47 protein-coding genes and 3 pseudogenes (2 of these 50 running past the window's edge) are annotated in these 57,671 nt (G+C 74.0%); 29 read left to right on the forward strand and 21 right to left on the reverse strand.

What is annotated here, in order from left to right; genetic code table 11:
• A protein-coding gene (locus O2W18_RS00785) for a GGDEF domain-containing protein (RefSeq protein WP_269185682.1) crosses the window boundary here: on the forward strand, positions 1–452 show its 3' portion. The gene continues 511 nt to the left of window position 1, outside the view; only the last 452 of its 963 coding nucleotides appear in the window; its start codon lies off the left edge, out of view; its stop codon occupies positions 450–452.
• Here the strand turns inward: O2W18_RS00785 and O2W18_RS00790 are convergent.
• From O2W18_RS00790 to O2W18_RS00820, 7 genes are all read right to left on the reverse strand, one after another.
• The gene (locus O2W18_RS00790) at positions 445–1,575 is read right to left on the reverse strand and encodes an NAD(P)/FAD-dependent oxidoreductase (RefSeq protein ID WP_269185683.1); all 1,131 of its coding nucleotides are present in this window, start codon (positions 1,573–1,575) and stop codon (positions 445–447) included. The two genes, O2W18_RS00785 and O2W18_RS00790, sit on opposite strands and share 8 nt — an antisense overlap.
• A gap of 10 nt (positions 1,576–1,585) precedes the next feature.
• Entirely contained in the window at positions 1,586–2,158 is a 573-nt protein-coding gene (locus tag O2W18_RS00795; RefSeq protein WP_269185684.1) for a TIGR00730 family Rossman fold protein, read from the reverse strand.
• A gap of 65 nt (positions 2,159–2,223) precedes the next feature.
• Positions 2,224–2,679: a MaoC family dehydratase gene (locus O2W18_RS00800; RefSeq protein ID WP_269185685.1), complete on the reverse strand. Its 456-nt coding sequence runs from the start codon at positions 2,677–2,679 to the stop codon at positions 2,224–2,226.
• Positions 2,676–4,220 (reverse strand): acyl-CoA synthetase, encoded by a 1,545-nt coding sequence (locus O2W18_RS00805; protein WP_269185686.1) that lies wholly within the window; start codon positions 4,218–4,220, stop codon positions 2,676–2,678. Before O2W18_RS00805 ends, O2W18_RS00800 begins: the two co-directional genes overlap by 4 nt.
• Positions 4,217–5,080, reverse strand: a complete 864-nt coding sequence (locus O2W18_RS00810; RefSeq protein WP_269186725.1) for an amidohydrolase family protein — start codon at positions 5,078–5,080, stop codon at positions 4,217–4,219. Before O2W18_RS00810 ends, O2W18_RS00805 begins: the two co-directional genes overlap by 4 nt.
• Positions 5,081–5,085: 5 nt before the next feature.
• Positions 5,086–5,994: an SDR family NAD(P)-dependent oxidoreductase gene (locus O2W18_RS00815; protein WP_269185687.1), complete on the reverse strand. Its 909-nt coding sequence runs from the start codon at positions 5,992–5,994 to the stop codon at positions 5,086–5,088.
• Between the two features lie 68 nt (positions 5,995–6,062).
• Complete coding sequence (locus O2W18_RS00820) at positions 6,063–6,911, reverse strand: PaaX family transcriptional regulator (RefSeq protein WP_269185688.1); 849 nt, start codon at positions 6,909–6,911, stop codon at positions 6,063–6,065.
• Positions 6,912–7,122: 211 nt separating this feature from the next.
• Between O2W18_RS00820 and O2W18_RS21665 the strand changes: the two genes are divergently transcribed.
• Genes O2W18_RS21665 through O2W18_RS00850 form a run of 6 tightly spaced genes read left to right on the forward strand, consistent with a single transcriptional unit; the run spans position 7,123 to position 14,421 of the window.
• Complete coding sequence (locus tag O2W18_RS21665; protein WP_269185689.1) at positions 7,123–8,685, forward strand: ATP-binding cassette domain-containing protein; 1,563 nt, start codon at positions 7,123–7,125, stop codon at positions 8,683–8,685.
• Positions 8,686–8,710: 25 nt separating this feature from the next.
• Positions 8,711–9,604 (forward strand): branched-chain amino acid ABC transporter permease, encoded by an 894-nt coding sequence (locus tag O2W18_RS00830; protein ID WP_269185690.1) that lies wholly within the window; start codon positions 8,711–8,713, stop codon positions 9,602–9,604.
• Complete coding sequence (locus O2W18_RS00835) at positions 9,597–10,808, forward strand: branched-chain amino acid ABC transporter permease (protein WP_269185691.1); 1,212 nt, start codon at positions 9,597–9,599, stop codon at positions 10,806–10,808. Before O2W18_RS00830 ends, O2W18_RS00835 begins: the two co-directional genes overlap by 8 nt.
• Positions 10,805–12,070: an ABC transporter substrate-binding protein gene (locus O2W18_RS00840; protein ID WP_269185692.1), complete on the forward strand. Its 1,266-nt coding sequence runs from the start codon at positions 10,805–10,807 to the stop codon at positions 12,068–12,070. The genes O2W18_RS00835 and O2W18_RS00840 overlap by 4 nt, the downstream gene beginning before the upstream one ends.
• Before the next feature lie 18 nt (positions 12,071–12,088).
• Positions 12,089–13,624: a class I adenylate-forming enzyme family protein gene (locus O2W18_RS00845; protein ID WP_269185693.1), complete on the forward strand. Its 1,536-nt coding sequence runs from the start codon at positions 12,089–12,091 to the stop codon at positions 13,622–13,624.
• Entirely contained in the window at positions 13,621–14,421 is an 801-nt protein-coding gene (locus O2W18_RS00850; protein WP_269185694.1) for a TIGR03084 family metal-binding protein, read from the forward strand. The genes O2W18_RS00845 and O2W18_RS00850 overlap by 4 nt, the downstream gene beginning before the upstream one ends.
• Before the next feature lie 59 nt (positions 14,422–14,480).
• Here O2W18_RS00850 and O2W18_RS00855 read toward each other — a convergent pair whose 3' ends face one another.
• The gene (locus tag O2W18_RS00855; RefSeq protein ID WP_269185695.1) at positions 14,481–15,245 is read right to left on the reverse strand and encodes an IclR family transcriptional regulator; all 765 of its coding nucleotides are present in this window, start codon (positions 15,243–15,245) and stop codon (positions 14,481–14,483) included.
• A gap of 157 nt (positions 15,246–15,402) precedes the next feature.
• Here O2W18_RS00855 and O2W18_RS00860 point away from each other — a divergent pair.
• The 8 genes and pseudogenes from O2W18_RS00860 to O2W18_RS00895 form a co-directional block, all read left to right on the forward strand.
• Positions 15,403–16,326: pseudogene (locus tag O2W18_RS00860) on the forward strand (PDR/VanB family oxidoreductase); the annotation flags it as partial.
• Between the two features lie 29 nt (positions 16,327–16,355).
• The gene (locus O2W18_RS00865) at positions 16,356–17,567 is read left to right on the forward strand and encodes a cytochrome P450 (protein ID WP_269185697.1); all 1,212 of its coding nucleotides are present in this window, start codon (positions 16,356–16,358) and stop codon (positions 17,565–17,567) included.
• A 104-nt stretch (positions 17,568–17,671) separates the two neighbouring features.
• A complete protein-coding gene (locus O2W18_RS00870; protein ID WP_269185698.1) occupies positions 17,672–18,763 on the forward strand; it encodes an aromatic ring-hydroxylating dioxygenase subunit alpha in 1,092 nt (363 codons plus the stop codon).
• On the forward strand, positions 18,760–19,083 hold the full coding sequence (locus O2W18_RS00875) for a hypothetical protein (RefSeq protein WP_269185699.1): 324 nt from the start codon (positions 18,760–18,762) through the stop codon (positions 19,081–19,083). Before O2W18_RS00870 ends, O2W18_RS00875 begins: the two co-directional genes overlap by 4 nt.
• A gap of 84 nt (positions 19,084–19,167) precedes the next feature.
• Positions 19,168–20,172 (forward strand): annotated as a pseudogene (locus O2W18_RS00880) (PDR/VanB family oxidoreductase); the annotation flags it as partial.
• Positions 20,145–20,939 carry an IclR family transcriptional regulator gene (locus O2W18_RS00885; protein ID WP_269185701.1) on the forward strand — a complete coding sequence of 265 codons (795 nt, stop codon included), beginning with the start codon at positions 20,145–20,147 and terminating at the stop codon, positions 20,937–20,939. The pseudogene O2W18_RS00880 and the gene O2W18_RS00885, both read left to right, overlap by 28 nt.
• A gap of 124 nt (positions 20,940–21,063) precedes the next feature.
• Entirely contained in the window at positions 21,064–22,749 is a 1,686-nt protein-coding gene (locus O2W18_RS00890; RefSeq protein ID WP_269185702.1) for a PHP domain-containing protein, read from the forward strand.
• Positions 22,749–23,345: a hypothetical protein gene (locus O2W18_RS00895; protein WP_269185703.1), complete on the forward strand. Its 597-nt coding sequence runs from the start codon at positions 22,749–22,751 to the stop codon at positions 23,343–23,345. The genes O2W18_RS00890 and O2W18_RS00895 overlap by 1 nt, the downstream gene beginning before the upstream one ends.
• A 45-nt stretch (positions 23,346–23,390) precedes the next feature.
• On the opposite strand, the gene O2W18_RS00900 is transcribed toward O2W18_RS00895, so the two are convergent.
• Positions 23,391–23,687 (reverse strand): hypothetical protein, encoded by a 297-nt coding sequence (locus O2W18_RS00900; protein WP_269185704.1) that lies wholly within the window; start codon positions 23,685–23,687, stop codon positions 23,391–23,393.
• Positions 23,688–23,783: 96 nt separating this feature from the next.
• On the opposite strand from O2W18_RS00900, the gene O2W18_RS00905 reads away from it, so the two are divergent.
• Entirely contained in the window at positions 23,784–24,251 is a 468-nt protein-coding gene (locus tag O2W18_RS00905; protein WP_269185705.1) for an NUDIX domain-containing protein, read from the forward strand.
• Positions 24,252–24,298: 47 nt separating this feature from the next.
• On the opposite strand, the gene O2W18_RS00910 is transcribed toward O2W18_RS00905, so the two are convergent.
• Positions 24,299–25,093 carry an endonuclease/exonuclease/phosphatase family protein gene (locus O2W18_RS00910; protein WP_269185706.1) on the reverse strand — a complete coding sequence of 265 codons (795 nt, stop codon included), beginning with the start codon at positions 25,091–25,093 and terminating at the stop codon, positions 24,299–24,301.
• A gap of 123 nt (positions 25,094–25,216) precedes the next feature.
• Here O2W18_RS00910 and O2W18_RS00915 point away from each other — a divergent pair, with 123 nt between their 5' ends.
• The 3 genes from O2W18_RS00915 (at position 25,217) to O2W18_RS00925 (ending at position 27,161) form a co-directional block, all read left to right on the forward strand.
• A complete protein-coding gene (locus O2W18_RS00915; RefSeq protein WP_269185707.1) occupies positions 25,217–26,107 on the forward strand; it encodes a 1,4-dihydroxy-2-naphthoyl-CoA synthase in 891 nt (296 codons plus the stop codon).
• Between the two features lie 12 nt (positions 26,108–26,119).
• Complete coding sequence (locus O2W18_RS00920; RefSeq protein WP_269185708.1) at positions 26,120–26,452, forward strand: hypothetical protein; 333 nt, start codon at positions 26,120–26,122, stop codon at positions 26,450–26,452.
• A gap of 172 nt (positions 26,453–26,624) precedes the next feature.
• Complete coding sequence (locus tag O2W18_RS00925; RefSeq protein WP_269185709.1) at positions 26,625–27,161, forward strand: TetR-like C-terminal domain-containing protein; 537 nt, start codon at positions 26,625–26,627, stop codon at positions 27,159–27,161.
• A 6-nt stretch (positions 27,162–27,167) separates the two neighbouring features.
• Here O2W18_RS00925 and O2W18_RS00930 read toward each other — a convergent pair whose 3' ends face one another.
• The gene (locus O2W18_RS00930) at positions 27,168–27,839 is read right to left on the reverse strand and encodes a TetR/AcrR family transcriptional regulator (protein ID WP_269185710.1); all 672 of its coding nucleotides are present in this window, start codon (positions 27,837–27,839) and stop codon (positions 27,168–27,170) included.
• Between the two features lie 153 nt (positions 27,840–27,992).
• Here O2W18_RS00930 and O2W18_RS00935 point away from each other — a divergent pair, with 153 nt between their 5' ends.
• Together O2W18_RS00935 and O2W18_RS00940 are read left to right on the forward strand one after the other, a co-directional pair.
• A complete protein-coding gene (locus O2W18_RS00935) occupies positions 27,993–29,099 on the forward strand; it encodes an NDMA-dependent alcohol dehydrogenase (protein WP_269185711.1) in 1,107 nt (368 codons plus the stop codon).
• 77 nt (positions 29,100–29,176) lie between these two features.
• Positions 29,177–29,842, forward strand: coding sequence for an HAD family hydrolase (locus O2W18_RS00940; protein ID WP_269185712.1), 666 nt, complete (start codon positions 29,177–29,179; stop codon positions 29,840–29,842).
• 67 nt (positions 29,843–29,909) lie between these two features.
• On the opposite strand, the gene O2W18_RS00945 is transcribed toward O2W18_RS00940, so the two are convergent.
• The 4 genes from O2W18_RS00945 to O2W18_RS00960 form a co-directional block, all read right to left on the reverse strand.
• On the reverse strand, positions 29,910–30,902 hold the full coding sequence (locus O2W18_RS00945) for a glucosyl-3-phosphoglycerate synthase (RefSeq protein WP_269185713.1): 993 nt from the start codon (positions 30,900–30,902) through the stop codon (positions 29,910–29,912).
• A 133-nt stretch (positions 30,903–31,035) separates the two neighbouring features.
• Positions 31,036–31,884, reverse strand: a complete 849-nt coding sequence (locus O2W18_RS00950) for an MBL fold metallo-hydrolase (protein ID WP_269185714.1) — start codon at positions 31,882–31,884, stop codon at positions 31,036–31,038.
• Positions 31,885–31,918: 34 nt separating this feature from the next.
• Complete coding sequence (locus O2W18_RS00955) at positions 31,919–34,546, reverse strand: diguanylate cyclase domain-containing protein (protein WP_269185715.1); 2,628 nt, start codon at positions 34,544–34,546, stop codon at positions 31,919–31,921.
• The gene (locus O2W18_RS00960) at positions 34,543–37,191 is read right to left on the reverse strand and encodes a putative bifunctional diguanylate cyclase/phosphodiesterase (protein ID WP_269185716.1); all 2,649 of its coding nucleotides are present in this window, start codon (positions 37,189–37,191) and stop codon (positions 34,543–34,545) included. Before O2W18_RS00960 ends, O2W18_RS00955 begins: the two co-directional genes overlap by 4 nt.
• 542 nt (positions 37,192–37,733) lie before the next feature.
• On the opposite strand from O2W18_RS00960, the pseudogene fdh reads away from it, so the two are divergent.
• The 3 genes and pseudogenes from fdh to nrfD all read left to right on the forward strand — a co-directional run bounded on the left by fdh (position 37,734) and on the right by nrfD (position 43,337).
• A pseudogene (fdh, locus tag O2W18_RS00965) lies at positions 37,734–41,072 on the forward strand (formate dehydrogenase).
• 31 nt (positions 41,073–41,103) lie between these two features.
• Positions 41,104–42,240, forward strand: a complete 1,137-nt coding sequence (locus O2W18_RS00970) for a 4Fe-4S dicluster domain-containing protein (RefSeq protein WP_269185717.1) — start codon at positions 41,104–41,106, stop codon at positions 42,238–42,240.
• A complete protein-coding gene (gene nrfD / locus O2W18_RS00975; protein ID WP_269185718.1) occupies positions 42,237–43,337 on the forward strand; it encodes an NrfD/PsrC family molybdoenzyme membrane anchor subunit in 1,101 nt (366 codons plus the stop codon). Before O2W18_RS00970 ends, nrfD begins: the two co-directional genes overlap by 4 nt.
• Before the next feature lie 1,708 nt (positions 43,338–45,045).
• Here nrfD and O2W18_RS00980 read toward each other — a convergent pair.
• From O2W18_RS00980 to O2W18_RS00990, 3 genes are all read right to left on the reverse strand, one after another.
• The gene (locus O2W18_RS00980) at positions 45,046–45,618 is read right to left on the reverse strand and encodes a diguanylate cyclase domain-containing protein (protein WP_269185719.1); all 573 of its coding nucleotides are present in this window, start codon (positions 45,616–45,618) and stop codon (positions 45,046–45,048) included.
• A 53-nt stretch (positions 45,619–45,671) separates the two neighbouring features.
• The gene (locus O2W18_RS00985; RefSeq protein ID WP_269185720.1) at positions 45,672–45,932 is read right to left on the reverse strand and encodes a hypothetical protein; all 261 of its coding nucleotides are present in this window, start codon (positions 45,930–45,932) and stop codon (positions 45,672–45,674) included.
• Positions 45,933–46,934: 1,002 nt separating this feature from the next.
• Positions 46,935–48,296, reverse strand: coding sequence for a sugar transferase (locus O2W18_RS00990; RefSeq protein ID WP_269185721.1), 1,362 nt, complete (start codon positions 48,294–48,296; stop codon positions 46,935–46,937).
• A gap of 601 nt (positions 48,297–48,897) precedes the next feature.
• Here O2W18_RS00990 and O2W18_RS00995 point away from each other — a divergent pair.
• Both O2W18_RS00995 and O2W18_RS01000 read left to right on the forward strand, forming a co-directional pair.
• Entirely contained in the window at positions 48,898–51,111 is a 2,214-nt protein-coding gene (locus O2W18_RS00995; protein WP_269185722.1) for an Ig-like domain-containing protein, read from the forward strand.
• 47 nt (positions 51,112–51,158) lie between these two features.
• Positions 51,159–52,412, forward strand: a complete 1,254-nt coding sequence (locus tag O2W18_RS01000; protein WP_269185723.1) for a glycosyltransferase — start codon at positions 51,159–51,161, stop codon at positions 52,410–52,412.
• 41 nt (positions 52,413–52,453) lie between these two features.
• Here O2W18_RS01000 and O2W18_RS01005 read toward each other — a convergent pair whose 3' ends face one another.
• Positions 52,454–53,497 (reverse strand): glycosyltransferase, encoded by a 1,044-nt coding sequence (locus tag O2W18_RS01005; protein ID WP_269185724.1) that lies wholly within the window; start codon positions 53,495–53,497, stop codon positions 52,454–52,456.
• 37 nt (positions 53,498–53,534) lie between these two features.
• Between O2W18_RS01005 and O2W18_RS01010 the strand changes: the two genes are divergently transcribed.
• Positions 53,535–54,125: a phosphoribosyltransferase family protein gene (locus O2W18_RS01010; protein WP_269185725.1), complete on the forward strand. Its 591-nt coding sequence runs from the start codon at positions 53,535–53,537 to the stop codon at positions 54,123–54,125.
• Positions 54,115–54,789 carry a haloacid dehalogenase-like hydrolase gene (locus O2W18_RS01015; protein ID WP_269185726.1) on the forward strand — a complete coding sequence of 225 codons (675 nt, stop codon included), beginning with the start codon at positions 54,115–54,117 and terminating at the stop codon, positions 54,787–54,789. The genes O2W18_RS01010 and O2W18_RS01015 overlap by 11 nt, the downstream gene beginning before the upstream one ends.
• A gap of 73 nt (positions 54,790–54,862) precedes the next feature.
• Here the strand turns inward: O2W18_RS01015 and O2W18_RS01020 are convergent, their stop codons facing one another.
• Entirely contained in the window at positions 54,863–56,380 is a 1,518-nt protein-coding gene (locus tag O2W18_RS01020) for an O-antigen ligase family protein (RefSeq protein ID WP_269185727.1), read from the reverse strand.
• Positions 56,377–57,210, reverse strand: a complete 834-nt coding sequence (locus O2W18_RS01025) for a hypothetical protein (RefSeq protein ID WP_269185728.1) — start codon at positions 57,208–57,210, stop codon at positions 56,377–56,379. The genes O2W18_RS01020 and O2W18_RS01025 overlap by 4 nt, the downstream gene beginning before the upstream one ends.
• A gap of 325 nt (positions 57,211–57,535) precedes the next feature.
• On the opposite strand from O2W18_RS01025, the gene O2W18_RS01030 reads away from it, so the two are divergent.
• A protein-coding gene (locus O2W18_RS01030) for a glycosyltransferase (RefSeq protein WP_269185729.1) crosses the window boundary here: on the forward strand, positions 57,536–57,671 show its beginning. Its footprint extends 779 nt past the window's final position; only the first 136 of its 915 coding nucleotides appear in the window; it begins with the start codon at positions 57,536–57,538; the stop codon falls past the right edge of the window.

Here is a 57,671-nt window from a genome sequence, read left to right on the forward strand (position 1 = left end):
CGGCGCTGAGCACGGCGCTGGCCGCCCCGGTCGCACCGCGGGGCACCTCGCTGGTCCTGGTGGACGTCGACTCGTTCAAGGCGATCAACGACGAGCACGGCCACCCCGTCGGGGACGACGCCCTGGTGCACATCGCCGCGGTGCTGCGCTCGGTGGTCCGGGCCGGGGACGCCGTGCTCAGCCGGACCGGCGGTGACGAGCTCGCCGTCCTGCTGCCCGACTGCCCGGCGGACGTGGCCGCCGCCCGGGCCGCCGAGGTGCTCGACGCCGTCCGGGCCGCGCCCCTGGTGCTGCCCGACGGGACCCTGCTGGCGATCTCGGTGAGCCTGGGCGTGGCCCACGCCCCCACGCACGCCGTCGGGCTGGAAGAGCTCTACGCGGCCGCCGACGCCGCCCTGTACGCGGCCAAGCGCGCCGGCCGCGGCCGGGTCGAGGTGGCCGCGGTCAGCTGACGGTCCCCTGCCCGAGCCGGCGCACCGTGGCCGCCAGGGTCCGGGGGGTGAGCCGTCCGTCTGCCAGCCCGAGGGCGACGACGTCGTCGAAGACCCGCTGGTCGGCCTGGGCGGCCCGCACGGCGGCGTCCATCAGCACCGGCCACCGGCTGAGCTGGGAGGTCACCGAGGAGGCGCGGAGGTGCCGGCCGAGTCGGCGGGCCAGCAGCCGCCGGTGCACCTCACCGGCGCGTTCGCCGTGGCCGGCGGCGGCGCCGGCCAGCGCGCCGGACAGCACCGCGTAGAAGATCCCCTCCCCGGTCAGCGGGTTGATCAGTGACTGCGCGTCGCCGGCCAGCAGCACCCGGCCACCGGGCAGTCGGGGCCGGCCGGTCGACAGCGGCAGCCGGTGCGCCCGCAGCCCCTCGGGCTGCACGCCCGGCAGCATCCGGTGCAGCCCGGCGACCAGCTCGGTGCGGGTGACGCCCCCGGAGACGAGCTCGCCGTAGCCCACGTTGGCCCGCCCGTCGCCGAGCGGGAAGGACCAGGCGTAGGCCGGCCACCGCTGGTCGGTGGTGGTCACCACCTGCACACCGTCCATGCCGGGGAGCACGGGGGCGTAGCCGCGGATCGCCACGGCCAGCCGGTCCGGTGGGTTGGGGGCCACCCCGAGCGCCCGGCGCACCACCGACTCGGCGCCGTCGGCGCCCACCAGCACCCCGGCCCGGAGGACGCCGTCGACCTCGACGTGCGTGGGGTGCACGGTGACCTGACGGACGGTGTGCCGGCGGAACCGGACGCCGGTGGCCAGCACCTGGGCGAGCAGCCGCCCGTCGAGCACCGCGCGCGGGACGACGAGGGACGGCCGGTGCATCGCCCGCTCGACCGTCGTCCCGCCCGGGCCCTGCAGGCGCAGGCGGGGGACCGGCGGGAAGCCCGCGGTCAGCGCCGGGACGTCGATCCCCAGCCCGGCCAGCACGTCCAGCGCCTCGGGTGCGATCCCGTCCCCGCAGACCTTGTCCCGGGGGAAGTCGGCGCGGTCGAGCACCAGCACGTCGGCGTCCGGCCGGGCCCGGCGGACGGCGGCTGCGCACGCCGCACCGGCCGGCCCGCCCCCGACGACGACGACGTCCGCGTGCTCCATGGCCAGCAGGCTAGGCGGCCGGCGGCGGGGTCCACTTGCGCGCCGGGTGTTCATAGCCCGCGACGAAGGCCAGCAGCTCCGCGGCGTCGTGCACCACGCCGAGCGCGTCGAGCCGGTTGGCGGCCAGGTAGCCATCGTCGACCATCCGGCGCAGCTGGTCCAGCAGCGGCTGCCAGAACCCGTCGACGTCCAGGAGCGCGGTCGGCTTGGCGTGCAGCCCGAGCATCCCCCAGGTCCAGGCCTCGAACAGCTCCTCCAGGGTGCCGGCGGCGCCGGGCAGCGCGACGAAGGCGTCGGACAGGTCGGCCATCACCGCCTTGCGCTCGTGCATCGTCTGCACGACCTCCAGCCGGGGCAGCCCGGGGTGGGCGACCTCGTCGTCGACCAGGTGCTGCGGGATCACCCCGACCACCTCGCCGCCGGCGGCCAGCGCCGCGTCGGCGACGACGCCCATCAGGCCCACGTTCCCGCCGCCGTAGACGATGCCGACCCCGGCCCGGGCCAGCTCGGTGGCGAAGGTGGCGGCGGCCCGCTGGTGGGACGGCGGCCCGGTCTGGGACCCGGTGAAGACGGCGATGCGCACGCCCCGGACGGTATGCGCATCGCCGTCATGCCCCTCCTGCAGGGTGGGGGCAGGAGGGGCGTCCCTCAGGCGTACGCGCGGGTGACCCACTCGGCGATGCAGACCGGCTTGTCGCCGCCCTCGCGCTCGATGGTGACGGCGAAGGTGTTCTGCAGCCCGCCGGCGACCTCCTCCACGTCCTTGAGCGTCACGTGGGCCCGGACCTTGGAGCCGACCGGCACCGGCGCGGGGAACCGGACCTTGTTCAGCCCGTAGTTCACGCCCATCTTCGCGTCGGTGATCGTGTAGGTCTGGGTGACCAGCGGCACGAGCAGCGACAGGGTCAGGTAGCCGTGCGCGATCGGGCCGCCGAACGGGCTCTCGGCCTTGGCCCGCTCCACGTCGACGTGGATCCACTGGTGGTCACCGGTGGCGTCGGCGAACAGGTTGACCGCCTCCTGGGTCACCTCGTGCCAGTCGCTGGTGCCCAGCTCCTGGCCCTTCAGCGCGGGCAGTTCGGCGATCGTGGTGGTGGTGGTCATGCGTCCTCCTCGGTTGGCACGTACGTACGTCGCAGGTCCGGCTTGCGGATCTTGCCGGTCGCGGTCTTGGGCAGCTCGTCCACGTAGCGGACCTCCTTGGGCACCTTGAACCCGGCGAGCCGTTCCCGCAGCGCGGCGCGGAGCGCGTCCGCGTCGCGGGCGGCCCCGGGCGCGGGGACGACGACGGCCAGACCGACCTCGCCCCAGTGCGGGTCGGGCGTGCCGATCACCGCGACCTCCTGCACCTCGGGGAGCTCCAGCATCACCGACTCGACCTCGGCCGGGTACACGTTCTCCCCGCCCGAGATGATCATGTCCTTGTACCGGTCGCGGATGTAGAGGTAGCCGTCCTCGTCGGTGGAGCCGGCGTCCCCGGAGTGGTACCAGCCGTCGACGATCGCGGCCGCGGTGGCCTCGGGCGCATTCCAGTACCCGGCCATGACGTTCGGCCCGGACACCACGATCTCGCCGACCTCCCCCGGCGGGCACTCGGTCCCGTCCGGCCGGACCACCCGCACGTCGGTGAAGAACTGCGACTTCCCGGCCGACCCGACCTTGGTCACCGCGTCCGCGCTGTCGAGCGCGGTGCCGGCGGGGGCCGTCTCGGTCATCCCGTAGGCCTGCTGCACGGTCACCCCGCGCTCCAGCCAGGTGCGCAGCAGCGGGAGGGGGAGCGGTGCCCCGGCGGCGCCGATGGTGCGCAGCGCCGACAGGTCGAGGGTGCCGAAGTCCGGCTGGCGGCTGAGCGCGTCGAGCATCGTGGGGACGGCGAAGAACGACGTCACCCGCTGCTCGGCGATGACCGCCAGGGTCGCCGGCGGGTCGAACCCCCGCACCAGCACGACGCAGCCGCCGCGCAGCAGGGTCGGGTTGAGCGTCCCGTTCAGCCCGCCGATGTGGAACAGCGGGGCCAGGGCCAGGGTCCGTTCGTCCGGTGTGAAGTCGAAGCCCAGCACCTGGCTCATGCACGACCAGGTCATGTTCCCGTGGGTCAGCACCGCGCCCTTGGGCCGCCCGGTGGTCCCGGAGGTGTACATGATCAGGCAGATGTCGTCGAGGGTGACCGGCTCGTCGCGCTGGACCGGCTCCGCCTCCGCCAGGAGCCCCGCCCAGTCCAGTGACTCGGCGCCGCCGGCCAGCGGCGGCTCGGCGGCCACCCAGTGCCGGACGGCGGGCAGGGCCTCGCGCAGGGTGTCCGCCGTCGTCCCGTGCTCCCGGCCGTGCACGACCAGGGATGCACCGGAGTGCTCGAGCACGTACTGCGCCTCGGGCGGGGTGAGCCGGGCGTTGACCGGCACCCAGATCGCGCCCAGCTGGCCGCAGGCGTACAGCATCTCGAGCCCGGCGGGGTGGTTCGCGCCGAACCACGCCACCCGGTCGCCGCGCTGCACCCCGAGCCCGGCCAGCGCGGTGGCGGCCCGCCGCACCCGCAGCGCGAACTCGCCGTGCGTCGTCGTCGTCCCCTCGAACCAGAGGGCCGGCTTGTGCGGGGAGCTCCGCAGCCGGCGCTCGGGCCAGGAGCCCAGTCCGGCGTTCCTCACCGCAATCCCAGGGCCACGATCGCGTTCTCCTTCATGATCAGCGGCCGCACCTCGTCCTTGATATCCAGGGCCGCGAAGTCGCGGATCCAGCGCTCGGGGCGCAGCAGCGGGTAGTCCGACCCGAAGAGCACCTTGCGCTTCAGCATCGTGTTCGCGGCGCGGACCAGCTGCGGCGGGAAGTACTTCGGCGACCAGCCGGAGAGGTCGATGTAGACGTTGGCCTTGTGGGTGGCCACCGAGATCGCGGCGTCCTGCCAGGGCACCGACGGGTGCGCCATGATGATCGTCAGCCCCGGGAAGTCGGCGGCGACGTCGTCCAGCAGCATCGGGTCGGAGTAGCGCAGCTTGATCCCGCGCCCGCCGGGCAGCCCGGCGCCGATCCCGGTCTGCCCGGTGTGGAACAGCGCCGGGACGCCGAGGCTCTGCAGCTCCTCGTACAGCGGGTACACCGCGCGGTCGTTGGGCAGGAAGTCCTGCAGGCTGGGGTGGAACTTGAACCCCCGCACGCCGTGGGACTCCACCAGCCGGCGGGCGGCGCGGATGCCGGCCACCCCGCGCGCCGGGTCGATCGAGCCGAACGGGATCAGCACGTCGGGGTGCTGCGCGGCGAGGTCAGCGATCTCCTCGTTGGACAGTGTCATCTGCCCGGTGGCCGCCTCGGCGTCGACGGTGAAGACGACCGCGGCCATCTTCTTGTCCCGGTAGTCCGCGGCGATGTCGGGGACGGTCGGGTCGTAAGGGTCGCCCTTGAAGTACTTGCTGGCGGCGGCGTTGAGCTCGTCGTCCAGCGCGAGGTGCCCGTGGGAGTCGGCGTGCACGTGGACGTGCACGTCGATGGCGACCAGCGAGTCGAGGTCCAGCCCGCTCACTTCGGGGGCTCCGGCAGCTGCTGGCCCACCGTCTGCTGGGACGACGCGAACTTCTCCGGCCACGCCTCGGCGATGGCGTCGGGGGACCAGCCGGTGCCGTCGGCGAACTCCACGACCACCTCGGTCGGGTGCGTCCACAGGGCGAGCCGGTCGCCGCCGATGCCCACGGCCTGCCCGGTGATGCCGGCCGCGGCGTCGGAGGCGAGGAAGGCCACCAGGCCGGCGGCGTCGGCGGGGCTGCCGAAGCCCAGCTCCTGCCGGGCGAAGGGCGGCAGCGGGTCTCCGGCGGCGAGCGCGTCGACGTAGGGCTTGAGGAAGGGCACCGTCTCGGTCATCGCGGTGGCGGCGACCGGGACGACGGCGTTGACGGTGATCTCGGCCCGGGCCAGCTCCATCGCCCAGGTGCGCACCATGCCGACGATCCCGGCCTTGGCGGCGGCGTAGTTGGTCTGGCCGAAGTTGCCGACCTGGCCGGTGGGGGAGCCGATGCAGATGACCCGGCCGCCCTCGCCCTGCTCGCGCATCCGCACCGCGGCGGCGCGGGTGCAGGTGAAGGTGCCGCGCAGGTGCGTGGTGAGCACGGCGTCGAACTGCTCGTCGGTCATCTTCCACAGCGTGGTGTCCCGCAGGATGCCGGCGTTGTTGACCAGCACGTCCAGCCGGCCGAACTCGTCCACCGCCCGGTCGACCAGCGCCTGGGCGGCCTCGGTGCTGCCGACGGCGACGACCTCGGCGACGGCGGTGCCCCCGGCGTCGGTGATCGACTGCACGGCGGCCTCGGCGACGTCGGGGTCGACGTCGTTGACGACGACGGCGGCCCCGCAGCGGGCGAGCTCGGTGGCGTAGGCGAGGCCGAGGCCCCGTCCGGATCCGGTGACGACGGCGACCTTGCCGGTCAGGTCCATGAGTGCTCCTTCGTTCGACGCCGTGCTGGCGACGGTTGGGGACATCTGGGGGGTCGATGGGTGGGGTGTCACGGGCCGGGGGCGGCCCGGACCGCCCGGGTCAGGGCGGCCTCGGCCCCGGGCCGGAGGGCGGCGAACGTCCGCCGGTAGAGGTCGGTGCTGCGGGCGGCCGGCCAGTCCGGGCCGAGGTGGCGCGCGGGGAGCCCGGGGTCGGTGCCCAGCAGCCGGAGCCAGTCGGCGATGAGCAGGGTCGCCCGCCCCAGCTCGCTGAGGTCCTCCGGCGGTGCGGCCCACGCCTGGAGGAAGAGCTGGTGCGCGGCGAGCACCGCGGGGACGTCCCAGGCCCGGTGCACCAGGCCGTCGACGTCGGTGCCCGGCAGCGGCTGCGCCGCGAACCAGTCGGCCAGCCCGGCGGCGTCCTCCAGGCCGGCCTCGGCGAAGACCTCCGCGACGTCGACCGTGCCCGGGGCGATCCACAACCCGTCGCGCAGCCCGCCGAAGCCCGCCCACGCCAACCGGGAGCGCACCCGGTGCCGGAGGTCCCGCAGGCTCTCCGGCATCGAGTAGCTCAGCAGCGTCCAGCTGCCCTCCGGGTGCTCGAACGGGGTGGGGGAGTCGACCCGCCGGCCGGCCCGGCTCAGCACCCCCTCGCTCAGGGCGGTCAGCTGGTAGCGCGCGGTCCGCCCCACCTGTGACCGCTCCAGCAGGCCGCGGTGGGTCATCCGCTTGAGCGTGGCCCGGGCGGCGGCCTCGGTGACGCCGAGTTCCCCGAGCAGGTCGAGCAACACCACCGCCGGCAGCGGGGGCATCTCCCGACCCTGCACGAAACCGCCGAGGAAGCCCAGCAGCAACGACTGGGGCCGGTGCGGCCCGTCCGCCCCGCGGTCGGCCGACGCGGGAGCCGCCTGAGTGCTCACCGCTGCGCCCACGTCCGCAGTCGCGTCCACAGGGCCCACGTCCGCAGTCGCCTCCACAAGTACCCCCCGTCCGAGCCCCCGGGCGGCGACTCGGACACAAAGCTAGACAACTCCTTGACGCGCGTCGAGACCCTCTCTAGCTTTTGTGTGACACCGACCACGTCGGACGAGCGCGGCTCGTCCCTCTCGGGAGCGACCAGGAAGGACTTCGATGGCCGAACCGCTGCTGAGCGTCGAGCACCTCGACGTCTCCTACGACGGCGCAGTCCAGGCGTTGCGCGACGTGTCCCTGGAGGTCGCGGCCGGGTCGGTCGTCGCCGTCCTCGGCTCCAACGGGGCGGGGAAGACGTCGCTGCTGCGGGCGGTCTCCCGGGCCCTGGGCTCCTACGGCGGTGCGGTCACCGGCGGGACGATCCGCTACCAGGGCGTGGACCTCGCCGGGCTGGACACCTCCACGGTGGTCCGGCGCGGGCTGGTCCAGGTGCCCGAGGGGCGTCGCGTGTTCCGGGACCTCACCGTGGAGGAGAACCTGCGCGCCGGCGGGTTCACCGTCCGCGACGCCACGGCCCGGGACGAGGCCCGCGACCGGGTCTTCGACCTCTTCCCGGTGCTCGCCGAGCGCCGCACCCAGCTCGGCGGGCTGCTCTCCGGCGGCCAGCAGCAGATGCTGGCGATGGGCCGGGCGCTGATGACCTCCCCGCAGCTGCTGCTGTTGGACGAGCCCTCGCTCGGCCTCGCCCCGCTGCTGGTCGACCAGATCGGCGAGATCGTCACCACGATCAACGCCCAGGGCACCGCCGTCCTCCTCATCGAGCAGAACGCGGTGATGGGCCTGCGGGTCGCCGACCGGGCCTACGTGCTCGAGGTGGGCCACGTGACCGCGTCCGGCAGCGCCGACGAGCTCGCGGCCAGCGACGACGTCCGGCAGCGCTACCTGGGCGCCGCCGCACCGGAGCGTCCCGCGGCCGTCGTCGTCACCGAACCGGGGATCCCGACCGCCGAGGCACCGAAACGGCTCGCCGTCGAGGGGCTGACCGTGCGGTTCGGCGGCATCGCTGCGCTGTCGGAGGTCTCCTTCGCCATCGAGCCCGGCACCGTCCACGCGCTGATCGGGCCGAACGGGGCGGGCAAGTCCACCTGCATCAACGTGCTCGGCGGCGCCTACCGGGCCACCGAGGGGCGGGTGACCTACGGCGAGGACGAGCTGACCGCGCTGCCCTCCCACCGGACCGCCGAGCTGGGCGTCGCGCGGACCTTCCAGAACATCTCGCTGGCCCTCGAGGACACCGTCGAGGACAACCTGCTGGTCGGCCGGCACCGGTTGATGCGCTCCGGGGTCCTGGCCAGTGCCCTGCGCACACCTGGGGCCCGCCGCGAGGAGCGCGCCCACCGGTCGACCGTCCGCGACATCGCCGACCTCCTCGGCCTGGGCCCGCTGCTGCACGTGCCCGTGCACAGCCTGTCCTACGGCAACCGCAAGCGCGTCGAGATGGGCCGGGCGCTGGCCGCCCGCCCGTCCCTGCTCCTGCTGGACGAGCCGGTCGCCGGGATGACCCACGGGGAGTCGCAGGAGATGGCCGAGACCATCCGCCAGGTGCGCCGGGACCTGGGGCTGTCGGTGCTGCTCGTCGAGCACGACATGCCCTTCGTGATGGGGCTCGCCGAGCAGGTCACCGTCCTCGACTTCGGCAAGAAGATCGCCGAGGGCACCCCGGCCGAGGTCCAGCGCGACCCCGAGGTGCTCCGGGCCTACCTCGGGGCGTCGGCAGCGTGAACGGCAGCGGAACGGAGACCCCGAGATGAGCTACTTCCTCACCCAGGTGCTCAACGGCCTGTCCTACGGGCTGGTGCTGAGCCTGATCGCGGCCGGGTTCGCCATCGTCTTCACCTCGACCGGTGTGCTGAACTTCGCGCACGGCTCGATCGTGCTGCTGGGCGCCTACCTGGTCGCGGTCCTGCACCCGACCATCGGCTTCTGGCCCGCGATGCTGGTGGCGCTGTTCGGTGCGGCGCTGGTCGGGGTGCTGATCAACGCGCTCCTGGTCCGCAACCTCGCCGATCCCGAGCCCGGGGCCGCGGCCATCCTCATGCTCGGGGTGGACATCGTGCTGCTCACCGAGCTGACCCGGCGGATCGGCAACCAGGTCCTCCCGGTCGGTGCGCCGTGGGGGGCCTCGGTGGTCCGCTTCGGCGACATCGCGCTGCCCACCGGACGGGTGGTGGCGGCCGGGGTGACGGTGGTCGCGTTCGCCGCCCTCTGGTACCTCTTCTCCCGCACCGACCTCGGTGTGGGCATGCGCGCCGCCGCTGCCGACGGCCCGACCGCCTCGCTGATGGGCATCCGGCTGTCCCGCACCGCGGCCACCGGCTGGGCGCTGGCCGGCGTGCTCGCCGCGGTCGCCGGCGTCTTCCTCACCTCCTTCCCCTCCCCGGGGGTCGCCCCGACGGTCGCGCTCAGCGCCTTCGCGGCGATCCCGGCGTGGGTGCTCGGCGGGTTCGACTCGGTGCCCGGCGCCGTCGTCGGCGGCCTGCTCATCGGGCTCACCAGTGCCCTGGTCACCGGCTACGAGGGCGATCTCGAGCACTTCCTGGGCACCGGGTTCGGCGAGGTCGCGCCGTACGTGGTCATGATCGTCGTCCTGCTCGTGCGGCCCTCGGGCCTCATGGGCAGCAAGGAGGCCGTCCGTGTCTGATCTCCTCCGTCGGCTCGGCGGCGTCGCGCTCCTCGTCGTCGCCCTGGCGCTGCCCCTCGTGCTCAACGACTTCTGGCTGCAGACCGGGCTGTTCGTGATGGCGGCGGCCATCGGGGCGGTCGGGCTCACCCTGCTGGTCGGCGTCGCCGGGCAGCTGTCGCTGGGGCACGCGGCCTTCGCCGCGATCGGCGCCTACGTGTACGCGTGGTCCACCGGTGAGACCACGACGTCGGTCACCGGCGGCGGCCTGCCGCCGGTGGTCGGCTTGGCGCTGGCCGCGCTCGTCGCCGCGGGGGTGGGGGCGGCCTTCTCGCCGGTGGCCGGCCGGCTGCGGGGCATCTACCTGGGCCTGGCCACCCTGGGGCTGGTCTTCATCGTGCGGCACCTGCTGCTCAACCTCACCGACTGGACCGGTGGGTTCACCGGCCGGTCGGTGGAGTCCTTCGCGCTCGGCGGGTTCAGCTTCAGCAACCGGGACCCCGAGTACCTCGCCGTCGGTGGCGTGGAGTTCGAGGGCCTGCACCGGCTCTGGTACCTCTTCCTCCTGCTCGCGGTGGTGGCCTGCTGGCTGGCCGGGAACCTGCGGGCGAGCCGCACCGGCCGGGCCTGGGCCAACGTCCGCGACTCCGAGACGGCGGCAGCCGCGATGGGCATCGGGGTCGCCCGGGCGAAGGCGGCGGCCTTCGTCGTCTCCTCCGCCTACGCCGGGACCGCCGGCGCGATGCTGGCGCTCGCCTACGGGCGAGTCGCGCCGGACGTCTTCTCCCTGACCGCGTCGGTCGACTTCCTGGTGATGATCGTGCTGGGCGGGTTGGGCTCGGTGGCCGGCGCGGTCGTCGGCGCGCTCTTCGTGACCGCGCTGCCGCTCGTGCTGGCCGAGTACAGCTCGGCGCTGCCCTTCCTCGCCGCCCCCGGTTCGGGCGGCCTGGACCCCTCGACGGCCTCCCGGATCGTCTACGGGCTGGCGATCATCGCCGTCCTGGTCTTCCTCCGCGGCGGCCTCGCCGGCGCCGGTCGCCGACTCCGGCACCGGCTCGGGGGCGGCGGTCACTCCGGCGACGCCGGCACGACCGAGCCGGACACCCCTGGTCCCGGACCCACCGGCCGCACCGCCCCAGCCGCCGGCACCACCGACCCCAGCACCCCAGACGGCAGCCACCCGGCCGCGGTCACCCACCCCCGGTCGAAGGAGACCACCCGATGAAGCACCTGCCCCGCACCTGTGCGCTGACCGCCGCGGCCGTCACGATGCTCTCGCTGGCCGCCTGTAGCACCACGGACCCGAACGCGTCGGGCGAGGGCGGCGGTGGGGAGGGTGACGTGACCACCGGCAGCGGGGTGACCGACTCCGAGATCACCGTCGGCATGCTCACCGACCTGTCGGGGCCGTTCGCCGCCGGCGCCGCGGTCCAGGTCACCCAGACCAACGCCTACTGGGACCAGGTCAACGCCGACGGCGGGGTCTGCGACCGGGACGTCGTGGTCGACGTGCAGGACCACGGCTACGACCCGCAGCGCGCGGTCACCCTCTACCGGAGCATGGCGCCGGACGTCATCGCCCTGCAGCAGGTCCTCGGCGGCCCGACCAGCGCGGCCGTGCTGCCGCTCGCCGAGCAGGACGACGTCTACGTCGGCGGCGTCGGGTGGACCGGCTCCGCGCTGCAGTACGAGAACAACCAGCTCCCCGGCGCCAGCTACGCGATCGAGGCCGCCAACGCCGTCGACTACCTGGTCGACGAGCTCGGCGTGCCCGAGGGTGGCCGCATCGGCGTCGTCTACTTCGCCGGGGACTACGGCGGGGACGCCCTGGCGGGGGCCGAGCACGCCGCCGAGGAGCGGGGCGTGGAGATCGTCGCCCAGGAGATCACCTCGCAGACCACCGACCTGTCCGCGCAGGCCTCGGCGCTGGTCCAGGCCGACGTGGCCGGCGTCGTGCTCGCCGCCGCGCCCACCCAGCTCGCCTCGCTGGCCGGGGTGCTGGCCACTCAGGGGGCAGACATCCCGATCGTCGGGATGAACCCGACGTTCAACCCCTCGCTGCTGGGCAGCCCGGTCGCGGACGCACTGCTGGCCAACGCCTACAGCATCACCAGCGTGGCGCCGTACGCCTCGGACGCCCCGGGCGTCCAGGCCGCCAACGAGCTCTACGCGAGCGTCGCCCCCGACGGTGACCTGGGCTGGGAGGTCCCGCTGGCCTACGTCCAGGGCGAGCTGCTCCGGCAGGCGCTCGAGGGCGCCTGCGAGTCCGGGGAGCTGACCCCGGAGGGCGTCGTCGCCGCGCTGCAGGAGAGCTCGTCGGTGGACACCGACGGTCTGCTGCCCGACGGGCTGGACTACTCCCAGCCCGGGCAGTCGCCCACCACGACCGTCTACGTCTCCAAGGTGGACGCCGACGCCGAGGCCGGCCTGGCGCTGCTGGAGGAGTTCAGCGGCCCCAGCGCGGAGTCCTTCTCCTACGAAGGCTGAGCGGTGCCGGCGCTGGCGGTGAGCGAGCTGCGGTCGCCGGGCGTCGGCCTGGGGGAGGGCGTGCTCGGCGACGTCCTCTCCCGGGCGGTCCGGGAGGGGCCCGAGGACCTGCTGCTGAGCACGCCGGCCACCGGCGAGACCTGGACGGCGGCACAGCTGTTGGCCGACGCCCGGGTGGTGGCCGCCGGGCTGCTGCGCGACCGGGCGCCGGGTGCCCGGATCGCCACCTGCCTGGGCAACGGACCGGCTCCGGTGCTGCTGCAACTGGGCGTCGCCCTGGCCGGGATGACCCTCGTGCCGGTCAACCCCCGGTCCCGGCCGGCCGAGCTGGAGCACGCGCTCCGGCTCTCCGGCGCGGCCTGCGTCTTCGCCGCCGAGGACGTCGCCGGCAACCCGGTGGCCGACCTCTGCGCGGCCGTCCCCGGGGTCGAGGTCGTCCGGGTCGGCGCCGACTGGCGGGCCGCCCTGCCGGAGGCCGTGCCGGGGGAGCTGCCCGTCGTCGACCCCGAGAGCCTCGCCCAGGTGCAGTTCACCTCCGGCACCACCGGCCGGGCCAAGGGTGTGCGGATCACCCACCGCGCCATGGTGGTCACCGGGCACGCCTTCGCCGAGCGGCTGGGGCCCACCGCCGGCCGGACCTGGTGCAACCCGATGCCGCTGTTCCACACCGCGGGCAACGTGCTCGGGGTGGTCGGGGCGCTGTGGGCACGGGCCGAGCACGTCGTCCTGCCGTTCGCGCCGGGACCGGTGCTGCAGGCGCTGGCCGACCGCCGGGTGACCATGCTGTCGGCCGCCCCCACCCTGCTGGACCTGCTCGCCGCCCAGGCCCCGCCCCGGCTGCCCGACCTGCGCGTGCTGTTCACCGGCGGGATGACGGTGACGCCGGCCTTCGTCGACCGGGTGGAGCAGGTCTTCCACGCGCGGCTGTCGATCACGTTCGGGATGACCGAGACCTGCGGGGCGGTGCTGCAGACCGCGCCGACCGACCCCGACCCGGTGCGCCGGGAGACCGTCGGGGCGCCCCTGGCCGGCACCGACGTGCGGATCGCCGGCCCGGACGGCGACGCCGTCCTGCCCGGGACGCCGGGGGAGCTGTGGGTCCGCGGCGAGCGGATCACCCGCGGCTACCTGGACGACCCGGCCGCGACCGCCGTGGCCATCGACGCCGACGGCTGGCTGCACACCGGCGACCTGGCCGAGATGGACGCCGGTGGCGCCTGCCGGGTCGTCGGCCGGCTCAAGGACATGATCAAGACCGGCGGGGAGAACGTGTCCCCGGTCGAGGTCGAGGAGGTGCTGGCCGAGCACCCGGACGTCGCCCGGGCCGCCGTGGTCGGGGTGCCGGACGAGCGGTGGGGGGAGCTGGTGGTCGCCTTCGTCATCCCGGCGGGCGGCCGCGACCCGCACCCGGCCGAGCTGACCGAGCACTGCCGGGAACGTCTGTCGCCGTTCAAGGTCCCGCGGTCGTGGCGGGTCGTGGACGACCTGCCGATGACCGCATCGGCGAAGGTGCAGCGCGCCGAGCTGCGCCGGATCGCGGCGGAGGCGCCGTGAGATCCGGACTGCTGGCAGACCTCTCGGCCGAGGGCGCGGCGCTGGACGAGCTCCTCGGCGCACTGGCGCCCGCGGACTGGGCCCGGCCCACCCCCGCGGCCGGGTGGACCGTCGCCGCCCAGGTCGCCCACCTGGCCTGGACCGACGAGCTGGCCCTGCTCGCGGCCACCGACCCGGTCGCGTTCGCAGCCCGGTCGGCCGGCGATCCGGCCGACGCCGTCGACCGTGGGGCAGCCGAGGGCGTGGCCGCGCCCTCGGCTGCCCTGCTGGCCCGATGGCGAGCCGGTCGCGAACGGCTGGCCGATGCGCTGTCCTCGATCCCCGAGGGCACCCGGCTGCGCTGGTTCGGCCCGCCGATGAGCGTCTCGTCCATGGCGACCGCGCGGCTGATGGAGACCTGGGCGCACGGAGTCGACATCGGCGACGCCCTGGGTCGGCTACCGCATCCCTCCGCACGGCTGGACCACGTCGCGCACCTCGGCGTCCGCACCCGGGGCTTCGCCTTCGCCGCCCACGGGCTCCCCGCGCCGACGGCGCCGATCCGGGTGGAGCTCACCCGGGAGGACGGCTCCTCCTGGACCGACGGCCCCGAGGACGCGCCGCAACGGGTGCGCGGCCCGGTGCTGGACTTCTGCCTGCGGGTGGTGCAGCGCCGCCCCCGGGCCGCCCTCGCCCTCGTGGCCGTCGGCCCGGACGCCGACCGGTGGCTGGACGTCGCCCAGGCGTTCGCCGGTGCGCCGGGCCGAGGCAGCGAGGGTCGTCACCTCGGTGGGACCGAACAGCACCGGGCGCGGTAGGCGGGGCGCCGGGGTCCGCGCTGGACAGGGGCGTGCGGAGGCCCTGCCCGGCGGCGCGCTCACGAGCCGGGCTCGTCCGGCCTCCGGAGCGCCCGGGAGATGCCGCGCGCAGCGGCCAGCAGCAGCGGGACGAGATCGCGGCCGCGACCGTCGTTCGGGACGATCACCGAGAGGGCAGCCACGACGTCGCTGCGGCCGTCGCGGACCGGGACGGCAACGCCGGTCGCGTCGGGGTGCTGGTGCCCGGCGAGCACCGCAGCCTGGCTCCGCCGGACTTCGGCCAGCGCCGTCCGCAGCGCAGCCGCCGCACCGAACCCGGCCGGGGTGACCGGTCGCAGCGGACCCGACAGCACCCGTTCCTGCAGGTCCCGCGGCGCGTGTGCCAGCAGCACCACCCCGGACGACGAGGTGGGCAGGGGCAGCCGGCCGGCGATCCGGGAGTAGTTGATGACGGCGTCGCGGGCGCTGAGCCGCTCGAGGAAGAGCACGTCGTCGCCGTCCAGCACCCCGAGCTGGGTGTGGTGGCCGACGACGGCGTGCACGTCCTCCAGGAACGGCATGGCGGCGTCGCGCAGCGACAGCGTGGGGGAGGCCCGGGCGCCGAGTTCCCACAGCCGCACGCCCACCCGCACCTCGCGCCCCGGGCCGCGCTCCAGCAGCCCGTGGGCGACCATCTCGGCGACCAGGCGGGACGCCGTGGCCACGTGCAGGCCGCTGCGCCGGGCCACCTCCCCGACCGTCAGGCCGGGCTCGGCGGCGGTGAAGGCATCCAGCACCCGCACGGCGCGGGCCAGCACCGATTCGCCGGTCGGGGTGCGCGCCACCGGGGAAGTGTGACACCGGTCTCTCGTCCATTGAGAAGGACCTACAGCGGGGGGTGGCCCGCGTCGCACTCTGCTGGACGACGACGAGGAGGTCGGAGTGCTCACAGCCGAGCAGTCGGACGGGACCCACCGCAGCGCGGTGGACCGCACGGTGGTGCAGGTCGAGGACAAGGTCCGCGTGGCCGACGGCGTCGTGACCCTGACGCTCACCGCAGCGGACGGCGGGCGGCTCCCGGACTGGACGCCGGGCGCGCACGTCGACCTGACCCTGGACGACGGCCTCAGCCGCCAGTACTCGCTGTGCGGTGACCGCTGGGACGCGCACAGCTACCGGGTCGGTGTGCTGCTGGAGCCGGCCGGCCGCGGCGGTTCCCGCTACGTGCACGAGCAGCTGGAGCCCGGCCACGTGGTCGGGCTCGGCGGCCCGCGGAACCACTTCCCGCTGGTGCCCGCGGAGTCCTACCTGTTCGTGGCCGGCGGCATCGGCATCACCCCGGTGCTGCCGATGATCGCGCAGGCCGAGATGCTCAGGGCGGACTGGCGACTGCTCTACGGCGGCCGGACCAGCAGCTCGATGGCGTTCCTGGAGGAGCTGTCGGCGTACGGCGACCGGGTGTCCGTGCGACCGCAGGACGAGTTCGGCCTCCTCGACCTCGCCGGCTTCCTGGGGGACCCGCGGCGGGGGACCGAGGTCTACAGCTGCGGGCCGGCACCGCTGCTGGCCGCGATGGAGGCCGCGTGCGCCGGGTGGCCGGCCCGTGCGCTGCACACCGAGCGGTTCACCGCCGCCGAGCGCGGCGCCCCGGTGCGCACGGCGTCCTTCGACGTGGAGCTGCACCGCACCGGCCGCACGGTGACCGTGCCCCCGGACCTCTCGGTGCTGGAGGCGCTGGGCGCGGTCGGTGTCGACGTGCTGTCCTCCTGCCGGCAGGGGACCTGTGGCACCTGCGAGACCACCGTGCTGGCAGGTGTCCCCGACCACCGCGACTCGTTGCTGGACGACGAGGAGCGGGCCGCCGGCGACTGCATGTACCCCTGCGTCTCCCGCTCCTGCAGCGACCGCCTCGTCCTCGACCTCTGACCCTGATCCCCTGCCCCGTGGAGTCGACCATGACCCTTGCCCCGAGCCCGGCGACCGACCTGCCGATCAGTGACGCCGACCCGTTCGGTCACGAGGTCCTCGAGGACCCGCTGCCCCTCCACCGGCAGCTGCGCGAGGCCGGGCCGGTGGTGTACCTGAGCCGCTACGACGTGCACGCGCTGGGCCGGTACGAGCAGGTGCACGCCGCGCTGGTCGACTGGCAGCAGTTCCAGTCCGCCGCCGGGGTCGGGTTGTCGAACTTCCGCACCGAGGAGCCGTGGCGGCCACCCAGCCTGCTGCTCGAGGCCGACCCCCCGCGGCACGACGCCCCTCGCCGGGTGCTCACGACGGTGCTCGGCCCTCGGGCGCTGCGGCGACTGCGCGACCGCTGGGCCGCCGACGCCGAGCAGCTCGTCGACGAGGTCCTGGCCACGGGTACCGAGTTCGACGCCGTCCCCGCCCTGGCGCAGGCGTTCCCGCTCCGGGTGTTCCCCGACGCAGTCGGCCTGGGGCCGGACGGCCGCGAGAACCTGCTCCCCTACGGGGACCACGCGTTCAACGCCTTCGGGCCGGCCAACGACCTGGTGGCCAAGGGGGCGCCCCGGGTCGCGGAGCTGTCGGGCTGGGTGGGCGAGCAGTGCGCACGTGCGGCGCTGCGCGACGACGGGTTCGGCGCGGCCATCTGGGCGGCCGCCGACCGCGGCGAGATCACCCCGCAGCAGGCACCTCTGGTGGTCCGATCCCTGCTCACCGCCGGGGTGGACACGACGGTGCACGCGCTGGCCGCGATCCTCCATGCCTTCGCGACCCATCCCGACCAGTGGGCCCGGCTGGTCGCCGACCCGTCGCTGGCCCGGGTGGCCTTCGATGAGGCGATCCGGTGGGAGTCGCCCGTGCAGACGTTCTTCCGGACGACGACGGCCGACGTGCGCATCGGCGACGTCGTCGTGCCGGAAGGGCGCAAGGTCCTGATGTTCCTGGCCGCCGCCAACCGAGACCCTCGGCGCTGGACCGATCCGGACGCCTTCGACCTGAGCCGTGACCCGTCCGGTCATGTCGGTTTCGGCATGGGTCTGCACCAGTGCGTGGGTCAGCACGTCGCCCGCCTCGAGGCCGAGGCCGTGCTCACCGCGCTGTCCCGTCGGGTGCAGGCGCTCGCTCTCGCCGGCCCACCCCGCCGACACCACAACAACACCCTGCGGGCGTGGCACAGCATCCCGGTCCGGCTGACCGTTCGTTGACACGGGATCCTGCCCCGATCCTTCCATGTGACGGAAGGATCGTAGCCGGAGGTGGGTGAGGTCGGTCACTCTCGTCGGGTCCGAGCATCTGCGAGAGGGAGACGATGACGTCGATCGTGCGCAACCAGTGGTACGTGGCCGCCTACGGCCGCGAGGTCGGCCGCGAGCTGTTCAGCCGCACGATCTGCGGGGAGTCGATCCTCTTCTGGCGGACCGAGGCCGGCGAGGTCACCGCGATGAGCGACCGCTGCGTGCACCGCCGGTTCCCGCTCTCTCAGCAGCCCAGCCACCTGGTCGGCGACACCGTCGTCTGCGGCTACCACGGCTTCACCTACGGCGCCGACGGCGCCTGCGTGGCCGTGCCCGGTCAGACCCGGGTGCCGCGCACCGCCCGGCTGAAGAGCTACCCGGTGGTCGAGCAGGACAGCTTCGTCTGGGTGTTCATCGGCGACTCCGAGAAGGCGGGGAGCACCACGATCCCGCGCGCGCCGTGGCTGGCCCAGGAGGGCTGGACGACGGTCAGCGGCATGGAGCCGCTCGCCGCGCGGGCCAGCCTGCTCGTGGACAACCTGATGGACCTCTCGCACGAGACCTACCTGCACGGCGGGTACATCGGGACGCCGGAGGTGGCGAACACCCCGATCACCACCGAGGTCGACGACGCCGCCGGGGTCGTCTACGTCAGCCGGCACATGGCCGACGCGGAGTGCCCGCCGTTCTACGCGAAGAGCACCGGCATCACCGGCCGGATCACCCGCTGGCAGGACATCGAGTTCACCCCGCCCTGCCTGTACAAGCTGCACAGCCGGATCGCCCCGGTCGGGGTGCTGCCGAACGACGACGGCACCGACCCGGACGCCTTCCACGTCGAGGTCGTCTACGCGATCACCCCGGAGACGGAGTCGACCACGCACGACTTCTGGGCCGTCGCCCGCGACTTCGCCCTGGACGACGAGGGGGTGTCGGAGTTCCTGCGGGAGAGCAACCGCACCGTCGTCCTGCAGGACGTCGTCGCGCTCGACGTGCTGGAGAAGGTGCTCACCGGCGAGCCGGACGGCTACCAGGAGCTCTCCATCAACATCGACACCGGTGGCCTGGCCGCCCGGCGGATCATCGCCCGGCTGGCCGCCGAGGGCGCCGGCGAGCAGGCACCGGCCACCCCGCCGGCCCGCACCCCCGCGGCGGCCACCCGGTGACCGGCGTCCCGACGCCGCGCGACGGGTCGGTCACCGAGCAACAGCCGGAGCTGCCCGCACCGCGCCAGGTGCTCGAGGGGGAGCGGGTGCTGCGGGTGAACTGGCTGCCCGGCTCCGACCGGCTGCGCGGCCTGTGCCACTGCGGCGCGGAGGCCGAGGCGTCGGACCCGGTGGAGATGTGGGAGTGGCTGCTGGCCCACCCCGACCACCCGGCCGGTGGACCGGTCGAGCCCCCGGCGACGGGCCCGCTGCCCGCACCCCCGGCGCACCTGGTGACCGACCCGTTGGTGATCATCCGCCGGGTCCCCGTCCCCGCCTGAAGAAGTCGAAGGACCCCGTCCTCCTCACCCCTCGCAAGCTCGGGGCGAGCCTCGGGACGGGGCCGGGGCGGGATCTGGCGATGCGGGCGTGACCCCACGACGAGGAGAACAGTGCACAGCACGCATGACGAGGTCGACCTGCGGCTGCAGGTGGTCCGGCGGACGACCGGCGCCGAGGGCGTCGTCGTCCTCGAACTGCGCGACCCGACCGGGGCCGACCTGCCGGCCTGGTCGCCCGGCGCGCACATCGACCTGCTGCTGCCCGGCGGGCTGACCCGGCAGTACTCGCTGTGCGGCGACCCGCACGACCGGGCGGTCTGGCAGATCGGGGTGCTCCGGGAGCCCGCCGGCCGGGGTGGCTCGGCGCTGGTGCACGACCAGGTGCAGGAGGGCGCGGAGGTCGACGTCCGGGGGCCGCGGAACCACTTCGAGCTGGTGCCCGCCCCGCGGTACGTGTTCCTCGCCGGCGGCATCGGGATCACCCCGATCCTGCCGATGGCCGCCGCCGCCGAGGAGGCCGGCGCCACCTGGGAGTTCCACTACGGCGGGCGCACCCGGACGTCGATGGCCTTCCTCGAGGCGCTGGAGGCGCTGGAGGCGAAGACCGGGCACGGCCTGCGGGTCACGCTCCACCCGCAGGACGAGGTGGGGCTGATCGACCTCGACCGCATCCTGGGCACCCCGCAGCCGGACACGAAGGTGTACTGCTGCGGCCCCGAGCCGCTGCTGGCCGCGGTGGAGCAGCGCTGCGCCGACTGGCCGCCCGGGGCGCTGCACGTGGAACGATTCGCCCCGAAGGAGCAGGGCGAGCGGGTGCTCAGCGGCGACTTCGACGTCGAGCTGACGCTGTCGGGCGCGACGCTGACCGTCCCGCCGGACAAGTCGATCCTGCAGGTCGTGGAGGAGGCGGGCATCCCGGTCCTCTCCTCGTGCCAGGAGGGGACGTGCGGCACGTGCGAGACCGGAGTGCTGGAGGGGACCGTCGACCACCGCGACTCGCTGCTGACCCCGGAGGAGCAGGCGGCGAACGACACGATGTTCATCTGCGTCTCCCGCGCCGCGTGTCCCAAGCTCGTCCTGGAGCTCTGAGCCCGGCCGAGCCGGCGGCGCGGCGGACGGCGGGCAGCAAGCTGCTCGCCGTCCTCGACGCGTTCACCCGGGACCGGCGCGCGCTGACCCTCTCCGAGATCGCCCGCGCCACCGACGTCCCGCTGTCGACCGCGCACCGGCTGATCGCCGAGCTCTGCAGCTGGGGTGGGCTCGAGCGCGACCCCGACGGCCGGTACCGGGTGGGGCTGCGGCTGTGGGAGCTCGGCGCGCTGGCGCCGCGCGGTCTGGGCCTGCGGGAGGCGGCCCTGCCGTTCATGGAGGACCTCTACGAGGTGACCCACGAGAACGTCCAGCTGGCGGTGCGGGACGGCGTCGAGGTGGTCTTCGTCGAGCGGTTCGCCGCCCGGGACGCGGTCGCGGTCTACACCGAGGTCGGGGGCCGCTTCGCGCTGCCGCCGACCGGCGTCGGGCTGGTGCTGCTCGCGCACGCACCGGCCGAGGTGCAGGAGCAGGTGCTGGCCGCGCCGCTGCGCCGGTACACCGCGCAGACGATCACCGACCCGGTGCAGCTGCGCCGGGTCCTGGCCGAGGTGCGCCGTGCCGGGGTGGCGGTCAGCGACCGGCAGGTGACCGACGACGCCGTCTCGGTGGCCGCTCCGATCTCCGCCCGCGGCGAGGTGGTCGCGGCGCTGTCGATCGTGGTGCGGGGCAGCTCGCCGGCCGCCGTCCGGCCGATGGCGCCCGGCGTCCGGGCCGCTGCCCGGGCGATCAGCCGCACCCTGGCCGGAGGCCCGGCCGAGGGCTGAGGTACGGCGCGCTATCGGACTCCCGGAGTTCTCCCGATGATCTTCTGGGTGTCACCCGTTGGTCTGCACCGGCGACGGAGAGTTCCCGCGACAGATGCAGCACGGACTATGCGGGAGCGCCTCGATGAGCCACGACCACGACCACGATCACCCCCACCACCACGACCACGACCACGGTGCGGTCTCCGGCGTGGAGGGCACCTGGGCCGACCCGCAGGCCGACGACCCGTTGTCGGTGTCGCGTCGCGCCTTCCTGGCCACCACCGCCGTCGTGGCCGGTGCCGCTGCCGGGCTGGGCAGCGCCGTCAGCGGCGTGGGCCAGGGTGTCGCGGCCGCCGCCGGCGCCGGGACGACGGCGAACGCCTGGACCGGGCGCACCCGGTACTACGCCGGCGACCACCACATCCACACCAAGTACTCGCCGGACGCGCAGTACGACGTGGCGACGCAGGTCATCAAGGGCCGGCAGTACGGCCTGGACTGGATGGTCATCACCGACCACGGTGGCGTCGCGCACCAGAAGCTCTCAATCGACAAGATCACCCCGGAGATCGAGAAGGTCCGCCGGCAGTACGCGGGCACGATGGTCTACCAGGGCCTGGAGTGGAACATCCCGGGCGCCGAGCACGCCACGGTCATGCTGCCCCCGGGCAGCGCGACCGTCGACATCCTGAAGGCCTTCGAGGCCGGCTACGACGGCAGCGCGCTGGCGGCCAAGGGCGTGACCGGCAACGTGGAGCCCTACGCCATCGACGCGCTGAAGTACCTGGACAACCAGGTGCGCAACCGGCGCACCGAGGTCGCGCTGATGTTCGCCAACCACCCGAGCCGACAGGGCATCGACAGCCCGCACGAGATCCGCAACTGGCGGGACGCGGCCCCGCAGGTCGCCGTGGGCATGGAGGGCGCGCCCGGGCACCAGGCCGCCGGCATCCCGACGTCGCAGGGTGGCCCCGGCAGCGGCCGCGGCTACTACGACAACGCCGGCACCAACCCCACCCGCTTCCTGGCGTACCCGCCGGAGTCCTACCGCACCTTCGGTGGCTTCGACTGGATGACCGCCACCGTCGGTGGCCTGTGGGACTCGCTGCTGGCCGAGGGCAAGCCCTGGTGGGTCACCGCGACCTCGGACTCGCACCGGGTCTTCCGGGACACCCGCGTCCAGGGGCCGCTGGACTTCAACGCCAACGGCACCAAGGGCGACGCGGTGGACACCGGCCGGCCGATCACCCAGTACGGCGACTTCTGGCCCGGCCAGTACAGCAGCACGCTCGTGGGCTCGGACTCCCGTTCCTACGTCGGGATCATGCAGGGACTGCAGGCCGGCAAGGTCGTGGCCGTGCACGGCCGGATCATCGAGGCCCTCGACGTGCGGGTCCGCTCGGCGAAGGACGGCGACCCGCAGGGCGCCACGCTCGGTGGCCGCACCTGGGTGCGCCGCGGTGGTGACGTCACGGTGACCATCACGGTCAAGGTGGCCGGTGGCGCCAACGCCAACGGCGACGTGCCCAAGCTGGCCAAGGTCGACCTGATCAGTGGCCCGGTCACCGGCGAGGCGAGCGACCGGGACCGGTTCACCGCCCCGGAGACGGCCGTGGCCAAGACCTTCGAGGTCGGGCGCGGCCGGGCGCAGTGGACATTCGAGCACACGTTCACGAACGTGGAGCGGTCCTTCTACGTGCGCCTGCGGGGCAGCGACGGCAACCAGCTGGACGCCAACGGCAACCCGCCCATGGACGTCGTCGGGGACGCCAACCCGTGGGAGGACCTCTGGTTCTACGCCAACCCGGTCTTCGTCGACGCCGTCTGATGACCGCCTCGCTGACGGCGGTCTGGTGGGGCGGGGCGCCGGTGGACGACCAGATCGCCGACGCCCACCTCCTGGCGGCGGTCGACGAGGCCCTGTCCGGCTCGGGAGCCGAGGCGGAGCTGGTCTGCACCCACGTGGACGGCTCCGCCCCGGCGCCCCGGATCGGCGTCTCGGTCCGGCTGACCGAGGAGCCCGCCGACCCGGCGGCGACCCGGTCGGCCCTGGCCCGGGCGCTGGCCGGCCCGGTGGTGGCCGCGGACACCGACGAGGCCGAGATCGTCGGCCCGGCCCGGACGGCGCTGCTCGAGGCCGGTGCCGGGGACGCCGGTCGGGCGATCCGCTTCCCGGGCTCGGCCTCGATCACCGGGCGGATCTCCGTGGCCGACCTGCTCGCCGCCACCGCGATCGACCAGGTCGTCGGGATCGGCGTGGAGCCGGCCGGCACCGACGTCGTGGACACCGGGCCGAACGGGTTCCTGCGGCCGCAGTTCTCCGGCGGCCGGCTGGCCCTGCTGGTCGAGCGAGCGGCCGGGGGCCTGCTCCAGCCGTTCGAGATCGAGAGCCCGCACCAGTGCTGCGAGGGCGGCGGGCACTGAGCACCTCCCTGGGGCAGCGACGACCGTCGCTGCCCCAGGGGGCGTTCAGGCCACCGGGGTGGCGAAGCCGATCTCCTTGTCGGCGACGCACGCCGGGAACGTCTCGAACACCCGGGCCCGCTCGGCGGAGTGGTGGTAGACGTCCTCCACCCGGCGGAACTCGTCCTGGTCGCCGTCGTGTGCGACGGCCCAGGTGAACGTCTGGTGCTCCTCGTCGGCCAGGGCGAACAGCACCCGGAAGCCGTACTGCTCGCGCACCGGCAGCAGGGTCGGGAACCAGGCCAGGAAGTCGGCCATCCGGCCCGGCTCGAGCACGTATCGGCGCAGCTGCACGGTCTCCATGGCGTCATCCTGCCCGCCGCCCGGCACCGCGCGGGTGAGGAGGTCGTCGGCGGACTGCCGGAGCGGCGAGGTCCGGCTCCACGGCAGACTGTCGGTGTGCGCTCCCCGACGGACGGCTGGACGACCTGCGCCCTGGGCCACCGGCACTGGGGGCTGGCCGGCGCGGCCGGCCTGCTGCTGCACCGCCCGGGCGCGGCCGGGATCGAGGTGCTCCTGCAGCTGCGGGTCGAGTGGTCACACCACGGCGGCACCTGGGGCACCCCAGGCGGTGCATTGCACCCGCAGGAGTCCCCTGCCGACGGCGCGCTGCGCGAGGCCGGCGAGGAGCTCGGGCTGCGCCCGGCGGACGTCGTCCTGGGCCTGGAGTCCGTCGACGACCACGGCGGCTGGGTCTACACCACCGTCCTGGCCACGCCCGCCGGTGCCCTCGAGCCCGACGACCTGGCGCTGAACGAGGAGAGCGTGGGCGTCGGCTGGTTCGCGCTGGACGGGTTGCCGGTGCTCCACCCCGGGCTCGCCGCGGCCCTGCCGGTGCTCGTGCGCGCGTTGACCGGCGCCGCCTGACAGGTGTTCCCGCTGGTCCACGGGACGGTGGGCCGGGCGGCGGGCGCTCAGCCCACGGTGACGGTGACGGTGACCAGCCGGTGGTCGCCGAGCGGCAGCTGCCGGACCTCGGGGCGCTGCGGGTCCAGGCCGGCCGGGCCGAGGACGTGGTCGAACTGCACCCGGGGGGCCGGCGCGGGGTAGCTGGGCTCGCGGACCAGCCGCTGCGCACCGAACACCCGCGCCGGCATCGGACCGACGAGGTTCAGGTCACCGGCCAGCAGGACCGGGCCGGGCAGCTGGGCGCACCACCGGCGCAGCCGGGTCAGCTGGCGCAGCGCGGTGTGCGGGGCGAACGAGAGGTGGGTGCAGACGACGGTGCAGTGCTCCAGCTCGGCTGCGATCGCCAGCCGCGGCTCGTCCGGGAACCACCACCGGCGCAGCTGCCCGGTGCGCGGGTCGGTGGCCCGCAGCGGGAGCCTCGCCCGCCCGGCGCCCAGCGCGAGCACCGACCAGCGCTGCACGGGCAGCCGGCTGACCAACGCGATCCCGTAGTGCGGGCCGGCCAACGTCTCCCACGACCCGCGCAGCACCGGTGGGTCGACCGGCGTCCAGCTGCGGAAGGGGTCGGGAGTGCCGGCAACGGCCGCGGCGAACCGCCAGTCGGCGGCCCCCAGCCCGGCGGCCACCTCGGCCGGCTGGTCGACACCGTGCGAGCGCGGCTGGCCGACGTCCACCTCCTGGACGGCGAGGACGTCGGCGTCCACCCCGGCGACCGCGGCCCGCAGCCCGGCGGCGTCGAGCGAGCGGCCGGCGCCGTCCCGGCCGGAGGCGAGGTTCAGCGTCCCGACCCGGAGTTCCATGCCGCCATCAGACCAGCCCGGTGGCGCTTGTGCTCTGCTCACCCGTGGTGAGCAGAGCACAAGGCGCCGGGCGGCACCTGCTCGGCGAGGCGGTGGGAGGGCCGGGCAGCTAGGTTCGGGCCCGTGAGTGCCCGCGCCGACGTCTCCGAGATCTTCGACCCCACCGCCTGGCGCCCGATCGAGGGCTTCGAGCAGTTGACCGACGTCACCTACCACCGCGCCGTCGACGCCGGGGTCGTGCGGATCGCGCTCGACCGGCCCGAGGTGCGCAACGCCTTCCGCCCGCAGACGGTCGACCAGTTGCTCGCCGTCTTCGAGCACGCCCGGCTGGCCACTGACGTCGGCTGCGTGCTGCTGACCGGCAACGGCCCGAGCGAGAAGGACGGCGGCTGGGCGTTCTGCTCCGGCGGCGACCAGCGGGTGCGCGGGAAGTACGGCTACGAGGCCGGGGACGGCGCCAGCGGGCGGCTGCACATCCTGGAGGTGCAGCGGCTCATCCGGTTCATGCCGAAGGTCGTCGTCTGCGTCGTCCCGGGCTGGGCGGCCGGTGGCGGGCACAGCCTGCACGTGGTCGCCGACCTCACCCTGGCCAGCGCCGAGCACGCCCGGTTCAAGCAGACCGACGCCGACGTCGGCAGCTTCGACGGCGGCTTCGGCTCGGCCTACCTGGCCCGCCAGGTCGGGCAGAAGTTCGCCCGGGAGGTCTTCTTCCTCGGCGAGGAGTACTCGGCCGAGGAGGCCAACCGGATGGGCATGGTCAACCGGGTCGTGCCGCACGCCGAGCTGGAGGCCACCGCGCTCGACTGGGGACGCCGGATCGTGGCCAAGAGCCCGACCGCCCAGCGGATGCTCAAGTACTCGTTCAACCTGATCGACGACGGGCTGGTCGGTCAGCAGCTGTTCGCCGGGGAGACCACCCGGCTGGCCTACATGGCCGAGGAGGCCGTGGAGGGCCGGGACTCGTTCCTGGAGAAGCGCCCGGCCGACTTCTCCCGCTTCCCCTGGCACGCCTGAAGGAGGACGAAGATGATCGTCGAGGTGATCGGTGGCGCCGACGAGGTGCCCGAGGTGCGGGTGGCCGACGTCGACGACCTGGCCCGACTGCACCTGGCCGTGGGTGCGCTGACCGACGAGGACGTCGACCGGGCGCTGCGGGACGCGGGCCTGGGCCGGCTGACCGACGGTGACACCGCGCTGCTGGACGTGGCGGCCCTGCGCGCCGCAGCCGGTGCCCGGGCGACCGCCGACGACTGGCCGCAGGGCTTCGACCGGATGGTGGAGCAGGCCGCCGAGAAGGGCTGGACCGCGGACGACGGAGCCAGCCTGCAGGTGCACGTGGAGCCTGCCGCGTCGGCCTGAGGGGGTGTGCCGCCCACTGTGATCTCGATGTACAGCGGCTCGGTTGTTGTGGTCACTCCACTTTTGTGGGCACGATTGCACGGTGACGACCACCGAACGGACTCCGCGACCCGCAGGCGCACGCCCTCCGGGCCGTCCGCTGTCCTCGGAGCTGTCCGACCAACTCGTGGCCGTGGCGGTGGAGATCCTCGCCGACGAGGGCTGGGGGAGGCTCAACAGCGACCGCGTCGCCGCGCGTGCCAGGGCCGGCAAGGCCGGCATCTACCGGCGGTGGCCGACGATGGCCGCGCTGGCGCGGCACGCCCTGAGCACCGCCCCGCTGGTGGAGCTGCCCGCCGACTCCGGGTCGCTGCGCGGCGACCTGTGCGAGCTGCTGGTCCGCTGGACCCGGCCGCTGGACCGGGTGGAGCGCGCGGCGGCGAGCCTGATGGGGGCGGCGCGGCACGACGACGACCTGCGCGCCGGTCTGGAGGAGGCGCTGGTGCGCCCGCTGGCCGGTGTCGTGCGGGAGATCTCGGCGCGGGAGGCCACCCGCGGGCGTGAGCTGTCGCAGCAGCAGGTCGCCCTGCTCGGCTCGATGGTGCAGGCCCTCTGGTGGCAGCGCTACACGGCGTTCGCGCCGGTGGTGATGAGCACCCCGCAGGTCGAGCAGCTGGTCACCGACGTGCTGCTGCCGATCGTCGCGCCCGAGCAGCTGCCGGGGGGCTGAGCTCCCTCAGTCGATCCGCACGTCCAGCTGGCGGGCGAGCCGGCGCACGCCGTCCTCCAGCATGGCCAGCGTGGCGACCGTGGTCGCGTGCTCGGGTCCGTGCGCCTCGCCGGCCTGCGCGCCGAGCACCTGCCGGCGGTGGGCGAGCACCAGCACCCGGCCGGCCACGAGGAACAGACCGGCCGCCAGGCGACTGAGCACGTCGACCGCTGCGCCGTCCGGCTGTCCCGATGCCGAGAGGGCGGTCGCGAGCGCCGTGGCCACCCGCCCGCCGGCCTGTTCGACCAGCGTGCGCTCGCGTTCCTGCAGGCTGGGTGTCCGCGCCAGGGCCTCCAGGTAGTGGCGGCTCTCCGGCCGGGCCTCCTGCTCCAGCAGCTGGTGGAGGTCCCGCTCCAGGTAGCTGCGCAGGGCGGCGAGCGGGCCGGTGCCGTCCGGTCGGGCGGCGACGGCGGCGGCGACCCCCTCCACCCACGGGGTCCGGCCGTCGAAGAACAGTCCTTCCTTGCTCTCGAAGTGGTTGAAGACCGTCTGCACCGCGACGTCGGCGGCGGTGGCGACGTCGGCGATGGTCACCGCGTCGAAGTCTCGCTCGGCGAACAGGCGCTGCGCTGCTGCGCGGATCTCCGCCCGGGTCTGAGCCTTCCGGCGTTCCCGGCGCCCCCCTGCCGCCGTGTCCACGGTGGCCAATCTAGAGCGCGACTCACCGTGCCCGTGCCTGTGTGCGCCGGTCAGTGCGGCGTCCGCGTCGGCTCTGGGTGGTGGCACTGGGTGCCACTCGGCGACGGACCCCTTAGCGTGGGCCCCGTCACGAACGAGGCGGGGAGACGGTCGATGAAGACGCACGGTGCGGTGCTGCGGGGTCCCGGCGACTGGGAGGTCGCGGAGCTGGAGCTGGTCGACCCCGGCCCGGGTCAGGTGCTGGTGGAGATGGCCTACGCGGGCCTGTGCCACTCCGACGAGCACCTGCGGTTCGAGAGCCAGCGCTACCCGATCGTCGGCGGGCACGAGGGCGCCGGCGTCGTCCAGGCCGTCGGGGCCGGCGTCACCAGCGTGCGGCCCGGTGACCACGTGGTCACCTCCTTCCTGCCGGCCTGCGGCCACTGCCGCTGGTGCGCCACCGGCCGGTCGAACCTCTGCGACCTCGGCGCGACCATCGGCACCGGGCAGCTGCCCGGCGGGACGTGGCCGTTCCGGCTGGACGGCGAGGAGCTCGGCGGCTTCTGCATGGTCGGCGCCTTCGCCCAGCACTCGGTGCTCTCGGAGTTCTCCTGCGTCAGGATCGAGCCGCACCTGCCGCTGGACGTCGCGGCGCTGATGGCCTGCAGCGTCCCGACCGGCTGGGGGTCCGCGGTGAACGCCGGGCCGGTGCGCCAGGGGGACGTCGTGGTGGTCGTCGGCACCGGTGGGGTCGGCTGCAACGCGGTGCAGGGTGCGGCGATGGCCGGCGCGGGGGCCGTCGTCGCCGTCGACCCGGTGGCCTTCCGCCGCGAGTTCGCCCAGACCCTGGGGGCCACCCACGCGGTCGCGAGCACCGAGGAGGCGGCGGGCCTGGCCAGGCAGCTGTCCCGCGGCACCGGGGCGGACGTCGTCATCCTGGCCACCGGCACGACCAGCCCGGAGATCACCGGCGGCGCCTACCGCTGCCTGGGCAAGGGGGGCACGCTGGTGCTCACCGGCCTGGCCGACCACACGATGGAGACCACCGTCGCGCTGCCCGGCAACATCACCACCGTCTACGAGCAGCGGGTCCAGGGCGCGCTGTACGGGATGTGCAACGCCTACCGGGACATCCCGCGGCTGCTGCGGCTCTACGAGGACGGCGCGCTCGAGGTCGAGTCGCTGATCACCAAGCGCTACTCGCTCGACGAGGTCAACCAGGGCTACCAGGACCAGCGCGACGGAACCGTCATCCGCGGCGTCCTGGAACACCAGCACTGACCCATCCTGAGCCACCAAAATGGCCATTTTGGTGGCTCAGGGGGTGACCACGCGGGCGGCTGGGCAGGTCAGCGGGCATGGCCGAACCCACCATTGCCGTCATGGACGTCGACGGCACCCTCGTCGACTCGAACTACCACCACGCCCTGGCCTGGTACCGGGCGCTCCGCTCACTGGGGGAGACCTACCCCGTCTGGCGCATCCACCGCCTGATCGGCATGGGCGGTGACCAGCTGGTCGCCGCCCTCGGCGGCGAGGAGGTCGAACGGCGGATCGGCGACGAGGCCCGGGACAGGTGGGTGGAGGAGGTCGACCCGTTCATCGACGAGATCGCCCCGCTGCCCGGCGCCCGCGACCTGCTGGTGGCCATCAAGGAGCGCGGGCACCGGCTGGTGCTGGCCAGCTCGGGGAAGCCGAAGCACGTGGAGGTGTTCCTCGACCTCCTCGACGCCCGAGACCTGGCCGACGCGGTCACCTCCAGCGGGGACGTGGAGTCGTCCAAGCCGGAGCCGGACCTGCTGAAGGTGGCCCGGCGGATGCTGGGGGCCGCCGACGAGACCAGCAGCGTGATGGTCGGCGACTCCGTGTGGGACGTCGTGGCGGCGAAGAACGCCGGGATGCCGGCGATCGTCGTCCGCTCCGGTGGCTTCGGGGACGACGAGCTGCGCGACGCCGGTGCCGTCGGGATCTACGACACCCCCGGCGACCTCGCGGCCGCACTGGACGACACCCCCCTGGCCTAGCTCTTCCGGCCCCGCTGCAGGGGCCCGCCGCGAGTGTGCGAGCGGTGGGGAGCAGCGGGGCCCTTCATCAGCCGACGACGCCGGCCCGGAGCGAGGCGTACTCGTCGACGGCGCACATCGGCGGCCGCTCGTCGACGGCGACGGTGTGGCTCTTCGGCACGAAGCCGCGGCCGTCGTGGGCGAACTGGGTGAGCAGCCCGCCGGGCTCCAGGCGGCGCCGGTCGGGCCGGCCCCGCTCGGCGCGGGACAGCACGGTGGAGACGATCTGGCCGGCCATCGTGCCCAGCGCCTCGTCGGTCTGGTGCGAGTGGGTGCGGGTGCCGAGGTCGACCTGGGCCAGCCCGTTGAGGCCGCAGACCTGCAGCAGGTCGACCAGCAGCCCGACCTCCACGCCGTAGCCGGAGACGAACGGCACCTGCTCCAGGGCCGAGCGCCGGCCGGCGTACTCGCCGCCCAGCGGCTGTACGAACCCGGCCAGCTCGGGCCAGAGCGCGTTCAGCAGCGGCCGGGCGGTGAGCTCGGTGACCCGGCCGCCACCGGCCGGGCGGTGCTCGCCGTCCACGGACAGCGGGCGGGTGTAGCAGCCCTTGACGTACTCGACGCGCGGGTCGGTGAGCAGCGGCACGAGCAGCCCGGGCACGTAGTGGCTGACGTCGCCCAGCAGGTCGGAGTCGATGAAGACGATCAGGTCGCCGGTGGTGGCCGCCAGCGACTTCCACAGCGCCTCGCCCTTGCCCGGGCGGTCGCCCTGCATCGGCAGGACGTCGCCCGCCGCGACGACCTCGGCGCCGGCCGCCCGGGCGACCTCGGCGGTCGCGTCGGTGGAGTGGGAGTCGATGACGAGGAGCTCGTCGATGAGGGGCACGGCCTGGACCCAGCGCTCGACCAGGTCACGGACCAGGACCCCGACGGTGGCCTCTTCGTTCCGCGCCGGCAGGACGACGCTGATCCGGTGCCCGCCGCGGCGCTTGGCCAGCAGCAGGGCGTCGACGTCGATCTCGGCCAGCGAGGTGGCCGACGTGGTGCGGTGCTCGAACCAGGCGCGGGCGTCAGGTCGCATCGGCCCACTGTCGAGCACCACACCCACCTCCGGCACGTCGGCGGGGCGTCGTTCACATGAACTTCACGTTCCCCCTGGATCCCAGCCTGACTGGTGCCCGGGGACCCGGCAACTCACACCGGAGTGGCCGGTCTCACGCGCCGCGCGGCTGCGATCGGTCGTCAGGGCCGGCGGGGTCGGTGCCCAGGGCGGGCAGCGCCACCGGGGCCCCGGGAGCGGTCAGGGCCACCGTGGTGGCCGAGCCGGCGGCGGCCACCGCGGCCGCGAAGTCGCGGGGTGGTTCGACGAGCAGCGCCCGCATCCGGGCCCGCCAGGGGGTGGGCAGCGAGGTCAGGCCGGCGACGGCGAAGGTGCCCCAGTGCACCGGGACGGCGACCCGCGGGCGGAGCAGTGCCACGGCCCGGGCCGCACCCGCCGGGTCCAGGTGACCGGGGCCGAGCGAGGGGCCCCAGCCCCACACCGGCAGCAGGGCGACGTCCACGCCGTCCTCGCCGAGGTCGGCCATCGCGGGGAAGAGGTCGGTGTCGCCGGCGGCGTAGACGGTGACGCCGTCGCCGGAGACCAGGTGCCCGACCGCCGGGGCGTGCGGGCCGTGGGTGAGGTGCGGACCCCAACGGTGGGCGGCGTGGTCGGCGGGGGTGGCGGTGACGGTCAGGCCGCCGTCGGTGAGGCTCTCGCCGACGCCGAGCTCCGCCACGGCGGTGAAGCCGTGCCGGGTGAGCCACCGGCCGGCGCCGCGGGGCACCACGATCGGCGTGCTGCGGCCCAGCCGGCGCAGGGAGGGCAGGTGCAGGTGGTCGTTGTGCAGGTGCGAGACGACCACGAGGTCGACGCCGGCCCAGGCCTCCGGCGCCAGCCGGGGGACCACCCGCCGCAGCGGGCCCAGCCGGTGGGTGAGCAGCGGGTCGGTGAGCACCGTGCGGCCTGCCAGCTCGACCCGGACGGTCGAGTGGCCCAGGAAGCGCAGGGACGGCGCGGTCACCGGGTCAGTGTCGCGTCGAGCACCCGCGCCGGCATCACACCTCGGCGCGTGGTCGCGGCAGTGGCACGGGTGCGGGCAGTGGTGCGACCACCGCAGGACCGGGGTGGCCGAGCAGGTCGGCCACCTCGGCAGCGGTCAGGCCGGTCGGCAGCACCGAGCCGGAGACGGCGACCACGCCCTGCACGCGCAGCTCGTGGAGCAGCTCCCGGGAGGTGATCTCCTTGGCCACGGTGGAGACCTCGAAGTCGCGGGCGCTGCGACCGATCGCGCCCAGCAGCTCCAGCGTCCGGTCGTGGTTGCCGCCGGCCGACAGGTTGCGGACGTCGACCATCACCACCTCCAGGGGCAGGCGGGCGAGCTGCGACCACAGGGTGGAGCCCATGCCGTAGTCGTCCAGCCCGAGCCGGACGCCGGTCCGGTGGACTGCGTGCAGCGCCGGGATGAGCGCGGCCGAGGAGGTCTGCAGGACCTCCTCGGTGACGACGAGGGTGAGCCGGGGAGGTGCCAGGTCGGCCGCGGCCAGCGCCACGGCCACCTCACCGGGCAGCTCGTCGGCGTGCACCAGCCCCGCGGGCAGGTCGACGGTGACGAGCAGCTGGTCGTCGAGGGCGGCCACGTCGGCGCAGGCCCGGGTGAGGAGCCACTGCTGCAGGGCGGCGGTGCAGCCCTGCCGCTCGGCGGCGGCCCACAGCTCGGCGGCGGGCAGCGTGCCGAGCTCGGGGTGCACCCAGACCGGCTGGGCCTGCAGCGCGGCGAGGATGCCGGTGTCGCCGTTGGCGATGGTGTCGAAGCGGAGCTGGACCTCCCCGTCGGCCAGGGCGGCGGCGAGCGAGCTGCTGGCCGCGGCCTGCGCCACCCGGTCCTCGGTGTGCAGCCGCCAGCAGCCCTTGCCGGCCTTCTTGGCGGCGCCGAGGGCGGCGTCGGCCTGGCGGAAGGCGAGCTGACCGCCCCCGGGGTGCACCCGGCAGAGGCCCACACTGGCGCCGACCGTGAAGGTGCGGTTGCCGATCCGGCAGGGGCGGGCGAGCACGTCGACCACCCGCTGGGCGGCTTCGACGGCCGCGTCCTCGGCCCCCGCCAGCAGCACGGCGAACTCGTCGCCGCCGAGGCGGGCGACCAGGTCGTCGGCGCGCAGCAGGCCCTGCAGCCGCCGGGCCACCTCGACCAGCAGCAGGTCGCCGGCCTCGTGGCCGGCGGAGTCGTTGACCGCCTTGAACCCGTCGAGGTCGAGCACCAGCAGGGAGCGCTCGCCGGTGGTCGCCGACGCGGCGGCCATCTCCTGGAACAGCAGCGCGCGGTTCGGCAGCCGGGTGAGGTGGTCGGTGAACGCCATCCGCTCCAGCTCCCGCTCGCGGCGTCGCCGGGTGGTCACGTCCCGCAGGTGGAGCACCCGCCGGCCACTGCCGGGGCGCTCGTGGTGGCTGACCTCCAGTTCCCGTCGCTCACCCTCGGCGCCGTGCAGCCGCAGGTGCACCACGGGGGCGGGGCCGTCGGTCGCGGTGGTCAGCTCCCGGCGGACCCGGGCGCGGTCCTCCTCGTGCAGCAGGTCCAGCAGCGGCGGGTGCGGGTCGGCCGCGGCGGCCATCCCGAGGAGCGTCCGGGCCGCGGGGGAGGTGAACTCGAGGCGGAGGCCGGCGTCGACGATCGCCACGCCGTCCGAGCTGGCCTCCACCAGGCCGCGGAAGTCCTCCTCGCTGCGGAGCAGGTCCTCCTCGATGCGGTCGCTGTCCCGGATCCGCATGAACAGCCGCACCAGCAGCAGGAGGACCACCACGGCGGTGCAGGCGAGCGCGCCGTCGGGGACGCGCAGGTCCAGCAGCAGGGCGGCCACCAGGGTGACCGGCACCCCGACCAGCGCCAGGACGTCGACGACCACGCCCGCGGAGTTCACGGTCGGGGCGGCGCCGGCGGGGGTGGGTCCGGCGGGGACGGCAGCGGCCAGTTGGACGGCGTGCACGCCGGTGAGCAAGGCAGCGGCGATCGCGACGTCGGCCCCCGCGGACCACGGCCCGGTCGGCTGCACCAGGTGCGCGGCCAGCAACGCCGAGGCCAGCCCCAGCAGGGCGGTCATCAGGATCATCGCGGTCGCCGGACGCCGGAGGGCTGCGGCCGACACCGTGCACAGGGCTCCGACGACGCCCACCGTCACCGCCGGGTAGACGCCGTAGGCGACCACGAGCGGCTGCAGGGCGGGGGCGATCGCCCCCGGGGTCAGCGCCGGGGCCAGGACCAGCACGTCGGCGACGACGACGAGGGCGAAGCTCACCATCACCCCGTCGATCACCAGGACCGGCCAGCGGGTGCCGCGGACCCGCCCGCCGATCAGCGCGGAGCTCAGCATCGGGCCCAGCCCGGCGACGAGGACCAGCACGCCCACGCCGAACCGGCCCTGCGCGCCGCCGATCCCCAGCCCGGTCACCAGGCTGGCACCGGCGAAGAGCAGGGAGCTGACGCCCAGCAGCTGCCAGGGCCGCCGGTCGCGGCGGGTCATCCGCCGGGTGAGCCGGGCGCAGCGCCAGGCCGCCCAGGCCCCGACCGCGGTCAGCACCAGGTTGTCCCACTGGGGCAGTGCGCCGGGCGGGCTGGCCGGCACCGTGAGGCCCAGGGCGACCAGGGCGCCGAGCAGCACCAGTGCCAGGTGCGGACGCCGGGCTCCGGTCACGTCGACGGCCCGTCGTCCCCGGCCCGGAGCAGGCCGGGCAGTCCCGCCGCCGAGGTGGGCACGGGCACCCCACCGAGCCCGGGGAGCTGGGTGGTCAGCGCGGACCGGTCCAGGGGACGGGCCAGCAGGTAGCCCTGGATGAACCGGTGGCCCATGTCGCGGAGCAGCTGCAGCTCGGTCGCGGTCTCGACGCCCTCCACCACCACGACCAGGCCCAGGCTGGTGCCCAGGTGCAGCACGGAGCTGCAGAGGGCCCGGCGCTGCGGGTCGGTCTCGACGTCGGCGAGGAACTGCCGGTCCATCTTCAGCACGTCGATCGGCAGGCCGACGAGGTAGGCCAGCGAGGACCAGCCGGTGCCGAAGTCGTCGACGGCGATCCGGACGCCCAGCCGCCGCAGGGCCGCCAGGTCGTCGGTCACGTGCTCGTCGTCCAGCAGCACCGACTCGGTGATCTCCAGGACCAGCCGGGAGGCGGCCAGCCCGCTGGAGTCCAGGGCGTGCAGCACGTCGGCCACCAGCTCGCCGCTGCGCACGTGCCGCGCCGAGACGTTGACCGCCACCCCCAGGTCCGGGTGGGGGAGCGCGGCGACGGTGGCGGTGGCCTCGGCCAGCACCCACCGGCCCAGTTCGGTGATCAGCGCGGACTCCTCGGCCAGCGGCACGAACTCCGCCGGGGACACCTCGCCGTAGGTCGGGTGCCGCCAGCGCAGCAGCGCCTCGACCGATACGGTGCGGTGCAGCGCCAGGTCGACGACCGGCTGGTAGACCAGCCGCAGCTGGCCCTCGGCGAGGGCCCGGTGCAGGTCGGTGCGCAGCGTCTCCTCGCGCTGCTGGGTGATCCGGAGCGCGTCGGAGTGCCGGCGGACCCGGCCGGGGCCGGCGGCGCGGGCGCTGCGCAGCGCCAGGTCGCCCCCGCGCAGCGCCTCCCCGGCGTCCGCGTCGGCGTCCAGGGACGTGACGCCGGCGGCGGCGGTCAGCCGCAGCGTGCCGCTGCCGGTGGCCACCGGCTCGACGGCGGCGACCAGCCGGCCGGCGATGACCTCGGCGTCGGCCACCGTGCCGGAGACCAGGACGGCGAACTCGCTCGCCCCGGAGCGGGCCAGCCAGTCGTCGCCGCGCAGCGCCCGGGCGAACCGGGTGGTCAGCTCACGCAGCACCGGGACGTCATCGCCCGCCGGCAGCCCGTCGACGCCCAGCACGACCAGGGAGGCGCTGCCGGCCGAGGGCGTGCGGAAGGCGGCGGCGAGCCGCTGGGTCAGCGCCGAGCGGTTGGGCAGGCCGGTCGTCGGGTCGCTCGTGCTGAAGGTCGGCAGGGGGTCGGCCGGCTGCCGGGCGCTCGCGCTGACGTCGCGGCAGTAGAGGACCAGGGCGCCCACGTCGGGGTCGCCGCGCAGGTCGCGGACCTGGGACTGGATCAGCAGCCAGCGGCCGTCGAGGTGCCGCACGCGCGCCGTCCGGGTCTTGGTCTCCGAGGGGTCGACCGAGGTGGCGCTCAGGGCGGCGACCAGGCCCGGGGCGTCGTCGGGGTGGACGGCGGCGGCGATCGAGTGACCGACGATGCGCTGCGGGTCCAGGCCGAGCAGCGCGGTGATGGCCGGGGAGACCCACTGCACCCGCAGCTGGTCGTCGAGGATCAGCACCGGGTCGGCGCTGCCGCGCACCAGCGTGCGGAAGTAGGCCTCGCTGCGCTGCAGGTCGCTGGTGAGCCGCTGCTGGGTGCGCCAGGACACCACCTGGTGGGCCAGCAGGGCGCCCAGCCCGAGCGCGCCGAGCGTCGTCCCGAAGATGGTCAGCGTGCCGGTGACCGGGACGCTGAGCAGCAGCAGCAAGCCGCCGGCCAGCGCGGTGGCGTGCGGCAGCAGCGCACCCAGGGTGGAGCCGGCCGCGTTCCCGCGGTCGGCGGTGGGCCGCGGCCGGTCGGCGCGGCAGGCGACCACGAGGAGGGCCATGCCCAGGACGCTCAGGGCGCAGGCCAGGTACTGGACCGGGCCCGGCCCGGAGGCGATCGAGGAGCAGGCGCCGGCCAGGGCGGTGGCGACCTGCGAGGCGAAGAGCAGCCAGCCGACGGGGCGCTGGGCGGCCGGGCAGATCGCGATGAACACCAGGGAGAAGCCGGTGCCGACGGCGATGCTGGACAGCAGGGCGAACAGCGCCACCGTCTGGGACAGGGAGAGGAGCCCCTCCCGGCCGATGGTCAGGTGGTACAGCGTGTGGACGGTCAGCAGGTCGGCGAGCACGAACAGGACGAGCATCGTGGCGACCTGGGCCCGTGCTGCCCGCAGTGAGGCACGGTCGAGCATCCGGAGGATCGCGACGACCACCAGCAGGTGACCGGGGAGGCTGCCCAGGGCGGTCTGCCCCCAGGGCAGCACCGCGCCCGCGGCGAGCGCACCGAGGGCGCTGACACCCACCGAGACGGAGTACCAGCGCCAACCGGCCGGGTGGGCGCTCTGACGCCCGGCGTGGACGAGCAGGACCAGGACACCGGCGACGGCCAGGAAGTTCGCCGTCACGGCGACGGTGACCGAGGTCGGGGCGGGCAGCAGGCCGGCGGAGAGGGTCCCGAGGGCGGCGAGGGCGGCGAGGAACAGTGGCCGGGTCAGCGTGCGGACGGCGGCCGGGCCACCCCGCGTCGGAGCGGCCATGGCCCGCGTGGGTGCGGTGAGGGCTCCGGAGGTCACGGGTCAGTTGTCGGGACCCGGACCTCCGGACTGCAGAGGTGGTGGGGGCCACTCACCCGAAGGGGCGGGGGACCTCCTGCTCAGTGACGCCGGTTCACCAGCGCAGGGGCTGGGTCGCCCGGGAGTCCGCGGTGCGGCAGACCCGGCAGTGACCCCAGGTGACGATCCGCAGCGGGCTGCTGGGCTCGCCGCACTCGGGGCACTCGACCATCGCCTCGGCGCCGGCGGGAGCCCCGCTGAGCTGCTGGGCGCCGCCCGCGTGGACGGCCGGGTCGCCGGCGCAGGGGCAGCCGAGGTCGGCTTCTGGACAGCGTGCGTGGTCGGTTTCGATGGGGCACCTCCTGGTGTCCCCGATCACGCTACTCAGCTGCACCAGCCCCCTGCCCTCGTGCGCCGGGTCGTCCCTCCGGGTCAGGGGTCGGGGAGCCGCGGCAGCGGCCCGGCCGGCGCGACCCGCCGGAGGGCTGAACGCGCGGCAGGCGGATCCTGGTGGCAAGCTCGACGGGGTGAAGACGTGGCTGGATGCATGGCCGGTGTTCCGGCAGCTGACGGGTCCTGATCCGCTGGGGCGCGGCACGGCCGCCCGCAGCAAGGCGACCGAGCAGGTGGTGAGCCGCACGGCCACCGCAGATCGCGTGGTGCAGTCGGTCTGCCCCTACTGCGCGGTGGGCTGCGGCCAGCGGGTGTTCGTCAAGGACGAGCAGGTCGTGCAGATCGAGGGCGACCCCGACTCGCCGATCAGCCGCGGCCGGCTCTGCCCCAAGGGCAGCGCGAGCAAGCAGCTGGTGACCAGCCCGAGCCGGGTGACCACGGTCAAGTACCGCCGTCCGCACGGGACGGAGTGGGAGGACCTGGACCTCGACACGGCGATGGACATGATCGCCGACCGCGTCCTGGACGCCCGCCGCAAGGGCTGGCAGGACGAGGTGGACGGCCACGCCGTCAACCGCACGCTGGGGATAGCGAGCCTCGGAGGGGCGACCCTCGACAACGAGGAGAACTACCTCATGAAGAAGCTCTACAGCGCCATGGGCGCGATCCAGATCGAGAACCAGGCCCGCATATAGCACTCCGCGACGGTCCCCGGTCTGGGGACCTCGTTCGGTCGTGGCGGCGCCACGAACTTCCAGCAGGACCTGGTGAACTCCGATTGCATCGTGATCGAGGGTTCGAACATGGCCGAGTGCCACCCGGTCGGCTTCCAGTGGGTCATGGAGGCCAAGGCGCGGGGCGCGAAGGTCATCCACATCGACCCGCGGTTCACCCGTACCAGCGCGCTCGCCGACCTGCACGTGCCGCTGCGCGCGGGCACCGACATCGCGTTCCTCGGCGGGCTGATCAAGTACGTCCTTGACAACGACCTGGACTTCCGCGAGTACGTCGTCGCCTACACGAACGCGGCGGCGATCCTGCGTGAGGACTTCCAGGACACCGAGGACCTCGACGGCCTGTTCTCCGGCTTCGACCCCGAGACCGGGCAGTACGACGAGACCACCTGGCAGTACGAGGGCGTGAACGTGCCCTCCTCGGCCGGCCAGCGCTCGCCGAGCCAGCCGGGCGGGTCGGCCTTCCGCCAGGACGAGGACGATCGGCCCGACGACGCCGCGGACGACGGCACCGACGACGAGAGCGAGGGCGTCAAGGAGGCCGACCAGCAGCAGGGTGCGCAGGGCTCGGCCGACATCCACGGCAAGCCCCAGCGGGACGAGACGCTGCAGCACCCGCGGTGTGTCTTCCAGGTGCTCAAGCGGCACTACGCCCGGTACACCCCGGAGATGGTCGCGGACATCTGCGGCATCGCGCCCGAGGTGTTCCTCAAGGTCGCCGAGTGGGTCACCGCCAACAGCAACCGCGAGCGGACGACGGCGTGGGTGTACTCGGTGGGCTGGACGCACCACACCGTGGGCGTGCAGTACATCCGGACGGCGTCCGTGCTGCAGGCGCTGCTGGGCAACATGGGCCGCCCGGGCGGCGGGATCCTGGCGCTGCGCGGACACGCGAGCATCCAGGGCTCCACCGACATCCCGACGCTGTTCAACATCCTGCCCGGCTACATCCCGATGCCCCACGCCCAGCAGCACACCGACCTGGACAGCTTCTGCGCCTCCAGCGACGACCGGGTGGGCTTCTGGGGCAACATGCGGTCCTACTCGGTGAGCCTGCTCAAGTCCTGGTGGGGCGACGCGGCGCAGCCGGAGAACGACTTCGCCTTCAGCTACCTGCCCCGGCTCACCGGTGACCACGGCACCTACACCACGGTCGCGGACATGATCCAGGGCAACGTCCCCGGTTACTTCCTCGTCGGGGAGAACCCGGCGGTGGGCAGCGCCAACGGGCGGATGCAGCGCTTCGGCCTGGCCAACCTCGAGTGGCTGGTCGTCCGCGACCTGCAGATGATCGAGTCGGCCACGTTCTGGAAGACGGCCCCGGAGATCGAGACCGGCGAGCTGGTCACCGAGGACATCGCCACCGAGGTCTTCTTCATGCCCGCGGCCACGCACGTGGAGAAGGAGGGCACCTTCACCCAGACGCAGCGGCTGCTGCAGTGGCGGCACAAGGCGGTCGAGCCGCCGGCCGACTGCCGCAGCGACCTGTGGTTCTACTTCCACCTGGGCCGCAGGCTGCGGGAGAAGCTGGCCGGGTCCACCGACCCGCGCGACCGCCCGCTGCTGGACCTCACTTGGGACTACCCGACGCACGGGGAGACCGAGGAGCCCAGTGCGGACGCCGTGCTCCGGGAGATCAACGGCTACGACGCCGACGGCGAGATGCTCTCGACCTACCTGGACATGAAGGACGACGGGTCGACCAGCGGTGGCTGCTGGATCTACACCGGCGTCTACGCCGACGGGGTCAACCAGGCGGCCCGGCGCAAGCCCGGCCGGGAGCAGGACTGGGTGGCCGCCGAGTGGGGCTGGGCCTGGCCGTCGAACCGGCGCACGCTGTACAACCGCGCCTCGGCCGACCCGGACGGCAAGCCGTGGAGCGAGCGCAAGGCCTACGTCTGGTGGGACGAGGAGGCAGGGGAAGACGGAGCCGGCCGCTGGGTCGGTCATGACGTCCCCGACTTCGAGGCGACCAAGCGGCCGGACTACGTGCCGCCGGAGGGCGCGACCGCGCAGGCCGGCCTGGGCGGTGCCGACCCGTTCGTCATGCAGGCCGACGGCAAGGCCTGGCTCTACGTGCCGGCGGGGCTGGCCGACGGCCCGATGCCGGCGCACTACGAGCCGGCCGAGTCGCCGGTGGAGAACGCCCTGTACGGCCAGCAGGCCAACCCGGGCCGGGAGGAGATCCAGGCTGCGTACAACCGGGGCAACCCGCCGCGCAGCACCGTGTACCCCTACGCGATGACCACCTACCGGCTCACCGAGCACCACACCGCCGGCGGGATGAGCCGCACGCTGCCCTACCTGTCGGAGCTCCAGCCGGAGTTCTTCGTCGAGGTCAGCCCGCAGCTGGCGCAGGAGCGCAACCTGGAGCACGGCGGCTGGGCGACGTTGATCAGCGCCCGGACGGCGATCGAGGCCCGGGTCCTGGTCACCGAGCGGATCCGGCCGATGAAGCTCAAGGGCGGCCAGGTCGTCGAGCAGATCGGCATCCCGTACCACTGGGGTGAGCAGGGGCTGTCCACCGGCGACTCCGGCAACGACCTGTTCGGTGTCGTGATGGACCCCAACGTGCACATCCAGGAGACGAAGGTCGCCACCTGCGACATCCAGCCCGGGCGGCGTCCGCGCGGCAAGGCGCTGGTGCAGTACGTAGAGGACTACCGGATCCGGGCGGGTGTGCAGTCGGGGCTGGTCCCCAGCGGCGGCCGGGCACCGATCGAGGAGGGGACGAGCTGATGGAGCGCGACCCGATGGAGGAGGAGCGCTCGTGACCACCGTCAGCTCGGCGAGCCCGGCGCTCACCGGCAACGACCCGGCCAACCGGCTCTACGGCCCGCTGCCCGACGTGAGCGGGGAGGCCGGTTACGCCGAGGACCACCCCGCGCGGGTGGGCTTCTTCACCGACACCTCGGTCTGCATCGGCTGCAAGGCCTGCGAGGTCGCCTGCAAGGAGTGGAACACGCTCCCGATGGACGACGCGGACGGCAACCGTGACGTCATGGCGATGACCGGGATGTCCTACGACAACACCGGGATGCTCGGCGCCAACTCCTGGCGGCACGTGGCGTTCGTCGAGCAGAGCCGCGCCGTCGACCTGCCGATGCCCGGGATCGGGTTGCCGGGGGCCGGTGCCGAGGCCGCGGGCGCTCCCGGAGCGGGCTGCGGGAGCGGTGGAGGCGGCTGTGGGAGTGGTGGAGCCCCGGGCGACGCGCACGCCACGTCGCACGGCGGCAACGCCGACGGCGGGCTGACCGCGCAGTCCAGCGTGCTCAACGCCGAGGCGCTCAGCGAGTTCGACCCGCAGACCGGTCACTCGGCCGACCGGGAGATCCGCTGGCTGATGTCCTCCGACGTGTGCAAGCACTGCACGCACGCCGGTTGCCTGGACGTCTGCCCGACCGGGGCGCTGTTCCGCACCGAGTTCGGCACCGTGGTCGTGCAGGGCGACATCTGCAACGGCTGCGGCTACTGCGTGCCGGCCTGCCCCTACGGCGTCATCGACCAGCGCAAGGACGACGGCCGGGTCTTCAAGTGCACGATGTGCTACGACCGGCTCACCGACGGGCTGCAGCCGGCCTGCGCCACCGCCTGCCCGACCCAGTCGATCCAGTTCGGCGACCTCGACGAGCTCCAGGCCCGGGCCGACGCCCGGCTGGCCACGCTCAAGGAGCAGGGCGTGGAGACCGCCCGGCTCTACGGGCGGGACGAGGACGACGGCGTCGGCGGCGCGGGGGCCTTCTTCCTGCTGCTCGACGAGCCGGAGGTCTACGGGCTCCCGCCGGACCCGATCGTCACCACCCGGGACCTGCCGTCGATGTGGAAGCACGCCATCGGCGGCGCGGCCATGGTGGTCGGCTTCGCGCTCTCCGCCGTGCTCGGTTCACGCAAGGGGCTCGGGCGGTGACCGAGGGACTGGTGACGCCGGGCGCCGGCTGGCGTCGGGCCGATGGCCCGCCGGCACAGGTGCGCGAGAAGAAGCGGCGCAAGGGCGGCCGTCGCGGCGGTGGCCGGGACGGTGACCCGACCGTCGACGAGGCGGAGTTCACCTCCTACTACGGCCGGCCGATCATCAAGCCGCCGGTGTGGAAGACACCGGACGTGCCGCTCTACCTGTTCCTGGGTGGCGCCGCGGGCTCGTCGGCGGTGCTCGGTGCGATCGCCGACGTGACCGGTCGCCCGGCACTGACCCGAGCGGCGCACTACACGGCCGGCGGTGGGGCGCTGGCCTCGGTCGTCTGGCTGATCCACGACCTGGGCCGGCCGGCGCGGTTCCTGCACATGCTGCGGGTGATCAAGCCGACGTCGCCGCTGTCGGTGGGGTCCTACATCCTGGCGCCGTTCAGCGCCCTGACCGCGGCCACCGCCGGCATCCAGCTGCTGGAGGCCTTCCCCGGCCTGCAGAAGTTCGGGCTGTCGCGGATCGCCGGCTGGTTCCCCGGGCTGCGGAAGGCCGTGGGCACCACCTCGGCCGTCTTCGGTGGCCCGATGACCACCTACACGGCGGTACTGCTGGCCAACACCGCCGTGCCGTCGTGGCACGAGCCGTACAAGGAGCTGCCGTTCGTCTTCGCCGGCTCGGGGATGGCGGCCGGCGGCGGCATCTGCATGGCGTTCACCCCGGTCGCCGAGGCGGGGCCGGCCCGGAAGATGGCCGTTGCCGGAGCGGCGGTCGAGCTGGCCGCGATGCACAAGGTCGAGCACGACCACGGCATCGTCGGGGAGCCGTACCAGCTGGGCAAGGCCGGGAAGATGATGAAGGCCGCGAAGGCCTGCACCGCCACCGGCGCCGGGCTCACGGTCGTGGCCGGCCGCACCCGGGTCGGTGCCGCGGTCTCCGGGGCGCTGCTGGCGGCCGGTTCGCTGCTGACCCGGTTCGGCGTCTTCGAGGCCGGCATGGCCAGCGCCCGGGACCCGAAGTACACGGTCGTGCCGCAGCGGGCCCGGATGGCCGCCCGCGAAGAGCAGAAGCGCCAGGACGAGGCCAGCACCATCACCCGGTGAGCACCTGCACCACCCGAACTGCCCCGTACCCCGATGTCGGTGGTGCGGGGCAGTTCGCTGTCCCGTCCCTGACGGCGGTGACCCTGGGTGCGCACACGCCCGCCGGCCGGTCGAGTGACTAGGGCTCGACCGGATCTCCCGACGGCCTCATCGGGGAGGGGGCGTCGCCCACGATGTCGTCGAGCTCCGTGAGGGTCGGCTCGGTCGGCTCGACTGCGTCGGTCGGGCTGCGAGTCGGCGTGGGCTCGGTCGGGGTCGGCCGAGGCTCGGTGGGGGTGGGCTCCGGGGTGGGGGTCGGCTCCGGCGTGGGCGTGGGCGTGGGCGTGGGTGTGGGTGTGGGTGTGGGTGTGGGTGTGGGTGTCGGCTCCGGGGCGGGAGTCGGCGCGGGCTCGGGGTCGATCGGGGTCGGCGTCGGGGTGGGGCGCGACACCGCGGGGTCGGCCGGGTCGGCAGGGTCCGTCGGCGTCGGCGTCGGCGCGGTGCTGCGGGTGTTCCCGCCGGACCCGGCGTCGTTCGCCGGTGGCTGGTCGTCGGGCACGGCGGGAGGTGGCACGGTCGGCGGCTCGCTGGTCGGACCGCCCGTCGAGGTCGTGGGCGCGGTCCCGGCCCGGCGCGGCTCGTCCGTGGACGTGCCGGGTCGGGAGTCCGTGGCGCGCCCCGGTGTCCGGTCACGGGCGTCCGTCGGCGCGGTGTCGGCCGGGGGAGTCCGCCAGTCGGGGATGGCGATGGGGGTGGCCAACCCGGAGATCGCGGCCCCCCGGTTGAGGGCCTCCCAGGTCGCCGGGACCTGGTCGGGATCGGCGGCCAGTTGGGCGGAGAGCGGGTCGCTCAACCCGAGGCTGCTGTTGGAGCGGGCCAGGACCGGGGTGAGCGCGATCGCCGAGAGCGCGACGAGGGCGAGCAGCCGCTGTGGGCCGCGTCCCGGGGCTGACCTGCCCCGCGCCCACGTCGACCGTGTGCGGCGTGGAGGCGCGGCAGGTGCAGCGTGCGTGCGGAGCGGCCGGACCGATCGGGACGGCTGGTAGGACGGCGCGGACCGGGACAGGGTGCCGCGCCGCCGAGTCCCCGCGTCAAGGGGAGCGTGGCCGGCGCAGCGACGGCGGCCACGGGATGCGCGCCGTGCGGCACAGGCCGCGGGCTGCGAGGACCGGTGCACCTCCCGACGCCGGCGCCCAGCGGCGGGTGCACCGCTGGGGCGGCCGACCGGCGGGCGGGAGGCGTGCCTGCGTCGCAACGCCACGGGGCGCCCCTCGAGCACGTCCACGGAGGGGAACGCGGTCAGTTCGTGGCAGCGGTCCGGAGGTGCGCTGGTGAGGACGGCACCGATGAGGAGGGCGGCCAGCATCCCGACCACAGGCCATGCGACCAGCAGCCACCACCACACCACGGGGTTCCCTCGTCTCGGCCGGTCTGCCCACGCTGGCAGCCTCCTCAGAGGCAAGGTTCGTCCCCTGGGACGACCCCGTCAATCGCTCGTCCCAGCTGCTGGCACCTCGGAGGCGTCACCGTCCTCGAACGGACGGGTCCGGTGTCAGCCCGGGAGGCGTGTCGGCGCGTCGCGGCCCGCGGGGGGTCACCGGGACGGTGGGGACGCAGCGGACCGCATGACGTGGAGCTGCCCCGTGCCGCCGGGACACGCCGGCACGGGGCAGGACTGAGGGCGCCACCGGCCGCGCGTCCCACTGCGCCGCTGCGGTGGGACGCGGGCTCAGCGGCGAGTGCCGCTGTAGCGGATGACCCGTTGGCCGCCGATGCTGCGCGCGGCGGTCAGGCAGAGGGTGGCCCGGCGGTGCACCTCGCTGGGCGAGGCGTCCGGCGAGAGCCCGGCGATGCCGGCGCAGGCGGTGAGGCCTGGGACACCGGCGTCGGCCACGACCTCGAGGAGCCGGTCGGCTGCGGTCTCGGCGTGGTGGGCGGCAGCGCCCAGCAGGACGGCGAACTCGCTGGGACCCGAGCGGGCCAGCCAGTCGCTGCCGCGGAGGCTGGCCGACAGTGCCGCAGCCACCTGGTCCAGGTGGCTGGCCGGCAGTGGCCAACCGGTGTCCCGGCGGAGCAGTCCGACCAGCACGAGCGCTGCCGGGGAGGCGTCCGAGGCTGCCGTCTGCCCGGCGATCCGGTCCAGCAGGGTGGCTCGGGTCGGGAGGAGGCAGACGGCGGGAGTGGCCTGCACGTCGGGCAGCGGCGAGATCTCGTGGGCAACCGGGTCGGCGGCGATCGACATGGAAGGGATGTCGTCGCCCTGCCCGACCCGGTTGAGTCCGCCGCGGCCGGGGTGCCTCATCGGAGGGAGGTGGCCGGCGCGCATGTCTCAGCGCGGTCGGTGGTGCTCCGGGATCAAGGTTCGAGCAGGGCGCCGAACCGGTCGATCAGCTCGGACACGGTGCCGGCGGTGGCCGCTGCGGTCGCAGAGCCCGGGGTGGTCGTCCCGCCCGCTGCGGCGCTCGACGAGGTGCCGACCGTCGTCTCCGGTGCGGCCGTCGTGGTCGGCGCGGTCGTGGTCGGCGGCGCACTCGTCACGGGCGCCGTGGTGTCGGGCGCCGTCGTCTCGGGCGCCGTGATCTCGGGCGCCGTGGTGTCCGGCGCGTCCTGGCCCACGGGCGTCTCCGTGGCCGGACCGTCGGTCGACGGGGCATCCGAGGTCTGCGGAGCTCGCGGCGTGCTGTGTTCGGCCTTGGTGGGGTGCGTGCTGCCGACGGTCGGCCCTGCCCCGCTCGGGTCCGGCGTCGGGCCGGATCCAGCCGGGACGGCCTCCAGCGGCTCGGTCCCGGCCGGAGAGTCAGCAGTCGGGCCGCCGGGGGTCGATGAGCCGGGGAGCGGGCCGGCGACCGGAGCGCTGTCCGAGCCGGCTGCGGGGCGGTCGTCCTGGGGCGTCGCTGTGCCAGGAGCAGCCGGTCCGGCACTCTCGGTTGCGACCGCGTCCACCGGGGAGCTGCTGGGGGCGGCGGAGGCAGGAACCGGGCTGGGCGATGCAGCGCCGGCCAGGACCCCGCCGCGGTGGAGCTCCGTCAGCGTGTCACCGGCCTGGTCGGGGTGGGCGGCGATCTCGGCGGCGACCGCGTCGTTCAGCCCCAAGGCGCTCGTGGACCGGGCGAGCACCGGCGTCGCCGTGATCAGCAGCAGCACCGCGGCGGCGAGGATTCGCTGGGGTGTCCGGCTGCTGGGGCGGCGTGCGTCAGGGTGCGAGCTGGGCGCCTCGTCGGCCGCGTGCCGTCGACGAACCGGCGCCTCCGGGTCCGGCAGGGCCGGCTGGACCGGCGACGCGGCGACCACCCGGTGCCGGCCAGTGTCGGTCGGTGCTGGCGGTTGCTGGACCCTGCGGTGACGGCCCGAGGTCTCCGGGCCAGGTCGATCGGTGTGCACCTCGTGCGTTCCCCCCTCGTGCGCCGACCATGGGCCGACGGCAGGAAGGTAGTTCCCGTGGCAATCTGTGACCAGACGACCACGGCGTGTCGAGAGCGACACGCAGAGCCCCGGTGCGCCGGTCGTCACCGACACGCTCATCGCAGACGTCGAAGCGCCGCATCCGACGGCTCGGTCGTCCAGTCCGGGGGGTGGGCCGGTCGGCGTCGAGGCGAGTGGGTCCCTGCCCCCGAGCGGTCAGTAGGCCCCGGATCCTCGGAACACGGCCCCGACGGTCTTCCAGAGGATCATGAAGTCGAAGGTCAGCGACCAGTTCTCCACGTAGCGCACGTCCATCCGGACCGAGTCGTCCCAGGACAGGTCCGACCGGCCGCTGACCTGCCACAAGCCGGTGAGGCCAGGCTTCACGAGGAAGCGCCGGTGCATGTCGAACCCGTACTGGTCCACCTCGCTCGGCAGCGGCGGGCGGGGTCCGACGAGGGACATCTCGCCGCGGAGGACGTTCAGCAGCTGGGGGAGCTCGTCGAGTGAGTACCGACGCAGGACCCGGCCGATCGGGGTCACCCGTGGGTCGATCTTCCGCTTGAACAGCACGCCGTTTCCGTCGTTGGACTTCCCGAGGGCGGCCACCATGCTGTCGGCGCCGGTGACCATGCTCCGGAACTTCAGCATCGAGAAGGTCTGACCGTCCCGCCCGACCCTGACCTGGCGGTAGAGGACCGGGCCGCGGCTGGTGAGCCGGATCGAGATGGCCAGGACGACGAGCACGGGGGCGAGGACGAGCAGGCCCATCAGGGCCGAGATACGGTCGAAGGCGTCCTTCGTCAGCCTGCGGACCCCGCGCAGCTCCGGCCGCTCCATGTGCAGGAGCGGGAGGCCGCAGACCGGTCGGATGCGGACCCGCGGACCGACGACCTCGGTCACTGCGGGAGCGAGCAGAAGCTCAGCGCGCGTCTTCTCCAGATCCCATCCCAGTCGACGCAACGCCGGCCCGTCGAGTTCGGGGGAGGGCAGGACCGCCACGGTGTCGACCTCGTACCGGTGGACGACGTCCACCACCTCGTCGAGGCTGCCGAGGACGGGCAGACCGTCGAAGGACTCCTTGTCCCGGGGGGTGGCTGAGGGCAGGCAGCAGCCGATCACCCGGTAACCGTGGTAGGCCTCCCGGTCGATCTGTTCGTGCAGGGCGTGGACGCCGCCTCGGTGCCCCACCAGGAGGGCGGTCTGCTGGAAGCGCCCGTGTCCGCGCTGGCGGTGCAGCCACTGACGCTGCAAGTGGCGATGGGCCAGCGTGAGTGCCGTCGCCGCGGGCAGTGCGAACACGACGAAGCCTCGCGCCACTTCCAGCTTGAACGCCCAGGACACAGTGCCCACCAGCGCGAGCAGCAGAGCGGAGGCGAAGAAGACGCGGCGGAACTCCTCGGGGCCCACCCAGAGGAAGCGCTCCTCGTAGCTGCGGGACACCAGCATGGCCAGCACCCACACCACCGGGAGGGCCAGCGCGAGCCAGAAGGGGCTGTGGGATGCGTCGGCCCGTTCGGGCCCGAACCGCAGCAGATAGCCGAGGAGGGCAGCGAGAGCCGCACAGGCGCCGTCCACGACCACTGTCCGCCGGACGTACGCTCGTCGCCAGGCCCGCCGGGCGACGGTGCCCTCGCCTCGGATCCCCTTGGGTGGGACGCCCGACGCGCCCGTCCCAACCGTTGCGCGCGGTCGCGGGCCGGCGCCGACGAGGTCAGGCGCATTCAAGCCGCTCATACATGGACCCCCGTGCGCAGTCGACCCGATGAGGGGTGCGTGGCTCACCCCCTTGCCGGAAACGGCGGTGTCCATCGGCAAGGGAAAGGTAGCGGTCCGTGACCGGCTTGGATACTCGAGTGGCCAAGATCCGGTAGAACGCCGTTGACCGTCCGCACTTTGCCTTCACGACCAGTTACTCTCAGTTGCGACACTCCGTGATGCAATCGGTGCCACGGTGGTGTGCGACGACCACGACATGGCATGCCTCACTTCGACCCTGGGAACGCTTTCACCTGGGTGGCATCGCGTGTCACAGTTCTCTGCCTTCTCGCGCACTTCGGCTGTGTGGGGGCTTGAGAGTCGGAGGACGCACATGCTCGCCACCCATCCTGGGGCCGCCACGTCGTGGAGGGGCGGTCCGGTCGGCCGGCCCACGCCCCGCCGACACCGGTGGGGCATCGTGCCGGCACTTGCTCTGGGGCTGCTCGCCGCCGTTCTGGTCGCACCGCCGGTGGCCGCTGCCCAGCCGGTGCTAGGCGAGGGCGACCCCCTGCAGGCAGGTGAGTACGTCGTCGTCGTGGACAGCCCCGAGCTGACGGAGCTGGCGCGAGCGCACGGGGTCCGGGTCGAGGAGTCGACCACCGGGCCGCTCAACTCCCTGACCGCTCAGCTCACGGCGCGCCAGGCGCAAGCCCTCGCGGCGGACCCGCGGGTCGTGGCGATCTCGCCGAACGTGACCTTCACCGGCAACGCCCAGGTCCTGCCTCCGGCCGTTCAGCGGGTGGACGCCGACGAGCCGCCGGTCTCGGCGGGATCGCCGACGGCGCCGGTGCCGGCCGGGGGCATCGCCATCATCGACACCGGCATCGAGGCGCACCCCGACTACACGATCGGCGGGGGTGCTGACTGCATCGGTGCCGGCACGACCACCGACGACAACGGCCACGGGACCGGAGTGGCTGGCGCGGCCGCCGCGATCTCCAACGACCGAGGCCTCGTCGGGTCGGCCCCCGGCGCCACCTTGTATGCGGTCAAGGTCCTCGACAGCAAGCTGAAGGGCACGTTGTCCGACATCGCCTGCGGGCTCAACTGGGTGGCGGCCAATGCCGATGCCCTCGACATCCGGGTGGTGAACCTCAGCCTCGGCACCCCGGGCACCGACAGCGGCGACTGTGGCGTCGCCGCGGGCGACGTGCTGCACCAGGCCATCTGCGCCGTTGTGGACGCCGGGGTGGTCCCGGTGGCCGCCGCAGGCAACCAGGCCGCTGACCTGGCGACGCAGGTCCCGGCCAGCTACGACGAGGTGCTGGCCGTGACGAACGTGGCCGACTACGACGGCCGCCCGGGCGGGCTGGCCGGGACGCCGCCTTGTGCGACCAGCAACGCCGACGACACCCCGGCGGTGAAGACCAACTACGCCGTCACGGCGGCGGACGCCGCCCACACGGTGGCGGCGCCGGGCGAGTGCCCGTACACCACCAAGAAGGGCAACAGGTACGGCTACATCGCGTCAGGTTCCAGCATGTCGGCCGCCATCGCCTCCGGGGTGGTGCTCGACTGCATGCAGGCGGGACGGGCGTGCGCTGGGCAGAGCCCGGCCCAGGTGATCGAGACGCTGATCGCCTCCGCCGCTGCCGTCAGCGACACCCACGGCTACGTCGGTGACCCGACCTCGCGCACCGGCCAACAGTACTGGGGCTACATGCTGACCACGCGCTTCGACGGCGACGCGCCTCCGCCGCCGCCGATCGGCACGGGGGACACGACAGCGCCGGCGGTCCAGCTCCTCGCGCCGGCGGACGGCGCAGTCGTGTCTGGCTTGGCCACCTTCCGGGCGAGTGCTTCCGACGACGTCGGGGTGACGGCCGTGGACTTCTACTCGGGCACCACGCTGCTCGGCACGGCGTCACCAGTGGACGGCGGCGTCTGGGAGTTCGTGTACGACACGACCGGCACCCCGGACGGGAACTACCCGGTCGTGGCGAGGGCCCGTGACGCGGCGGGGAACGTGGGAAGCAGCTCGTCGGTCACCATCACGCTGCAGCAGTCCTCGACCGCGCCACCGGGATCGACGGACACGACGGCGCCCGCGGTGCAGGTGGTGGCGCCGACGAGCGGGTCGGTCGTCTCCGGTTCGGTGGTGCTGCGGGCCAGCGCCTCGGACGCGGTGGGGGTGACCGCGGTGCGCTTCTACTCGGGGTCCTCGCTGCTGGGCAGCGCGACCCAGGTGGGCGACGCGTGGGAGTTCGTGTACGACACGACCGGCACCCCGGACGGGAACTACCCGGTCGTGGCGCGGGCCTATGACGCGGCGGGGAACGTGGGAAGCAGCTCGTCGGTCACCATCACGCTGCAGCAGTCCTCGACCGCGCCACCGGGATCGACGGACACGACGGCGCCCGCGGTGCAGGTGGTGGCGCCGACGAGCGGGTCGGTCGTCTCCGGTTCGGTGGTGCTGCGGGCCAGCGCCTCGGACGCGGTGGGGGTGACCGCGGTGCGCTTCTACTCGGGGTCCTCGCTGCTGGGCAGCGCGACCCAGGTGGGCGACGCGTGGGAGTTCGTGTACGACACCACCCGGACTCGGAACGGTACCTACCCGGTCGTGGCGCGGGCCTACGACGCCGCCGGCAACACCGGGACGGCCGCTCCGATCGACCTGACCGTGCAGAACTGAGGCCGGGCGCCGGCGGAACCGTGGCAGGTGCTGCGAGGAGGCGGGGCGTGAGGGCTGCTGCGGCGATCCGTGCGCTGCGTTTCCGCACCGGGGGGCAGAGAAGTGCTGGCCGGTCGGCGGACGGCGCCGCGACGGTCGTCGTCGTCCTGCCGGCGTCCTACACCGGGCGCGGATTCGCGGAGAGCTGCGTCCAGATCTGCCAGCATCTCGGACGCGGCGACGTCCGGGTGATCCTGGTCCTCGCGCGGGCACGGGCGGCCATCGACGCGGAGGTGCTCGTCGTCCAGGCCCTTCCTGCACCGCTGCGGATGCTGCCTTGGCGCATGGTCACCGGCTTGTCCTGGTTCATGGAGCATCGGCTGCACGCAGTCCTCCGCGGCCTGGACCCTGCGACGACCGTCGTCTACTTCTGGCCGACGCCGTCGGCGCGAGTCGTCCGGGAGGTGGGGCGGCGAGGGTTCCTGACCGTGCGAGAGATGATCAACAGTCCGTGTGCGACGGCCCGCGAGACCCTCGACGAGGCCTACCGGCGCCTGGGCGTGCCACCGGCGCACGGGATCGGACCGGCTCGGGCGGAGGCGGAGACCGACGAGCTGCGCTGCTACGACCACGTGTTCGCGGCCAACCCCGAGGTGGAGACCGCGCTGGCAAGGATCGGCGTCCCTCCGGCGCGGATCCTCCCCACCAGCTTCGGCTGGTCACCGAGCTGGTTCCGGACCGACGTCGCGGAGCCGCCCCGCGCCAGCCGCCCCGGGCGGCCGGACAGCGCGGGTGTGCGCGTGCTGTTCGTCGGCTTGGTGAACGTGCGCAAGGGCGTCCCCGAGCTGCTGGAGGCGTGGCGTTCGGCCGGGCTGGCGGGAGAACTGCTGCTCGCCGGCGCCCTCGAGCCGGCCCTCGAGGAACGGCTCGCGGAGGCCGTGGGCACCGGCTCGGTCCGCTACCTGGGATTCGTCGACGATGTGGCGGCGCTGTATCGGTCGTGCGACGTCTTCGTCTTCCCCTCGTTGGAGGAAGGCGGGCCACAGGTGACCTACGAGGCGGCTGCCTTCGGGTTGCCGATCATCGCGACCCCGATGGGGGCGGCCCGGCTCGTGGAGGACGGGGTGTCGGGCCTGGTCGTCCCCCCGGCTGACCCTGCCGCGCTCGCGGCGGCGCTGCGTGCCCTCGCCGCCGATCCGGACGGGCGTCGGCGGATGGGGGAGGAGGCCCGGAGACGGGCAGCGCAGTTCGAGTACCGCACCGTCGGAGAGCAGCGTGCGGGGCTGCTCCTGCAGGCACTGCGCCGACGCACCGACCTGTGAGCGCTGTGGCGCGACGGTGATGGCCCGTGGCCGTCGGCCGATCAGCCGCCGGCAGCCCGCCGTCGGCGCAGCCGGGACCACGGTCGGCGGGCACTGCGGGTGCCGCCCGAGATCAGGTGGGCCAGGGCATCGGCGACGCTGGGCAGGTTGCTGGCCGGCCCCTGGTCGAGATTCCCTCCCGCGTGGGCCCGCGCAACCATGTCGGCGGTGATCCGATCGGAGATCTGCACCACCGCGCCGAGCTCGTCCAAACGCGACACCAACTGCTCTTGATGGTCGTCGACGTGTTCCCCGCGATCGGCAGTGCGTGCCATGACCAGCGGCATCCTGCCGTTCCTGAGCGCCGTGGCGATTGCGCCGGCGCCGCCGTGAGTGACCACCGTCCCCGACTTCTCCACGGCCGCCCGGAATTCGTCGGGCGACAAGAACTGGTGGAACTCACCGTGCCGGCGAGACCGGGCGGACACTCCCGTCTGGACGACGAGGGGGGCCGGGAGGACACCGTCCTCCGCCGCGTCGTCGACGGCGTCGAGCAGGCGGTGGAACGGGACGTCGTGCGAACCGACGGTGACGAACGTCCCCGTGCCCGGCCGCTCGCCGAGGGCGGCGACGTCCTCGAGGAGCATGGGCCGGCAGACCGTGGCATCGGGATAGACCCTCAGCAGATCGGGCCACTGCACGATGACCCTGGCTCCGCAGCGGCGCAGGAAGCGGCCGGTGTGGCTGCCGCCGGTCACGCGTGCCATCGTCTCGATGAAGACGAGTTGGGCACCCAGCAGGCGGGCGACGACTGCGAACGGGACGGCCAGACCCGCCCCCGAGGTGATGACCAGGTGGGGGCGCTCGCGCAGCGCCAGGACGGCGCCGGCCACGATGGCGGAGAGCCGCAGGCTGCTGCGGTCGAGCCGGGGGAGGGCGTGCACCCTCTCGCCGGAGGCGCGCATGCTCTCTGCGCGGGCGCCCTCGCTGGTGATCCAGACGCGTTCGCGGTCGGAGAGCGCCGGCAGCAACCCGTGCAGCAGTTCGAGGTGGCCACCCAGGCTCGCGATGAGGTGGACCCGATGATCCTGCGCGCGACCGGTCACTCTCTCGGAGACCCTCTCTGCTTGCTAATGTCGCGCCGTGTTCAAGCGGCCGGAGCGTCGAGACGTATACGGCGAGGACTTCGACGTCCTGTGCCGCGACCTCGCTGACGATACCCGGGCGTTCGACGCCGATCTCGTCGTCGGGGTCGAGACCGGTGGTGCGCGCGTCGCCGAAGCCATGCTGCCGCATCTGGGGAACCCCGCCTACGCGACCGTGCGGTGGCAGCGCCCGGCCACCAAGGCGAAGGACAGGCTGGGCATGGGGGCGGTCACCAGTCGGCTGCCGCGCCCGCTCGCCGATGCGCTGCGGTGGCTCGAGGTCGAGGGGCGCGAACTGGCGCTCGGGCGACGTCCGCTGGTGGTGCAACCAGGCGCGGAGAGCCTCTTGGCGAGTTCGGACCTGCATGCCCGGGCGGCCACGTCCCGCCGGATCCTGGTCGTGGACGACACCGTCGACTCCGGTCTCACGCTGTCCGTGGTCACCCGGGCGGTCGAGATGGCCCAGCCCGCCGCGGAGGTGCGCACGGCGGTCCTCGCCTCGACGTGGCGCCGCCCGCCAGTACGGCCGGACCACTGTCTGCTGGACCGGACGCTCCTGCGGCTGCCGTGGAGCTTCGATGCTGCCTGAGCGCCCCCCGCTGGCGGTCAGTCGAGAGCTGTGCGGGGCGGTCCTCGCGTGTGACCTGGACGGGACGTACTGCCGGGTCAACACGTTCCCGCGCTTCGTCAGCTTCGCGCTCCGGCGGCTCGCCCAGCAGCGTGACCTGTCGGCGCTGGTGCGGCTGGGGTGGGCGATCGGACGCCGCAAGGTGTTCCGCGGTTCGCACCTGCGGTTCAAGGCCGCCGTGCACGACGCTGGGCAGCGGATCGAGCCGTCGGCGCTGCGTTCCTGGGCGGCCGATCTCCTGCAGAGCGCGCCCCACGACGCCGTCGTCGACCTCGTTGACGGGTGGGGAGGGCCGACGTTGCTGGTGACGGCGGCGCCCGCGGTCTATGCCGACGTGCTCGGCGAGCTCGCCGGTTTCACCGAGGTCCAGGGCAGTGACTACGACGCATCGGGCCGCTACGTGGAGAACGTGCACGAGAACAAGGCAGCCCGACTCCGCGCCTCCCTGTCCGGACCGCTGGACTCCGCGATCACCGACGACACGGTCGTGGACGGGCCGCTCCTGGCGCTGGCGGTGCGTCCGTTGGTGGTCGGACCCGACGGGCGGGTGGCCGACTTCATCCCGGCGCCTGTCTCGACTCGTGCAGCCGGAGAAGAGACGTCACCGACCCACGGGACGCGCTAGTCCTGCACGTACCAGACCACGTCGAGGCGGTCGTCGGGCGCCCCGGGCGTTCGCCCCTGCGAGCCCGGGTGGCTCACAGGCCAGGCTCGCTCCCGACGATCTCCTCCGGCTGCCCAGCGTCCGCGGCGGCCGGTGTCCTCCGGGCGCGGGCGCTGGTCACCAGCCAACTGCCCACCGCCAGGAGGAGCAGGAACAGCATGAACGTCTGCTGGAACGCGAACGCATCGAAGAAGAAGGCGGATGCCGCGTAGCCGCCGAAGGCGCACGCGAGGGCGAGGGCCAGGTGTCGCTCGGCGGACGGCAGCCGGGCATCGCGCGTGTGCCGGACCATGACGACCGCAGGCAGGACCAGCATCACGGCCATGGCGAGCAGGCCCACGAGCCCGCTCTCCAGCAGCGTCGACAGGTACTGGTTGTCCAGGATGAGCGCGTTGGTGTCCGGACCGTCGATGATGCGGCTGCCGACTCCCGTGCCGAGGACCAGGGCATCCTGGGCCTCGACGAGGCTCGGCCCCAGGTCGGCCAGTCGGCCACTGCCTCGCCAACCGGGCGAGGAGTACTGGGACGCGATGAGCTCCTGCGGGTCCAGGAACGAGCGGACCAGGCCCAGGACGACGCCGGGGATCAGGAGCACCGCGACCAGCCCGAAGGGCGCGGCACCCAGCAGGAGCCGGACGAAGAGCGTCCAGTGCGTGAAGAACACCAGGGCGGCCATCACGACCAGCATCACCACCAGCGTCCGGGACCCGGTGAGGAGGCCGGCGAGCACCAGCGCCACAGCGGTGCCCAAGTACAGGACCCGGCGGGCCTCCGGGGACCGTGGCCAGGGGCTGTACCGGGACAGGAAGACGGCGACCGGCAGCAGCATCGCGAGTACGACCGACAGGGCGATGGGGTGGTTGGCCGAGCCCAGCGCCCGGGTCGTGCCGGCACGGGTGACCACCGGCGCATCTGCCAGCAACTGCAACGGGAGGACCCGGTCCAGCAGGAGGAAGACGTTCGTGCCCGTCACGGCCTCCACGGCGACGCTCAGGGCGACGACCAGAGCCGCGAGCACCAGCAACCGGCACAGCCAGTCCGCGATCCAGGAGGACGTGCACAGCTGGCGGGCGACGACGAAGATGCCGACGGTCAGGAAGGCCTGCACCGTGGTGAGCACGGCGGCGCCCACCTGGCCCAGCTCTCCGAGGGCGTGCAGGTTGGCCAGCACCGACAGCAGGCCCACGGTCGGGAACGCCAGCACCGGGACGAGGAACGGGGAAGGCCGCCACCGGGCACTGCGGTCCAGGGCCAGGGAGAGGAAGAGCAACACGAGCATCCCCAGGACCACCAGTCGCCAGGGGAGGGCAGCCGAGGACCCGACGAGGGCGAACCGGCCGGCGGGGATCCACATGACGGTCAGCACGAGGACCGCCAGGAGGCCGCGCGGGCCGGTCAGCCAACGACGGAACACCACCCCGAGGGCGATGACCAGGATCCCGGCCGCGGTCACCTGAGGCGGCGCGGTCACCGCCAGCGCGAGGATGCCGGCGAGGATGAACGCGCCGAGCAGGCCGGCCCGGAGTCGCTCCGAGCGCAGCGCGGTGGTCACTCCGAGGTGCTCCGCGCCAGCGCCCGGTGGTCGTCCTCGGCCCAGGCGCCCTGGTCGGTCGCCGGGACCTCGGCGTCGCTCCGGTGCGCCCCGCGGGCGGCCGAGCCGTCCGCACCGCCGCGGGTGGCCCGGCGCGACCGCACCATGCGGGCGTTCGTGCGGTAGACGACCAGCAGCAGCACCACGAAGAGGACGACGGCACCCACCAGGACCGCCGAGACGAGGGAGGATCCGCCGTCCACGAGCGTCGCGGAGGCGGTGCGCAGCACCGAGACGTCGACCCGCCGGTCCTCGGGGATCTCGGCGGCGTCCTGCTGGGCGTCGACGTAGGCCAGGAACTCGTCTGTCGCGGCTGCCGCCATCTCCTCGGCGCGCTCCTCCGACGTGGCGGTGCTGACGATGTCGAAGATCGGCAGGTCAGCGTTGGACCCGAAGCGCTCGTCGCCCGCCGGCTGCGTGGTCCGCAGGAGCGCGGTCAGCGACTCGTCGGGGCCGAACTCCCCGACGGCCTCCTCGGTGCGGTCGCGGATCTCGTCCCCGGTCACGATCCAGGCGTAGACCATCGCCAGCGCGGTGAGGTCGGCGTCCTCGGGGGCTGCGGCCGGGTCGGCGTCCGTCGTGCCGCCGAGCTGAGCGGCGTACACCGACAGGCTCGGGTTCGACAGCAGGATCGTCGACCTGCCCTCGTAGACGGGGGGCGTCCGCGGCTCCAGCCCGGACGAGGTCACGGAGTAACCGGCGAAGAGCCCCGCGACGACGGCGAGGAGGACTCCGAGGGCGACCAGCGCACGGTTCTCCCGCACCGCCCGGCCGACGAGGGTCAGGTCCATGATGTGATCTCTCCGTCTGTGGGGTTGCGCCGCCAGCTCCGAACCGCTCCCGGCCCGGAACATCGTAGGTGGGCGACCGACCTGGTCCCTAGTGCTCGTCACCCGATCGGTGTTATGGCACTTCTCACCGGCTGGCGGGGATGGTCATGTCAGATCGACTCAGACAGAATCCGTCTGCCGCCGTGGCGCGGGTGTCGGATGCCGCGGGCATCGGGTGCGCTGGGTGGCGACGGGGAGGAGTTGGGATGTCAGTGGGCGGAACCGCAGGCCCGCGATCGACGGCCCCTGTCGGGACGACCCGGGGCGCCGGCCCGCGGGTGGGAGCGTGAGCCCGGCCGCGCCGGAGAACCTGCCGTCGCTGACCGCGGTCGTCTGCACGCGCAACCGACCGGAGATGCTCGCCCGCCTGCTCGCCTCCATCAAGGAGTGCGCGGCGGGTGTCGACGTCCTCGTCGTCGACT

Source organism: Modestobacter sp. VKM Ac-2983 (assembly GCF_026967885.1).
GTDB lineage: Bacteria > Actinomycetota > Actinomycetes > Mycobacteriales > Geodermatophilaceae > Modestobacter.

What these genes read in the sequence shown, in the direction of transcription:
- O2W18_RS00945 (WP_269185713.1), bottom strand. Translation starts at nt 30,902, where the DNA reads ATGCGACCTGACGCCCGCGCCTGGTTCGAGCACCGCACCACGTCGGCC.
- O2W18_RS00960 (WP_269185716.1), bottom strand. Translation starts at nt 37,191, where the DNA reads ATGGCCGCTCCGACGCGGGGTGGCCCGGCCGCCGTCCGCACGCTGACC.
- O2W18_RS00900 (WP_269185704.1), bottom strand. Translation starts at nt 23,687, where the DNA reads ATGGAGACCGTGCAGCTGCGCCGATACGTGCTCGAGCCGGGCCGGATG.
- O2W18_RS00840 (WP_269185692.1), top strand. Translation starts at nt 10,805, where the DNA reads ATGAAGCACCTGCCCCGCACCTGTGCGCTGACCGCCGCGGCCGTCACG.
- O2W18_RS00935 (WP_269185711.1), top strand. Translation starts at nt 27,993, where the DNA reads ATGAAGACGCACGGTGCGGTGCTGCGGGGTCCCGGCGACTGGGAGGTC.
- O2W18_RS01025 (WP_269185728.1), bottom strand. Translation starts at nt 57,210, where the DNA reads ATGGACCTGACCCTCGTCGGCCGGGCGGTGCGGGAGAACCGTGCGCTG.
- O2W18_RS21665 (WP_269185689.1), top strand. Translation starts at nt 7,123, where the DNA reads ATGGCCGAACCGCTGCTGAGCGTCGAGCACCTCGACGTCTCCTACGAC.
- O2W18_RS01015 (WP_269185726.1), top strand. Translation starts at nt 54,115, where the DNA reads ATGCTGCCTGAGCGCCCCCCGCTGGCGGTCAGTCGAGAGCTGTGCGGG.
- O2W18_RS00865 (WP_269185697.1), top strand. Translation starts at nt 16,356, where the DNA reads ATGACCCTTGCCCCGAGCCCGGCGACCGACCTGCCGATCAGTGACGCC.
- O2W18_RS00870 (WP_269185698.1), top strand. Translation starts at nt 17,672, where the DNA reads ATGACGTCGATCGTGCGCAACCAGTGGTACGTGGCCGCCTACGGCCGC.
- O2W18_RS00940 (WP_269185712.1), top strand. Translation starts at nt 29,177, where the DNA reads ATGGCCGAACCCACCATTGCCGTCATGGACGTCGACGGCACCCTCGTC.
- O2W18_RS00800 (WP_269185685.1), bottom strand. Translation starts at nt 2,679, where the DNA reads ATGACCACCACCACCACGATCGCCGAACTGCCCGCGCTGAAGGGCCAG.
- O2W18_RS00910 (WP_269185706.1), bottom strand. Translation starts at nt 25,093, where the DNA reads ATGGAACTCCGGGTCGGGACGCTGAACCTCGCCTCCGGCCGGGACGGC.
- O2W18_RS00790 (WP_269185683.1), bottom strand. Translation starts at nt 1,575, where the DNA reads ATGGAGCACGCGGACGTCGTCGTCGTCGGGGGCGGGCCGGCCGGTGCG.
- O2W18_RS00890 (WP_269185702.1), top strand. Translation starts at nt 21,064, where the DNA reads ATGAGCCACGACCACGACCACGATCACCCCCACCACCACGACCACGAC.
- O2W18_RS00980 (WP_269185719.1), bottom strand. Translation starts at nt 45,618, where the DNA reads ATGAGGCACCCCGGCCGCGGCGGACTCAACCGGGTCGGGCAGGGCGAC.
- O2W18_RS00895 (WP_269185703.1), top strand. Translation starts at nt 22,749, where the DNA reads ATGACCGCCTCGCTGACGGCGGTCTGGTGGGGCGGGGCGCCGGTGGAC.
- O2W18_RS00920 (WP_269185708.1), top strand. Translation starts at nt 26,120, where the DNA reads ATGATCGTCGAGGTGATCGGTGGCGCCGACGAGGTGCCCGAGGTGCGG.
- O2W18_RS00830 (WP_269185690.1), top strand. Translation starts at nt 8,711, where the DNA reads ATGAGCTACTTCCTCACCCAGGTGCTCAACGGCCTGTCCTACGGGCTG.
- O2W18_RS00815 (WP_269185687.1), bottom strand. Translation starts at nt 5,994, where the DNA reads ATGGACCTGACCGGCAAGGTCGCCGTCGTCACCGGATCCGGACGGGGC.